Consider the following 57671-nt stretch of genomic DNA (forward strand, 5'->3'; position numbering starts at 1 on the left):
GTAAACAAAGCCGAAACTATCCAAGAAAGAAACAACCCCCTAGCTGCGGCCCACCCAACGTGAAGACTGCCACTGCAAAGCAAATCGCCCGAGCTAGAGAGTTCTTGTAGAATCGTTACCAGCGTTGGGTGGCACCCCGGCACGCCCGAATCAAGAGCGACTGGCGGGCTGATGCGTGTAATTTATTTGGTAGGCGCTTCCGTTTAAAAGTACGCCTGGGTAATTTTCTGGGAAAAAGTTTCGCTGGGGAATCGTCGGCACGAAATGTCAACATTCCCTGGGTGAAAGTGAACGCGTGCGTGTATCATTGGCCTCTGGCCAGTGCGAATCAGGTACTCGCCGGCCGACGAGGTGAGGTATTGTACTGAGTGACTCAGGGAGACGATTTCATCTTGCAGGGACTCATCGAACAGAAGTTCCGAGGTGTATCGTCTGAAGATGGAAGCCGCATCGCACTGGCCAGAGGCACACGGCGATTGGGATGTCGTGTGAAAACCGTAGCGAACGGATGCCAACTTAGTCAGCAAAGTTGGTACTGTTGACAAGCTGAAATGATAAGAACATCCGCAACTGGACTAACGGACCGATGAGCACTTATTCGATTGCGTTGAGACTGCGCCGCGTTACTTGCGAGGATGCCTACATTGCCGTGCCGGTGACAGAAGCAATCCTCCGGCCGAATCCCGACGGCAGCATGGGGATTGACTCGGAAGCACTCATGGCCGAAGCACTGCGCATTGGAGAAGACAGCCGTGTGGAGTGGCAGGTAGAGACCATCAGCACCGAGCCCCATCCCATCCAGCAGGCCGCCCCCGCGGACCGCGATTCGTTTGACGCTCATTATGATGATTAGTGACGAAACACCTCTCACCCATGATGCATCGATGAGCGACGGAACTGCCTCCACTGCTGAGCCTACTGACGCGACACCCAAGCCGACGGCGCAGCCTTGGGTTACTCGGCTGGCAGTTGTCGCGTGCATTGGCATTTTCCTGGGGATTACCGCCCAGAACGATTTTGAATCGTGGGAGTCGCTCGCCAAGTTCGGTTACTTGCCGGCCGATTCGATATGGGATGGTGGCTACTGGGCGTTGGTGACGTCGGCCTTTGTGCATCTTGCGCTGTGGCACGTCGCGTTCAACGTCTATTGGCTCAGGGTACTTGGCAGCCGCCTGGAAGAGAAGATTGGTTCGCTCAAGTTTCTCGCGTTCTTTGTCGTTGCCGCGATGGTCAGTTCCTCGGTTCAGCTGGCCTTTTCGGGTGACACCGGCATCGGGGCGTCTGGCGTTGTCTACGCGATCTTCGGGTTCATGTGGCCGACGCGTTATCGATACCCGCGATTCAACGAAGTTTTGGATGAACGCACCATTCAAATATTTGTCGTCTGGTTGGGCTTCTGCGTTGTGGCGACGCATCTCAAGATTTGGAATGTTGGCAATGCGGCCCATATTTCCGGACTGCTGTTTGGTGGGGCGGTCGCAGGCGCTTTCGTGCTGCCCTACAAGCCACGTCTCATGCTGGCTGGCCTGGTGACGCTGGTCGGCCTCTCGATCGTTCCTCTGTTTTGGTGCCCGTGGAACGTCACGTGGCTGAGCCACCAGGCCTACAGCGCCCATGCGGCCGAACAATACGATGCGGCACTAGAGCGGTACAATCAAATTATTCGCCTCGATCCTGAAAATGCCTGGGCGCACCTCAACCGTAGTTACGTTTACGAGGCGCTAGGCAAATTGGACGAAGCGCAAGCCGATTTAGAACGGGCACGCGAAATCGATCCGTCGATCGAAAAGGCGGAGTAACTCGGTCGAATCACAAGTGATCTCACGGTACCCATGACACAAACCCAGTGGCTGGTTGACTACATCGCGAAGGCGTTTGCCGGTGTGAGCTTAGATGGGGGCATCGATATTCATGCTGCCCAGTCGATGGACGACTACGGCAATCCGGAAGAAGACCAGCTTTCCAAGACGGCCGAACGCATCGATTGGCGACGCGTGAAGATGGCGACACTTCAGCCGCGATTCTGGGGGATCACGTTTCTGGACGCCCAAGGGTTTCGTTTCTATGCCCCGGCCATCATGACCGAATTATTGATTCAGGGAGACGAAACCTACAACTTGTCGGCTTGGTTTCTCTCTGGACTCGCGGTATCGCCGACAGGCGAGATGAAAGAGGTCCCATTCGACGAACTGTTTAATTCGGCTCAGCGAGCGGCTATCATTCGATACTTGAAGCACGTCGTCCATAATGATCCGTCGCTGGGGAAAGAGGCCGCGGAACAGCGACTTCACGAGATTCAGACCCGGACCGGTAAGGGATGATCATGCCGGGTGCCACGCCGAGTCTGCTTGAGCCTGGCACCCTGAAAGTGAAATGACAAATGAGTGAACAGGTCGCGAGGGGCACACTGAAGGCTATCGACATGCGTTGGATCGGTTGCGTAATTCTGTTGGCGATTGCCGGATGCAACGGGCAACCTTTCCTCGGCAAGTCGGCACCGAACAGCTATCGATTTGTGGTTGCCAACGACGAACTTTACGCGGTGCGTCATGGTGGATCGTATGGGACGGAATCAGGCGTGCTAACCACCGCCGACAAGGGGGACACCTGGACCGAGATGGACGCTCCCCATAGGACCATATCGCTAGCCGGGCGTGATAGTCAGCTGGTTGCGTTGACGTCGAAGGCCGAGTTGTTCACGCGCGATGCCAATGGAACGAGTTGGACACGGCTTTGGTCCGATCCGAGTCTGCGCCATACGTACGACCTCAGTTGTGCTCTGAGTGGCGACATCTACCTGGCCACACCTGACGGAATTGTCGAGGTTTCGCGTGATGGATCCACGAGCCGCAAGCACGCTTCGCCCAACGGCGCGATGTGTGTCCGCTCGTTCTTTGCGGACGATCATCACCTTGTTGTTTCCTGCAATCCTTTCCAAGTCGCCGTTTTAGATACCAACACGAAAGAGTTCATCGGCTGGAACGAGGGATTCTTGAAGTTACGTGATGATGGCATGTATGGCCCGGCGAAAGTGAAAATGCATGGCACACGCTTCCTGGCGAGTCGCAGCGATGGAGTCTACGTTGCCGATGGACTGTTGCAACCGTGGCAACTTTTGAACGACGAAATCCGGCACGAAGGTTTGAGCGGGGAGTTTTGCCGCGACCTCGAAACGTTCGACTCCCACGAGAAATGGCTGGTCGCCACGGGCAGTGGCATTCACCTGATGCAGGGCGGAACGAAACAAGAAACGGTCTTCGAAGATGTTGACGACGACCACAACCTGATCCTAGAGGTTACACCGTTCCGATCGCAGTATTTCGTGTCGTTTGCTCGACTCAAGAACGCAATTGGCGTACGATTGGCCGAGGATGCAAGCGAGTGGACGACCTTGCGTCTTAACGCGAAACAATCCGAGACTGAAAGCGAAGCCGCGGATACCAGCCCCTAGGCGAACCAACAATGAACCGCAACTTGCCCAATCGCCCGTTGAACCTGCTGCTCTTTGGGCTGGCCGTACTGCTGATGGGCTGCGGCGTGAAGCCTGCCTCGCCCCCGCCGGCTGCTACAAGCCCTGCCAGTGACGCGACGGTTGCCCAGGTTTGTGCGACCACGGCCGTTATGTTCGACGTGAAACCTGGCCAGGTGAAGCCAGAGACGTCTCTGGCTGACCTCGAGGCGGACCAACTCGATTACGTCGAACTGGTGATGACACTGGAGGAGAAGTTCAATGTCATGATCGACGACGAAGTCATCGAGGACGTGACCGGCACGTCCGACTGGCAGCAGGGTATGAAGAACCTTACCATGGCCAAGCTGGCCAGTGCCATCGAGCAGCAGCAGGCACAGTCTGGCGAAAACGCCAATGCCGAACCATCGAAAAAGTAACATGCAAGTCCCGGCGCAGATCGATGACGCAGATGTTGTTGCGTTTGTGAAGCTTGATCCCACGATTCACCACGACACGGGAGCATGTCGAATGTTCGCCGATGGCGTGCGGCAGACGTACTTTCATGGCTTGGCTATTGCAACCTATGACTTAGATTCCTTCTATCTGTTTTTCTGCGATGCCCAGTGGGAAACGGAAAACGACTTGTTTCACGACTCGGTCGCCGAGGCGATGAAGGACGCGCTGCGTATGTACTGCGTTGCGAAGTCGCATTGGACCTTTCTATTTGAGGACCTGCGTCCCATTGGTAACGCCGCCGCGGAATGATGGATCGGCAGTCTATCGGAAACTGGGGTTAACGTTGCACTTAAGAGCTATCAATTTTCTTCGAAATGGATGACTTTGCGTTCTGGGAAAGATATGCTTCAGGGGTATTGGCCGGCAGTTGTGGAATTGGACAGACCCCATTTTGTAATCAACAGAGGAGCACCTATGAAGTTTTCTCGTTTCGTACGAAGCATTGCGATCGCGTTGATCGCCCTGGCAGGCGGCGTTGCCTCGCTTCAGGCAGCTGACAAACCGAACATCCTGGTGATTTGGGGAGATGACATTGGTATCCCGCAAATCAGTTTGTATTCGCACGGGATGATGGGCTATCAGACGCCCAACATCGACCGCATCGCCAAGGAGGGGTGCTACTTCACCGATGCGTACGGCCAACAAAGCTGCACCGCCGGTCGCGCCAGTTTCATCCTCGGGCAAGAGCCCTTCCGCACCGGCCTGCTGACGATCGGTATGCCAGGAGACCCGCACGGGATCACCGAGTGGATGCCGACTCTGGCCGATGCCCTCAAGACACAAGGGTACGCCACCGGTCAGTTCGGCAAGAATCACCTGGGTGATCGCGACGAGCACCTGCCCACCAACCATGGTTTCGACGAGTTCTTCGGCAACCTGTACCACTTGAATGCGGAAGAAGAACCGGAAGGTTATTTCTATCCCAAAGACCCAGAGTTCAAGAAGAAGTACGGTCCGCGCGGTGTGATCAAATCGAGCGCCGACGGCAAGATCGAAGACACCGGTCCGCTGACCTCCAAGCGTATGGAAACGGTCGACGAAGAATTCCTGGCAGCCGGCAAAGACTTCATCCAGCGGCAGGTGAAAGCCGACAAGCCGTTCTTCATGTGGTTCAACTCGACGCGTATGCACGTCTTCACCCACTTGAAGAAGGAATCGTACGGCAAGACAGGCAAAGGGATTCACGCCGACGGCATGGTCGAACATGACGGCCACGTGGGTCAACTGCTCGATCTGCTGGACGAACTGAAGATTGCCGACAACACGATCGTCGTCTACAGCACCGATAACGGGGCCGAACTGGCCTTGTGGCCTGATGGCGCGATGACGCCGTTTCATGGCGAAAAGGGAACAACCTGGGAAGGTGGCTTCCGCGTGCCAATGATGATCCGTTGGCCGGGCAAAATTAAGGCCGGTACGATTAACAACGAGATCATCTCGAATATCGACTGGTTCCCAACCTTGTGTGCCGCCGCCGGCGTGACCGACATTAAAGAAAAGCTGGCCAAAGGGACCACGCTGAACGACAAAGAGTTCAAGGTCCATCTCGACGGGTACAACTTCCTGCCGAACCTGACCGGTGAAGCGGAGAAAGGACCGCGCGAACAGTTGTTCTACTTCGACCAAGGGGGGAACCTGAACGCGATCCGCTGGCAAGACTGGAAGGTCAGCTTTGCCGTGAGTTCCGAAGGGAACATCGCCACGGCAACTCGCGAAACGCCTGCTTGGGCTGGCATTACCAACCTGCGAATGGATCCTTACGAGCGCGCCGCGCATGATGGTGGTGCCTATTTGACCTGGTATGCCCAGCAGATGTGGATCCTGGTTCCTATCCAGCAGCAGATCAAGAATTTCTTCTCAGACTTCAACGACTACCCTTACCAGACAGGCTCTTCTTTGAACGCCGGCAATATCAACTATGGCTTGCTTCAGCAGCAAGACGCGTTGCAGCGGCTGAAGAATCTGGAAAGCATGCGGACCAGATAAGAAGCCTGCAAGCTTTTGCCTTGGAAGCTGATGAACAACGAAGATCGTGCCTGGTACCTGGGCACGATCTTTTTTTGTGCTGGCAGATCTGCAGACCAAGTAACCCTTGGAACTTCCCAGAAGGGTTGTTAACAATGGGTATGCATCGAGGGCTCGGCGCGATTGATCCTGACGTCAGAGTTCCCTCCTCGCCCCTATCATTCCCTTGGTTATTGCGTGGCAGCGATGGTTTGTGAACACTTGGTAGAACTTGAACGAGCCCTTCTCGCCGCGGAGGTACCCATTACGTATCGTGGGCAAGCGTGGTCGCAGAACTGCCGCGAGTGGGTCTACTTCGATTGCTGGCTCGATCCCACCGCGATTCGTGCTGAGTTTGCCTTGTCCCCATGCGTTGAGGAGCACGCACACTTGGGCACGCACGATGGGAAAGAGGCGGGATTTGTCTGCACGCTATGTCATGATGGTATCATGGGAGTGCACCAAACCGACAAGGCAGGCAGAAGGATCTTTCCCTAGGATGTCCTATCCCAAGCGGTTGTCGCTGAACGAATTCCTTACGTGATGAATCGAAAGGTGTCATGGGATTCAAGCTGCCAGACATTCATGAGATAAGCATTGACGTTGCTGGCCGGCGTTTCGACGGTTCCTGGTACATCATCCTTCACGACATGGTGGTGAACTACAACGGCCATGCGGCCAGCACACCGCAGCGTGCCTCCGATGCCGAGGAGGTCGCTCTGAGTATGCTTCGCGATTTGGTGGCGAAGCACTACATGCCGCTGGAATCGATACCGCCCGACATTCCGCCTGCGATTCGTATTGCCGCGCATCAGTACGTTAACTCGAATGATGATGAATCAGTAACCGCTGATTTCGTGGCCTCCTTTGGCCCGTCGGTCGCCTCGTCCGCCGTGCATCGGCAGCTATCCTGGCTCTGCGTCAACGCCCTTTCGATGATCGTCCCTGCGTGGCAACACATGTGTGACAGCAATGTGGCGGAAGAGACTTTCCATGCCCTTCGCAAGTGGCTGCAAGCCCCGCGGCATGAGGTCGATTGGCAAACCGCGACGTCCCCGGCCGTTGCGCTACGAGATGGCGTGCGGGTCGGCGACTGTGACGCGTGCCGGCTGGAACCGATCGCCGACGCCGTTGCCAGTGCTGCCCGCTATTTACAATCGGCCGATTCGGCCGACGCATCGGCATGCCTGCTCTCGGTCAGCTATGCGTACGATGAAGGGTGCCATACGCGTGACGCGCCAGACCGATTCGAGAAGTGGCTTGTATTTGATGTCCTGCAGACTTCGCTTGAATGCTTGCCTGTTCACGAAGTGATGTAATCATGGAGCGCATCGAGCAACCTAAATCGCTCGGCCAAGGAGGCACACACAATGTCCGATCCGCAAGTGACAAGTGGCTGTTACCAGTTGGAAGTGATGATCGCCGCGCCACCACAGCGAGTTTGGCAGGCGATCGCCGCCGAGTCTTCTGCCTGGTGGCCGATCGATTTCGTCACCTCCGAGCGGACGCAGCGATTTGTGATCGAGCCCACGCTGGGAGGTCGCGTCTTCGAAGATTTCGGCGGGGGCGATGGCCTGGTGTGGTACACGGTCATCGGCGTGGAAGCCGGCCGCGAGTTGATCCTGGCCGGTCATTTGCTGCCGCCCTTCGGTGGACCAGCGACAACGGCCCTGCGAATCACGCTTTCAGCACACCAGCAAGGGACACTGGTGAAGATACGCGATGACCGGTTTGGGGTGCTGGAAGGAGACTCGCCGGTGGAAGGGTGGCGGATTGTCTTCGATGGTGGTTTGCGATGTTATCTGGAAGCGAGCGAAGCTAATCGCTAAAACGCTGCGCATCACAAGTGTGCGACTTTCTTCGTCCCAATAGGACAACATGGGTACTGCGTGAAAAGAGGATGCCCCCTTTTCAGGATTCTCGTTTCTAATTGCTTGCCGACGAAGAAATCAAATTGAGTCTTCGTTCCCTTTTATTCCCCAGCGAACTCGCGCCACCACAAATGGGATCCAGATGACAAGACCGATAATCAGGGTCACCTTTCGGTTCTCGTCTGCAACGGTGCCAACGTCATTACCACTGGAATTGAATGACATGGGCGGAAGCATACGATAATGCAGCAAATTACTAACGGCGGGGGTCGCCAGTTGATCAAGTAAAATAATCGCCGCTGCTACCACCATAAAGGCTATGCCATAGGAAATCATGAACGACCGTGGCGACACGGCAAGAATCAGAATTAAGGCAATGCCACAAGCCGCACACATTACGACAAATCCGGCTTCGGAATCACTCACGACGCATGCCAACGTTATCGCAATGCAGGCGATATACACGCACAATTCCCTGATGGATAGCTGGAAATTATTCATCGGTACCACCTAAGGAAATTCGTTCCACCTGCTCATACCTACCGCTTGTTATGCGAGCCATCGCACCCTGGCGGCTTGTTGGTCAATCCGCAGACGCAGTCGTTCATCCCTTTGCCGTCTAAGATTCGGGGGGCGAACTTTTCGATGCGGGCCGTGCGGGTCTTCGCTTGTTTCGCTTCGGCGAAGTGCATCACGTAAGCACGTTGGCGTCCTGGCGTGAGGGATTCAAATGCTCGTTTAAGTTTCGGGTCTTCCTTGAGCTTGGCGGTTAGCTCCGCTGGGAATTCGTCGGGGCCTTTCTTCGCTTCGATTTGCTGGCCGGAGCGTTCGACCTCGATGGCCTGCTCGATAAGGAATTTCAGTTGAGACTTTAGCCCTGTGACTTGTTTGGCGTCGGTAAAGCGGACGACACGGAAGGTTCGGCTGTTCTCGCCGGGGGCGGTCAGCAGGTTCTCTGGGTCTTTCAGTAAGGGGCCTTTAAAGAAGCTCAGTACGCAGTCCTTTTTGAACGCCGCGATCATCACGACGTTCTTGCCGTCGAGCGTGTAGCAGGGAGCCCGCCACTTCCACTGTTCACTTAGCTTCGTCGAGAGGACGAGCTTACGCAATTGCGACAGGACATCTTGCCACGGGGAATGTTGCTGAATGTAGTCGTCGACGTTGGGGTTCATATGTTTACCTTGGAAATCAATTCTTATCGCTAAGAATGCCACCTACTGGGAACCTACGCTATCACGGTGGTAGTTACCACGCCAGAGACAGGCCATGCCGCCAGTTTGGCAAATCTGGGGAAAAACCAGACAACGAACTCCTTTTTACCTCGATAACGTGAGTGGGCAGAGAAACATCCATCATGCAAAGGATCGAGGCATATGTCAGTCAAGTTGAAGGAGCCACTCATCCAACCGGTGTGGCCTCCGAAGGGATACGCAAAGAAGGTGATGGTCACCGAGTCGGACGACTGGTGGATACTGGCCGCGATGCACGGGTTTAGCGATCCGTGGGACATCATCGTCTTCAACTTTGGGACACGCAATCCGGACGAGGTGAACTGGTGCCTGTATCACGTACTGGGTTGTCGTAAGAAGTCGAAGGATGGCAAGAATTACGACTTCGGCAAGCCTTGCACGGGCACCCAGTACATTTACATTCCACCGGCCGGCTGGACACCACCCACGACCGCCGATGAAGATGCCTGGGAACGCTGCCGGGCGACGATCAATTCCTCGTCGGTAAAGAGCCTGAACCTGTCGCTGTTCGCCTATCGGCTTTCGATCAGTGGCCCCGATTTCAGCAAGATCGGTTACCTGCTTAATACGAAACGAATCACGGCACGCCTCGATCCGACACACCCGCACGCGGCCGAGTATGTTCCCGAAGACGATGAGATTATTCTCAAATCCCTGCCGAGCGATCAACTCGACCGGAGTTTTATCGTTCACGAAGCGGTGCATGCCAGCTTCGACTACCGATACAGCCAAGGCGTTCGCACCTATCAACTGGACGAAGAATGCTTCGCTTACGTCGTGCAGATGCTCTACCTCCAGAAGTTTTACGGCACGAGTTGGCCGGTAGCCTTGAATGGCAACTACGATGCGAAAGACACCTGGATAGCTGCCTGGGACGTAGCCAATGCGGTTCGTGGTCCGGGGAATGTGCCCGTGGCATTGACCGATAATTTGATGAAAGTTTACAAGAAGTCGAAGGCTGGTAAGGGGGTGGCTACGCTTGACCGACCTGGCCATAACGGGATTCGCTAGCGATCGCTGTTCAATTGGCGATGTCTGTTAAACTCTGCACGCCCAAGCAGACTTGGGCGTGGCACCTGGGGGGGATTTTTGTTGTAACCAATCGCACGTTTCGGCATCTGACTGGGGACTCACGTGATGTTAGCCCCCAGAAAGATGCATGAATCAGCAAGACCCCTCGAAGTTCTTCGATCAGGAAAAAGCGGCCGGGTACGACCAGCGGTGGGCCGGCATGGCACCGATCAACGATGCGCAGCACCTGCTATTGAAGGCCGTTCTTTCGCCACTGGGGCCAATCGCGCGCGTGTTATGCGTGGGCGCTGGCACCGGAGCGGAACTGTTAGCACTAGCGGCCGCGTTCCCCGAGTGGACGTTTACGGTGGTCGAACCAGCACCAGGCATGATGGCCGTGTGCCGTCAGCGGGCCGAAGCCGCCGGCATCACGTCGCGCTGCACGTTCCATGAAGGATATCTCGATAGCCTTCAGCCAAGCCAGCCGTTCGACGCCGCGACCAGCATTCTCGTTTCGCACTTCCTGGTCGATCGCGAAAAGCGAAAGCGCTACTTCGCAGAAATCGCCCAGCGGCTTCGTCCCGGCGGGCTGCTGGTCAACGCCGACCTGGCCGCCAACATGCAGAGCCCCGAGTACGAGCGACTCGTACAGCACTGGGTTTCGCTGCATAGCCTGGTGGGCCTCGAAACGAAGACCGATCACCTGGGCCGCGAGGTCGCGCTGCTTTCGAATAAAGAGATGCAACAGCTACTGATCGATAGCGGACTGACCCGCCCTACCCTGTACTTTCAGACGCTGCTGATCCGCACGTGGGTCTCTGAGGTCGCGGCGTAACGAGCACCACAAAGGAATCATCCACAATGAGCGAAGACGTTCAAGAGTTTTGGAACTCGCGTTTTGGACGCGAAGAGTATATCTACGGAACGACGCCGAACACGTTCTTAGCGTCGTCGATCCATCACTTCCCACCGCAGACGAAAGTACTGTGCCTGGCCGAAGGAGAAGGACGCAACGCGCTGCTGCTCTGCCAGCAAGGGTACCAAGTGCACGCGGTCGATCTTTCTACCGAAGGGAAAGCGAAAGCCGAGCGACTGGCGGCGCAGCACCAAGTTTCGCTGACGTACGAAATTAGCGACCTGAACGATTACGACTACGGCGAGAACCGCTGGGATGCGATCGTTTCGATCTTCGCCCACATCGATTCTGCCTCACGGGCGAATATCTATCCGAAAGCGATCGCCTCGCTGAAAGAGGGTGGCATCTTCCTGCTCGAGTCGTACCATCCGCGGCAGCTGGAATATGGAACCGGTGGGCCGAAGGATGTCGATATGCTGGTCACGCTAGAAAATCTGCGTGCGCAGCTTGGCAGCCTGCAGGTGTTGCACGAAGCAGAACTGGAACGGGATGTTACCGAGGGGACCTTTCATACTGGCAGTGCGTTTGTGACGCAGTTGATTGTGCGAAAGGGGGAATAAGGTAACCTGGTATCGTTTGCACGCCCAAGAAGACTTGGGAGTGGCACCCTGTTTGTGGTTGGCTTACTCGGTGAGGTTTGTCGCTCGTAGTCGCAGTGCGTTACTGATGACGCTGACAGAGCTGAAACTCATCGCGGCGGCGGCGAACATGGGGTTCAGTAGGGCGTGCATGCCGAAGATGGGGACCAGGATGCCGGCCGCGATCGGCACGCCCAGGCTGTTGTAGGCCAGTGCGAAGAACAGGTTCTGCTTGATGTTTCGCATGACGCGGCGGCTTAGGCGGAATGCTTTTACGACCCCTTCCAGATCGCCTCCCATCAAGGTGATCGACGCGCTTTCGATGGCGACATCGGTACCGGTTCCCATGGCAATGCCGACATCCGCGGCGGCCAGAGCCGGGGCGTCGTTGATGCCGTCGCCGGCCATCGCGACTCTGGCCCCTTCGTCACGCAGCTTCTGGATGCGGTCGTGCTTGTCTTGCGGCGAGAGATCGGCCTGGTAGTCGTCGATGTTTAGCTTCTTGGCGATCGCCTCGGCTACCTGGGGGTTGTCGCCGGTCATCATGATCACGCGAATGCCCATGTCGTGCAGCGACTGGATCGCCCCGGCGGTGGTCGCTTTCAGGGGATCGCTGACGATCAGCGCCCCAGCATACTTGCCATCGACACCCAGGTAGACCTTCGTTCCTTCGGTGGAGCCAGTCGCTTTAAACTCGATGCCGTGATCTTTCAGCAGCGAGGGCTTGCCGCAGACGATCTTCTTGCCATCGACCACGGCCTGGACGCCCTGTCCGGTGGTGGAATCGAAAGTGGACGTATCGGCCAGCTTCATATCGCGATCTTTGGCCGCGTTGACAATCGAGCGGGCAATGGGGTGCTCACTGTTCTGTTCGACGGCGGCGGCATACTTCAACAATTCTTCTTCGCTGAAACCTTCCGCAGGTTCCAGGGAGGTGAGCTTCGGCTTTCCTTCGGTAAGCGTGCCGGTCTTGTCGACCACGATGGTATCGACCTGCTGTAATGTTTCGAGCCCGGCGGCTTCTTTCACCAGGACACCGGCCTTGGCACCTCGTCCGACGCCGACCATGATCGACATCGGTGTGGCCAGCCCGAGCGCACAGGGGCACGCGACAATCAGTACGGCCACCGCATTCAACAGGGCGTACGCCAGCTTCGGTTCTTCCGGCGACCAGAAAGCCCACACCACGAACGTGACAATCGAGATCGCAACTATCGCAGGCACGAAATAACCAGAGACCGTATCGGCCAGACGCTGAATGGGGGCTCGGCTGCGCTGGGCCTGACCCACCATCTGCACGATCTGCGAGAGAACCGAGTCTTCGCCGACATGGGTGGCCTTGATGCGGAGGGTACCACTTTGGTTGACGGTGCCGCCGATGACGCTGTCCCCTTGGGCCTTTTTGACCGGGTTTGCTTCACCGGTGAGCATTGACTCGTCGACGGTCGAACTACCGGAGATCACCTCGCCATCGACAGGTATCTTATCGCCCGGCACCACTTTCAGTTCTTGTCCCTGCTGCACTTCGCTCAAGGGGACTTCGCGTTCCTGACCATCTTCGATGATACGAGCCGTGGGGGGGGCCAGGTTGATCAGTTCGCGAATCGCACTGCCCGTCTTCTTGCGAGCCCGCAGTTCAATGACCTGCCCCAGCAGGACCAGCGTAACGATCATCGCCGCGGCCTCGAAGTAAACAGGGACTTCACCCCCATGCTGGAAGGCATCGGGTATGAAGCCAGGGAATAGCGTCGCGACGAGGCTATACAGGTACGCCGCCGAGACACCCAGCGAGATCAACGTAAACATGTTCAGGTTCATCGTCATCAGCGACTTCGCACCGCGTACGAAGAATGGCCACCCGCACCACAAGACGACCGGGGTTGCCAGCACCAACTGAATCCACCGCGAAACGTCAGCCGGGATGCCCAGTTCGATTCCCAGCATCGGCAGCATGGCCATCGCAAAGATGGGCACGGTAAGCGCGGCCCCTACCCAGAAGCGAATCGTCATCCAGGTCAGTTCGGGATCGTCTTCTTCTGCGTCGGTCGTGATGGTCTCAGGCTCGAGGTCCATGCCGCACTTGGGACAACTGCCAGGGTGATCTTGCCGCACCTCGGGATGCATCGGGCAAGTATAAATGGTCTTTGTCTGCGGCCCGGTCGGCTGGTTGCGTTCGAGCGCCATGCCACATTTGGGGCAATCGGCGGGGACATCGCTTTCGACGCCATCGCACATCGGACAGATATACTTCGCCGACGACTTCGCGCGCGGCTTCTTGGTAGCCGAATGACCTTCGTGACCGTGGCAGCAGTCATGCCTGGCTGGCGGCTCGCCGAGGGTAACCAACTGCATCGGTGCCGCTTCAGATGAACCGCCGGCCTCAAACTTCTTCAGACAATGCTCGCAGCAAAAGTAGAAGGTTTGCTCATCGCGAGTCGTTTTCCAGGGTGTCGACTCTTGAACTGTCATTCCGCAAATGGGATCGATTGCCATTTTCTTGCCTTTGCCGTTAAGCACTCCCCTGTCGAAGGAGGTCTGCCATTACGCGCATTGAATATCGTTACTGCAAAGAGTGCAAATGGTATTCCTATAAACACTTACTTTCGATGCCGCAGAGTGATTAAGGATTCGTACGGCTGGCAATTCTTCCCAGGAGGAATCGCATGCATAACCTCCATTTGATTTGTCATGGTTCCGATGGCGTCATAAGCTACCATGCACGCGAGCGAGAATTCATTTTCATCAAAAATTTTCTTTGCCTTTTCGATTCCTCCTTTGCTAAACTTCCCAACAGAGGCCCATGGATGGTGTCCTTGAAAGAAGTGGCAGCTATTTTGCGGGACAACATTGGAGGGATTCGTGATTCCACAGGCTGGGCAGTCTCAGACGATGGCTGTCCGGCGGTGACTTCCTTTTCTCATCTAATCGTCACCCGGCTGAAGCTCGGATTCGGCTTGCCATGGGTGGTGTGGAGGAACGTGACCCATGTTGAAGCGATTCGGATTTTTCGAGGAGAGCAGTCGACGCGAAGCTCTACAAGACTTGCGTGAACTGCAAATGATGGGGCCTCTCGATGAAGAGGACCTGGTGGTGCAATATCTTAGCGAAGGCACCCTGCTGTTTGAAGCAAACAGCGACGCGTTCGACCGGTTGAAAGAAGATAGTGTCATGATCGGTTCGCCAGACGTCTACAGCGATGGCGAATGGTGTTGGTCTGGGGATGTCATCTATTACATCCGTCACTATCACATTGCCGTTGAATCCCAGTTCTTTGATTGGATGCAGCGGAACAATTGGAAGTGCCCCAAGATCGTAAGCGCGGAAGCACTGGTTCAGTCGAACTGGCAAACCTGAGTGCTTCCCCTTTCCTAGTGCCTGGGCCGCATTGCCGATTTAGAACAAGGTGTAAACAAACGGTGCCAAACCACTGCCAGCCAGCAGGCCCACCACGCCGATGGCCAGTAGGGTGAGGATCATCGGAATGAGCCACCATTTCTTGTTCTCTTGCAGATAAAGCACAAACTCGCGCACGATACCGGGATCGCCCTGTTCGGCCTGCGAAGCGAACTGATCGTGGTCGTCAGGCTCGTTGGTTTTCGGATCTTGGTTCATGGGAATTTTAGAACTGCTTGAAGTATCGATCGGTGCTGGTCGGTTTGGTCGGCCGCTGGACCCAATACGAGTCGCGGTCGTCCTCTTTCAATTGTAACGGATCGTGCCCCAGAAGACGCATGACGATTCCCACCGGCAAAAAGACGCCGAAATAGGTGACCAACAGCAGCACGTGACTCACCACGAATGCGATTGGAAAGGTAACGACCTGCCACGTGCGAATGATCGGCAACCGCGTCGCCGGCACCAGGTAATAGGCCACGCACACCAAAACGGCCAGCACGGCCACGGCGATCGCCAACAGTGGACTGACACCCCGGCAAGCAGCCGCGACGATCAGCAGCAGCGCCGTCAGCGAAAGGCCAAACCAACGCTGCATCGAGGCCGAGGGCTTCGCTTTGATATCGACCAGTACCATTAGTCCGGCTCCAGGTTGGTAAGGTATGCCTTGCTGTCGACACGGGCCGCATTAGGCTGCTGGTTGTGATAGAAGATCCAGTTGCCCACCACCAGCACGTCCATGTGGGTAGCCAGAAAACAGCGGTACGCATCGGCAGCCGTACCGACGATCGGTTCGCCACGGACGTTGAAGCTGGTATTGATCAGCGCCGGACAGCCTGTCAGCTGATAGAACGCCGTCAGCAACTGATGGAACCGTGGATGCCGCTGCCGGGAAACGGTTTGCACGCGGGCCGAATAGTCGATATGCGTGATGGCCGGCAGATCGCTACGGATCTCGCGAACACGGTCAACCAGTTGCGTGTCGGCACGGTCGTTCTTGTTTTCGTCGTTGGCGCTCGTCCGGCGACTGGGCTGCACGTCGTAAGTGAACAGCATGTAAGGACTGGCCCGTTCGGCTGGCGTCGTGAAGCGATCAGGAAAGACGAAACACTCGGCCGCGTGTTCTTCCATCACGCTGGGGGCGAAAGGTCGAAAGGACTCGCGGAACTTGATCTTCAAGTTCATCGTCGTTTGCATCTCGCGATTGCGAGGGTCTCCCAAAATACTCCGGGAACCGAGCGCACGCGGGCCGAACTCCATGCGGCCCTGTACCCAGCCGATGACGTTGCCGCCGTCGATCAGCTCGGCCACTTTCTGCATCAACTGGTCATCGTCTTCGATCTTGGTCGCCACGGCACCACCGGCGATCAGCCGCTCGACCTCTGCGTCCTGGTCGACGGCCGGGCCGAGTAGCGAGCCTTGCTGTTGATCGCCGACGTATTGGGTCGCATCTTCGCGGGACACTTCCCGCTTGCCACCGAGCAGTTGGTGCCAAATCAACAAGGCCACCCCCAAGGAACCGCCGGCATCCCCTGCGGCGGGCTGAATCCAGATGCGTTTAAAAGGCCCTTCCCGCAGCAGCCGACCATTGGCGACACAGTTAAGCGCTACGCCTCCGGCCATGCATAAGTTCTCTTCGCCGGTCTGCTGATGCACATGCCTGGCCATCCGCAGCACGACTTCTTCGGTTACCTGCTGAACGCTGGCGGCCAGGTCGAGGTCGATCTGGCGAGTCGGCTGCTCGGCCCCGCGCGGCTCGGCTCCAAACAGCCTGGCAAAATGGCGGTTGGTCATTCGCAAGGTATCGAGAAAGCCGAAGTACTTCATGTTCAAGCGGTAGCTGCCGTCTTCCTTTAATTGGATGAGGTGCTCGAGGATGGTGTCGGCGTACTTGGGTGTTCCGTACGGAGCCAAGCCCATCAGCTTGTATTCGCCAGAGTTGACGCGGAAGCCGCAGAAGTAAGTGAATGCGGAATAGAGCAGCCCCAGCGAATGCGGGAACTTAAGCTCGGCGCGAAGGTCGATCTTGCTACCCTGTCCGACGCCCCAACTGGTGGTGGTCCACTCGCCAACGCCGTCGATTGTAAGGATCGCGGCACTTTCAAACGGGCTGGGAAAGAACGCGCTGGCCGCGTGCGACTCGTGGTGTTCGCTGAAGACGATGCGTTTCTTATACACGCCTCCCAACTGACGACGAATCTCGCGTGGCAAGTAAAGCTTGGTGCGCAGCCATACCGGCATGGCACTGGCGAAGCTGGCATACCCGCGCGGGGCGCACGTCAGGTAGGTTTCCAACAGGCGTTCGAACTTGAGCAGTGGCTTTTCGTAGTAGCCGACATAGTCGATATCGCTCAGGCGGATACCGGCATGGTCGAGACAGGCCTGCAAGGCGAGTTCCGGGAAACCTGCATCGTGCTTACGACGGCTGAAGCGTTCCTCGCTGGCTGCCGCGCGGATCTCGCCATCTTTGATCAGTGCAACGGCCGAATCGTGATAGTAGGCCGAAATCCCGAGAATCCAGGTCATGGCACCTCAACTTGTTCTGGCTGCTTGGCTGCGTTTGCGTCACACAAGAGCGGCGTGAGCCCTGCGGCCCACGCTTCGGCCACCAACTGGTGACCATGGGCGGTCAAGTGAATCGCATCACCCAGCACCTCTTCACTGCACGGTACCGCGGCGGCCGTGTCGATCAAGCGTACCTCGTGCTTCTGGGCCCGTTGGCGAATTTCGCTGGTTAGCCATTTACCCAGTTCCGCATTATGGGCAATCTGCTCTGGCGTTTCGCCGAGGTACTTGTCGAGCGAATCACACTCACTGCCGGCGGCCATGACCTGCGTTGAAATCACCGGCGTGGCACCGCTTTCGCGAATGGCCTCGATCATCGCGGTCATCGTTTCGCGGAACCGCTCGGCTGACTCCGGCACGATCTGGGTCGATACGGACGGAGGCGGAGCGAACTGCGGATTAGGGGGCGGAAACAAACGGTAACGAAATACTCCGTACAACGTGCTATGGGCGAGCGTCCGTTCCATCCAGCCGGGAGCTTGCGGAAGAGGTTGGTCCTGCTCTTCCGAGATCAACAGAGGAATATCGTTCCATCCCAGGTAAAGCACCACGATGTCTGGCTTCAGCGGCGCAACTTGTGTTTTGAAACGCCCGAGACACTGCGCCAGTGTAAAGCTGGGGACGCCAGCGTTGATGACTTCGACTGGCTGGTCGCAGCCAGCTTGCTGAAGCTGCTGCGAGAGGATCGCTCCCAACTGCCCGCTGGCGCTATCCTTGCCAGGGACCACGTAGCCGAACACGCTCGATCCCCCCATCACCACAATCCGCTGGGTGCCTGGGGTCTTGGCGACTTTAATCTCAGGGCCGCGAAAGCCGAGCGAGTTGACGTCGATGTCGTAAGTCGAGGACTTCAGCCGCAACCCAGGTCGTAGGGTCTTGCCGGTGACGGGATCGGGGACGAAGAAGACGGCACCGGTGGCGTAACAGTTGGCAGTCCATCCACGCATGCCAACGTATACCCGCAAGGCGATTTCGCCAGCGACGACGCCCAGTAGCGTGCCCAATAGACATGCGATCAGACCGAACCATCTTCGACGGCGTTTACGCTTGTTACTGGGATCGGTCATTTCAACTGCTACTGAAGAGAGGCGAAGCGGAAACCTGCGGAGCTTACTACAAGTAGGTTCGGCTGATGGGGCAAATGCGAATCAGCAAGAGCTACGGTTGACTGACAAAGATAATCTCCGTACTTACCACGCTGCCATCTTCCGTCTGGACGGTCATGTACCACAGTTTGGCGTTTTCAGGCGGCTTAGGTGCAAGAATGATATCTTCTTTCACCGTAGCATCGGCCGATTTCCAGTCGTGCGCGTTGACGGCCTTGTCGTCGGTAGTCCAGTGGATGGCCGCTTTGGCAACCGTAGCCGTGTCGTAGCGCAGCTGGACGTGGTCTCCTTTGACCTGGGGATGGTCGACCATCGGCATTGGCTCGCCGCGTTTGAGCCATTGATCCATGAAGTGCCCGATTTGTGGCGGGTTCCAGCCCGCGGGATGGCTGTGGGGCATCTTCACGGTGATCGAAAGTTGTTTGTGTACTTCGTCAGGCACTGCCTGGTAGCTCTTCATGTAGCTGTCCAGCGGGTACGCGAAGTCGTTCGTTCCGTTAACAAACAGAATCGGCATCGAAACGGTCGGCAGATACTGCTTCGGGTCCCACAGCGTAATCCACCGCTCCTTGTGCTCAGGCGTCATCCGGGCGAAGTTATCCAACCACTTGCTGTTTTCGGTCAGAAATCCGCAGCCGTAAACGGGAACCGCCGCATGAAAACGTGAGTCGACACCCGCCACGATGCACGTCAGGTAACCACCCCAACTGATGCCAGTCACACCGGTTCGATTTTTATCGATCTCTGGAAAGCTACGAATCAAAGAATGCGCGAGGATCGCGTTTGCGACCGCGTGGTATTGCCATTGCTGATGTACTTGATCGCCGATGCGTCCGAACTTGTGCTGGTCTCCCTGCGACGGTCCGCCATCTGGCAGACGCGTTCGGTTCTTTTGATCGTGAGGGTTTTGGCCTTCGATCGGCTTCGAGCCAGCAAGATCCATCGCAATCGCCGCATAGCCGCGACGAGCCCATAGCTCCGCCCACTCGCGAAAAGCGGTCCCCCCACCGCCATGGATACAAACGATCGCTGGCAGATTTCTATCTAAAGATTTGTCTCCCAATACGCTGCCAGGTGTCGCATAATAGGCAAAGACACTGGTTGGGTGTCCCTCGAACTCTTCTCCGGTGAATGTCAGGGACCGCACCGGGGAATCGGCGTCGACCCACTTAAACTCCGGCGGCTGAGAAAGTTTCGCCAGGTCCCACGGCTGCGTCTGGGGAAGATTGGCCGACGGCTGGATAGGGTCTGCCGCGGCAATCGACGCGGACAGCAAGACGAGTGGCAGGAACCAGGGAATCAGACGGCGGTGAGGCAACAGCATGGGACAAGCTCGATGAAGGTGGGAAGCAATTGGGTAGACGAGCATTTTAGCAAGACCATGCCTGCGGAGCGAACGAATCCCCTCTTCAGGCGAATATCGTTAATGTGAATTCTGTTTCCCTTACCCATGCTCATTTAATAGGCATGTCCGGCAGCATCGGCATAATATTCGGGTAGCCCTATTTCGACACAAAACACTACCATAAAACGTTTTACGGATTTCAAACCGCCAATTCCCTGCCCGTTTTGGCACGGCAAGTGCTTTCTTATGACTTGTCCCTTTGGGAGGACTCAGGCAACACTTCGACTCGTCGCGTCACGACGACCTTTCCTCCCCCGGCGGTTTCATCTGGCCCCACTGGATTTCTCATTAGGAGAAGAATGACGTGCAAGGGCAAACACAAACTCAAATAGTATCCGAGCCCAACCTCATCGCGGATTATGATGTGGGCGAGTTCTACGACGAAATGTTCTCTCCTGGCGGTTCCCCACGTACGAACTGCCAGTTGCTTTATCAACACATTCAAGAGCTAACCTCGAACGATCTTCGCAAACGAAAGACGGCGGCCGAGCGGTCGATGATTCGTTTGGGGATTACGTTCAACGTCTACGGCGAAGAGGAAGGGACCGAACGGATCATTCCTTTCGATATCCTTCCCCGCATCATCCAAGGGGAACAGTGGTCGTGGATCTCGAAAGGACTGAAGCAGCGCATTATCGCGCTGAACATGTTCATCGACGACATCTACAACGAGCAGAAGATCCTCAAAGACGGCATCATCCCCGAACACGTGGTTAAGTCGGCCAGTAGTTTCCGGCCGCAGTGCGTGGGCATGAAGCCGCCTAACGGGATTTGGTGCCACATCACCGGTACCGACCTGGTCCGCGACTCGGACGGTGAGTTCTACGTGCTAGAGGACAACCTGCGTTGCCCTTCCGGCGTTTCGTATGTGCTTCAGAACCGTCAGCTGATGAAACAGACCTTCCCCGGCCTGTTCGAGGCCCAATTTGTCCGCCCAGTCGACGATTATTGCAGCCAGTTGTTGGACGCACTCAACTCGCTGGCCCCCGAGCATGTCGAGAAGCCGGTCGTAGCCGTTCTTTCGCCTGGCATTTATAACTCGGCCTACTTTGAACACTCGTTCCTCGCCCAGCAGATGGGGGTCGACCTGGTGGAAGGGCGTGACCTGGTCGTTCGCGATCGCCGCGTTTATGCCCGTACAACCAAAGGCCTAATGGCTGTCGATGTCATCTACCGACGTATCGACGACGACTTCATCGACCCGCACGTCTTCCGCAAGGATTCGATGCTGGGCGTCCCAGGCATCATCGACGCCTACCGCGCCGGAAACGTCGCGTTGGCCAATGCACCTGGTACCGGAATCGCCGACGACAAGGTGATCTACGCCTACGTTCCGGACATGATCAAGTACTACCTGAGTGAAGACGCCATCCTGCCAAACGTACCCACCTACGTTTGCTGGGACGATGCTCAGCGTGATCACGTGATCAAGAACATTGCGGATATGGTCGTGAAGCCGGCCAACGAATCAGGCGGCTACGGCATGCTGATCGGTCCGCGTGCGTCCAAGGAAGAGCACGATAAGTTCGTCGAACTGATCAAGGCCAATCCACGGAATTACATCGCACAGCCGACCCTCGCCTTGTCGCGGGCACCGGTCATCATCGACGACCATTTAGAGGGTAGGCACGTCGATCTGCGACCGTTTATCATCTATGGACGAGACATCTATGTGTTGCCTGGCGGACTGACTCGTGTGGCCCTGCGAAAGGGATCGCTCGTGGTTAACTCGTCCCAGGGGGGCGGAAGTAAAGACACCTGGGTCGTGTAGGGATTGAAAGGTTCTTCATGTTAAGTCGCGTAGCCGACTCCATCTATTGGACCAGCCGTTACATCGAACGCGCTGAGGCGGTTGCCCGTTTCATCGCGGTGAACTTGAACATCAGCATGGACCTGTCCACGGCCGGCAACCAGCAATGGATGCCGCTGGTGACGACCACTGGCGATGATGAGAAGTTCTCGGAGATTTACGGCGAGGCCAGCAAACGAAACGTGATCGAGTTCCTGACTTTCGATCGGAACAACCCGAACTCGATCCTTTCCTGCCTGATCAACGCCCGCGAGAATGCCCGCAGCATCCGCGAACGCATCTCCGCCGAAATGTGGGAGCACATTAACCGCTTCTACTTGATGGTGAAAGATGTCGGGGATGCCGAAGGAATTCTGGACGACCTGCCGGACTTCTACGAAGCGGTTCGTAATTCCGGGCAGCAGTTCGTCGGCGTGACCGATGCCACCATGACCCATGGCGAAGGATGGCATTTCTGTCAGCTCGGCCGCTTCCTGGAGCGGGCCGACAAGATGTCTCGCATCCTGGACGTGAAGTATTACATTTTGCTTCCCAGTCCGCAGCACGTGGGAAGCGCGTTCGACGATTTGCAGTGGGCCGCCTTGCTCCGCTCGGCGAGCGCTTACGAAATGTATCGTCAACGCTTCGGCCGGATCGTGCCGCAGAATGTGGTCGATTTTTTGATGCTCGACAAGGAATTCCCTAGGGCGGTGCTGCACTGCCTGACCCGTGCCAACGAGTCGCTACACGCAATCACCGGAAGCGATATCGAAGGGTTCACGAACCTGCCGGAACAACGTCTGGGACAGCTGCGTGCGGAGTTCGCATTCACTAGTGCCAGCGATATCATCGCCCGGGGGCTGCACGAGTTTATTGACGACTTCCAGAAACGCTTGAACCTGGTCGGCGAGTCCATCGGCACCACATTCTTCAGCCTTCAGGCCGCCGCTTAAGCGGCTTTATGATAAGGGTAGCCCAGAGAAATCTCTCTCTGGGACAACCCGGTAGCAACCCTTATTTATTCGGGCTACGTTCCTGCTGCGGAGTGCTGGCGGGGTCTGGTGGCGAGCCGTTGGCTTTGGCATCTAGTGGCATCACGTCGACGCCGACTTGCATCGTTCGCGTTCCCCCGCCCATGACGACCCCTTGAATGGGCGAAACGTCTTCGAAGTCTCGCCCGTGGGCCAGCGTGATGTGATCGGTACCGACCATGACTTTGTTGGTCGGGTCGAAATCGACCCAGCCAAGTTCCGTTCCACAGAAGACCGAGAACCACGCATGCGAGGCATCGGCACCGACCAGGCGAGGCTTGCCCGGCGGCGGCAGGGTTCGCAGGTATCCACTGACATAGCGAGCCGGCAGCCCGAGCGCCCTGAGGGCACCGATGCCGACGTGGGCGAAGTCCTGGCATACACCGTGACGCTGACGAACTACCTCTTCCAGCGGCGTGAAGATGTTGGTCGCCCCGGAGTCGTACTTGTAATCGGCGTAAATGCGGGTCGTCAGTTCCAAGGCCGCTTCGACGATGGGTCGGTTGCGGGTGAATGCTGCCTTGCCGTATTCACTCAGGATCGGCAGTAAGCGAATGTGCCGCGAGGGAAACAGAAACTGACGAACTTCCAAGGGAAACTCACGACGCTTGCCCAGCTGAGCGAGCTCTTCCCAAGACGGGGAGGTGGTAATCGGCACAGGCGTCTTTACCACGACGCGGCTGGTAGCCGTGATGGTCATTCCGCTGTGCGGCTCGCTCAAGGCGAAGTAATGCACCTGGTTTCCGAAGTAATCAGTCCGCGAAACAACCGACCTCGGCTTGGGTTCGACCGTGAGGGCAAAGTCTTCGACGCTTTGGCGATGCGTGGTCGGGACGCGCAGGTGCAATAAATTATGGGCTACCGAGGCAGGCTCGGAGTAGTGATAGGCCGTCTTATGTTGCACTTGATATCGCACGGTTGGTCAAAGCTTCATCAACTAGGGGCGGATCTCGACCAGATGTGACTGGGGCATCGCGTGAACCAGATACCGCTGCGAAACGACATCCGACAACTTCGGCAGCAGCGATTCGATTTCCTGCAGCAGCATATGCAGTGATTCGCCGGCCGACAAGGCGTCGGGGGCTCGGACACGCGTAACATCGAACATCCGCACTTCGTGCAGCAGCGACATCGCCAGACGCTGCTCGACCGTGTAGCCGGCATGATTAGCAACGTTGGGCAGATCGTTGACGTGCTCTAACAGTTGAGCCAACTGGCGGGCAATCGAACGCGGGTTGGTTTCGTCGGTCACCAGCAGATCGAGCACGGCCCCCAGGTGCATCTCTTCCAAGTAACGCGACCGGTAGGTGATCAAACTGTCGGAGATTTCCAGCAGCGCTTCGAGGATCGCGGCCAGGTCGCCCGAAGGAAGTACCAGGCAGTTTCGCATCAGCCGCGAGCTCTGCGTCGCCCGCTCCATACGCCGGCCCATGTCCAGGAAGTGATAGACCTGCGTTCGTGTGATGCTTTCGGAAATGATACCGGAGAACGCGGCCAGGTCGAGGACCAGGTCGTCCAGCAAAGCCAAGCAGTCGGACAGGTCCCAGTACCCGGTCACAGGGGGCTGGAAGCCTTGGTCGACCCGGTGCAGCACACGCCAGCTATCGGCCGAGACGCGGTCGCGGCTGCGCGAGGTGAGCCGGAAGATCTCGGTCACGATCGAACGCAGGCTCATCGAGTTCTGTTCGTCGAAGATGTTCGCCGCCAGGTTCCGCTCGATCGGCGGCAACTGCTTTCGCATCTCTTCCACGCCGTAGCCTGGCTCGATGATTCCCATCTCGGCCATCGTACGGATCAAGATGACCACCTCAGGCATCTCGCTGATCTGCTCTTCGCTGGTCAATCGCGAGATGGTCGTTCGCAGGATGCGGGCCGTCACGTCGGCGCGTTCCAGGTTGCGTCCCAACCAGAACAGGTTTTCAGCGATGCGGCTGGGGAGTTCGCCGCCGGTACGTTTCAGTTCGACACCATGATCGGGCTGCTTCAGCAAGCTAACACGCGCAATCGGAGTATCGGACAACACCCACGCGTCTTTGCTGCGTTCGCCAACTTGCAGCGAGGCCTCTAGCGGCTGAAGCTCTCCGCTGAGTCGAATCAGCCCGCCAGGCATGGTCTCGAAGTCGTTTTGTCCCAGCACGGCGAAGCTGCGCAGGGCAATGTGGGCGGGAGTGAGTGACTTCTTGGAATAGACCGGGCTGGTCGAGCGGACCACTTGTTCCTGAGCAACGAACAAATCCGGATCGGCCTGGATCATGCGAATCAGCTTTTCCTGATCGCCATCTTTCTGCACACGGAAGATGCCGGACCGGTTTCCACGTTTTCGGTAAGAAGGTTTGATAACCAGTTTGTCGATGTTTTCGATCACGTAAGCCAGCGAATCGGGGTCACCGCATCGCCAGGTAGCAACGCCTGGCAAAATCAGCGGTTCGCCCAGCAGATGCTGACAAAGCTGCGGCATGAAGGTCATGAAGATAGGAGACTCGACGATGCCAGACCCCAACGGGTTGAGCACCACGACATTCTTCATGCGGCAAACTTGCAGCAGTTCTGGGATACCACCGGTCGCGTGGCTGATCTCGAGGGGATCGCACTGATCGCTGTTGGGACGCCGAATAATGACATCCACCGGTAGCAGCCCACCCAAGGTCTTTAGCATGACACGATTGCCACGTACGGCCAGATCGGCCGGTTCGACCAGGGTGTAACCGAGATAACGTGCGAGGTAGGCATCCTCGAAGTAATTCGGGCTTTCGGCCCCGTTGCTGAGAATCACAACTCGCGGATTGGTAACCCGCGAACAGGCACGCAGTACAGCCTCTTTCACTTTCATAAAGTAACCAGCCAGTCGCTGGACGTTCTCTTTGTGAAAGAGACTGGGCGTCATGCGTGACTGGATGATGCGATTTTCGAGGGCGAAGCCGCTGCCGGACGGCGATTCGCTGCGATCCCCTTGGACCCACCAGCTGCCGTCGGGCGAACGAGAAAGGTCCGCGGCGTAAAAGTAGAGGTAATTGTTCCCGGGAGGATTCTGCCCATGGAAGCAGCGATAGTACCCCGGATGCCGGAACAAAACTTCTTCCGGCAGGATTCCGCTACGCAGCAAGTCTTGCGGGCCATATAGGTCCTGCAAGATCAACTGCATCAGCTTGCCGCGCTGCTTGAGCCCTTGCGAGATCTGGTTCCACTCGCTGCTGGGCAATAATACCGGCAGCGGGTCGAGTTCCCAGGGACGTGCCCGGCGGTCTTGGCCAGGGTTGCCGATGCCTGCACCGATATAGGCCATGCCGGTGCGATCGAGCAGTTTTTGCATTTGCTGCCAGCGACGCTGAAATTCGCTGGCCCCAATGTCACGAACCCCCTGAACGAAGCTCTGCCAATGGGGGCGTATCTGCGCACCGTCGTTCAGTTCGTCGTATACGTCGGAAATCGGCTTATACGGGGCGAATAGATCGGCGGACGCATCATTCTGTGCGGGGATTCTGGTCACCGAGACCTCGGGCTGTCCAAAATGAGGTGTTGCGCATTCCCTGCGCGGGGTTTACAGATGCTTGGTTTTACCCCGTCTCAAATCGAGCGTGAAGGGGAATTCACTTGAGTCCTCATCTGGCGGTAGCTCAACATAACCGGGCGTATGCCCCATTTTCTCGAATCGCCCCCCACGACGGGACTCTGCCTCGAAGGCATTTACAGGGAAAGATTCTGGATTATTCCCCCCTGGATGCCCTACGTGATAGCGACAACCTCCCAAACTTCTCTGGAACCACGAGTCGTACAGGTCGATTGTCAGGGGCTCGTCTACCGGAATGGTGGGGTGCAAGCAGCTAGGTGGCTGCCAGGCTCGATACCGCACACCGGCGACGTATTCCTGCTCGGTTCCGGTCGGATGGAGCGGAACCTTGCGTCCGTTGCACATCACGAAATGCCGGCCCGGGATCGCTCCGCGAACTTTGACCTGCATGCGTTCCAGCGAGGAGTCGACGTAACGGGCCGTAAAGCCCTGCCCCGATTCTTCGCCGAGCACGTACCAAGGTTCGATCGCTTTGCGGATTTCAACTTGGACGCCACGATGCGAAAACTCGCCAATCTTGGGGAACTTGAACTCGAAGTGCGGCAGGAACCAATACGATTCCAACTGGAATCCGGCGTCCTTCGTCTCTTCAATGACGTCCTCGAAGTCCTGATAATTGAAATGCGGCAGCATGAAACGATCGTGCAGGCTCGTATCCCAATCGACCAGGGGAACTCGGTAAGGATGTTCGGCAAAACGAGCCATCAATGCCCGCAGCAGAAGTTGCTGCGTGAGGCTCATCCGAGCGTGCGGAGGCATCTCGAAAGCACGGAACTCGAGCAAGCCGCGCCGCCCTGAACTGTTGTCAGGCGAAAACAGCTTGTCGATACAGAATTCGGCCCGATGCGTGTTGCCGGTGATATCGACCAGCAGGTTGCGGAAGACCCGGTCGACCAACCAGGGGGAGAACTGCCCCTTATCGGGGATTTGCTCGAACGCAATCTTCAGTTCATAGATGGCATCTCGGCGTCCTTCGTCGACACGTGGTGCCTGACTGGTAGGGCCGATAAAGTTGCCACTGAACAGGTAGGAAAGCGATGGATGATTGTGCCAGTACCCGATCAGGCTTCGCAAAATATCGGGTCGCTGCAAAAACGGACTTTGCGTGGGAGTCGGACCACCCAGCACCACGTGGTTACCACCACCGGTACCGGTATGGGTGCCGTCTTTGTTGAACTTTTCAGTCCCCAGGCGAGTATGGTGGGCGTCTTCGTAGACCCCGGTTGTGATGTCGACTAGTTCCTGCCAATTGTTGGCCGGGTGGACGTTCACTTCGATCACACCAGGGTCTGGCGTCACGCTCAAGTGATTGACACGATCGTCGTGGGGTGGCAAGTACCCTTCGATGATCACTGGCGAATTGAATTCAGCGGCCACCGTTTCCACGGCGGTCAGCAGTTCCAGGTAGCCTTCGATACGATCGACCGGCGGCATGAAGATATGCAGGCACCCGTTTCGAGGTTCCACACACACTGCCGTGCGGACCATCTGATTCATCGGATTCGGACCGCCGTTATCCCCCCAATCGCCAGGGCCAAAGAAGCCGTCCGACTCCAGGCTCTGGCCGCTCATCCCCTGGGGACGCGACGCGTTGCGGTAGGTATCGCCGCCGACAGTTTTCATCGACCACGGCTTGCCGGAGTCCCCTCCGACCATCGCGGGAGTACGGCGGGCCATGAATTCGGCATACGATGGAAGGGGCGTTGTTTCCGCCATGGGATCTAACGGGAAGAGAGCGGCCGCTTGCCCTTCCGTTTCGTAAACAAGCGACTTCAACGGCAGACGCAGCCCCATGGCCGAGTCGCCGGGAATGAGGAACAGTTCGTCGCTACGCACGACCCACTCGCCACTTTCCCAAGTTGGCTGGGCAGTCCACCACAAGTAGCGAATCGGCAGAACGACACCCACCGGCGATGTAATGCCTTGCTCGAAGACCTTGGCAATTCGCGCACGTTCTTCCTCGTCTTCCAGCTTCGAATCGTGGATGTCGACATTCACCGGCAGACGACGTTCCATCCAGGTGTAATAGAAAGCGTCTTCGTAGCCATAGCTGGCGTGGTTCGGTTCGACACCTAGCTGCTCGGCCAGGCGACGGGTGAACTGCATGGCCAGATCCGCATCGTGACCATAGTTCATGCCATCTTCGGCCAACAGCGACGGATCTCTCCAGATCGGTTCGCCGTCGTGCCGCCAGTAGCAGCGAAATGCCCAACGAGGTAACGATTCGCCGGGATACCACTTGCCTTGGCCGTAGTGCAGGAAGCCCCCTTCGCCGAATCGTTTGAACAGCTTTCGCATCAGCTTGTCGGCCAGGCCTCGTTTGGTGGGCCCCACGGCAGCCGTGTTCCACTCGTCCCCTTCCATGTCGTCGATGGAAACGAACGTCGGCTCGCCCCCCATGGTCATCGTGATGCCGACTCGCTCGAGGTGCTTGTCGACTTCATGACCAAGGGCTTGAATCTCGTCCCATTCTTCGTCGGTGTATGGTTTGGTCACACGCGGATCTTCGTGGAAACGCGTGATCTTCATTTCGAACTCGAATTCGACTTCCGCCTGCTCGTGAGTTCCCGAGACAGGTGCCGCGGTCATTGGCGACGGCGTGCAGGCCAGTGGAATGTGACCTTCGCCAGCGAACAGCCCCGAGGTTGGGTCGAGCCCTACCCAGCCGGCACCCGGCAGGAAGACTTCGGTCCACGCATGCAAATCGGTGAAGTCCTTTTCCGGACCGGAGGGGCCATCGAGCGATTTGATGTCAGGCGTCAACTGGCAGATGTAACCGGAAGCGAAGCGAGCGGCGAGTCCGAAATGACGCAGCATCTGCACCATCAGCCAGGCCGAGTCGCGGCACGATCCGAGACGACGCTCTAGCGTTTCTTCCGGCGACTGAACGCCGTGCTCCATACGCACGGTGTAGGCGATGTCGTTTTGCAGACGCTGGTTGATATCCACCAGAAAGTCGACGATACGCCGCGGAGTGACATCGACTCCCTTCAGGTACTCGGTCAACAGCGGGCCGTGGGGTTCCTGTTCGAGGAACGGGGCCAGGTCGGTCTTGAGGGGCTCTTTGTAGATGATCGGGAAATCTTCAGCGTCCGGCTCCAGGAAGAAGTCAAACGGGTTGATCACCGTCATCTCGGCAATCAGGTCGACGTCGACGTGGAAATGGTCGACCGGTTCGGGGAAGACGACGCGGGCGGCAAAGTTTCCGTGAGGGTCCTGCTGCCAGTTCAGGAAGTGGGGTTTGGGACTGATTCGTAGGGAGTAGCTGTGAATGGGCGTGCGGCAGTGCGGAGCCGGACGCAAACGAATGGTTTGAGCACCCACGCCGATCTTGCGATCGTACTTGTATTTGGTCGAGTGGTGCAGCGCCGTGAGAATCGCCATAGAAGCCTCAAAGATAGTCGAATCGCGGGAGAGAAATGCCAAACCGCTACGGACCAACATCCGGTCCGCACAGGGTTATTTTGGGAACAACGCACGAAAATCAGCCACCGGCGTTTTAATCGGCACGATCCATTCCTGAGGAACGCAAATGACGCGCCAATTACCGATCATTGCTAGAAACCTACCACTTAGTAAAGGTTTCGCCCGAAGGTGCTAAAAATTTGTGCACATGGGGCCTAATTCTGAGCCAAACGCCAAGCTGTTAGGTATCAGATTCGCTCGAGCCACAAGAGGCCATACGGCGGCAGCGTGAGGTCTTCGTGGGTCGCGATTTCCTGCTCGCTGATCAGATCCTGGAAGAACCGTCCGAGCCCCCCCGTGCGGACGTTATTGGCGGGGACTCGCTGTTCCTCTTCCGTAAAGTTAGCCAGAATGAGGGTTCGGCTCCCCTCGAAGTGCCTTACAAAGCCAAGAACGTGGGGGTTATCGACTGGAATCAACTCCATTTGCTGCCCGGCCAGCGATGGGAGGTTCTTTCTGAGCGAGATTAACTTCTGGATCGAGCGGAAGATTTTCCCTCGAATCGTCCCATTTTGGTCATCCACTTCCTGTTTGAAGTTTTGGAGATATTCCCACTTCATCTTGGGGCGGTGGATCCAGCGGGTATCGCCTGCCTTGGCGGGGTCCTTCACGAAATCATAATCATTGAGCATCCCCCACTCCTCACCCAGGTACAAAAGAGGGATCCCTCCGATGCTGAGGGTGATGCCATACAGCAGACACATGCGCCGGACCGACATTTCGATCAACTTCGGATCATGGAACTCGATCGCTTGCTCCAGGCCGGCAAGGGACGCCAACGTTCCCGAAATCCGCATGTCACCAGTAGTTGGGTTGTGCTGGAACGGCACCCCGCGGGCAAATGAACCGGGGAACTGCCCTGTGTAAAAGTTGTTCAAGAATTGTCGATGGTCGTAGCCATTGATTCCCAGTTGAGCCGCGTCTTCGTCGTCGAAAGTCCAGCCAATATCGTCATGGCAGCGCAGGTAGTTGACCCACGAAGTGCCGTGCGGCAATCGATGACGATGACTGAGCGACTTCTTCAACAGACGCGTGCTGCGGGTAGCCAACGATTCCCACAACAAGGCCATCAGGGTCGGGTTGTAGGAAATCTGACACTCGTCCGCCCCGATATACTTCACCACTTCGTCCGGATGCACGATCGCTTCCGACTTGAAGACCAACCCAGGCGCGGCGATCCCGGCCAGACAGTTGAAGGCCTGGATCAAGAGGTGAGCTTCCGGGCGGTTTTCGCAGTTAGTGCCCATCTGCTTCCAAATGAACGCCACGGCATCGAGCCGCAAGATGTCGACACCTGTGTTGGCGATGAAGAGCATCTCTTCAAGCATCGCTCGAAAGACGGCTGGGTTACCGTAATTCAGATCCCATTGGAAGCTGTTGAAGGTCGTCCAAACCCACTTCTGCATCCCGTCGTGCCAGGTGAAGTTCCCGCGACGCACCGTCGGGAAGATCTCGCGCAAGGTGCGTTCGTACTGGTCGGGAACAGTACGATCGGGAAAGCAGTAATAGTACTGCTGATATTCGATGTCGCCGGCCTGGGCATGCTGGGCCCAGTAGTGATCGTCTGACGTGTGATTGAAAACAAAGTCCAGGCACAAGCAGACGCCGGCTGCGCGGAATTCGTCAGCCAGTTGCCGCAGATCGTCGATCGTCCCAAGTCGGGGATCGACGCTACGGTAGTTGCTGATCGCGTACCCGCCGTCGTTATCGCCCGGACGCACTGCGAACAGCGGCATCAAGTGAACGTAGGTCAGGCCGAGATCTTTGAAGTACGGGATGCACTCGCGCAGCTTGTTGAGATTCTCGGAAAAGAGATCGACGTACAGCGCCCCGCCCACCATATGTTCCGACTGAAACCAGGTCGGATCGTTCGAGCGGTGGTCGTCCTGCTCGCGAAGTTCGGGGCTACGCTGCTTCCACCCGCGTGCCGCGGTGAACATGATTTCTTCCAGATGATAGAAGAAATCGTATCGGGTGTGATACAGCGTGAAGAGCAGGCGAAACAAACGTGGCCATTGGGCGACGAGGCGCTGTGTGAAATCACGCGCTAGTCCGCTGGCGACATCGTCCTCGGACCAGAATGCTTCCAACCGCGGCAGAAGTCGCTTGAGCGAGATCTCTGCTTCGGTTTGCAACTGGTCGGGTTGTCCATTCCTACTCGTTCCGATCATTGGGTATCGTGATGTTATCTAAGAACTGATAGTAATTGATACCCTCCAGGATACCTCGCGCATGATGCCCTTCCGCGAAATAGATCCGCGGCCAATCCCGTAGCTTCTCGAGTTCGGGGCTATAATTCCCTACAACCACTCCAAGTGTGCGCCCCTTGAGCATCCCTTCGTCGTTGCCGCTGTCGCCGGCAACCAGCACTTTTTCCGGGGAAAAACCCCATTTGTAGAGCACGTGCCGCACTGCGACACCAGGCCCCCCACGATTGGGCAAGATGTCGAGGTACATATTTCGCGAGAACACCACGCGTGCGCGAATGCCTGCTTCTCGCAACATTCGCTTGATGGTGGGAATACTTGGCGCGACGCTCGTATCGACGTCGAAGCTGATTTTGAATTCAGACTGCTGACAATCTTTCTGCACGAAGACGCCATCTACCCCTTCAAAGAGCGTGCGAATTTCGTCAGGCGTCCAGTGCAATCCGATTTGCTTGCGCCACGTCCGGTCGCTGGTAAGACTCTCGCCGTAGTACAACTCCGTTCCGACGCCGGCACAAATCAGGTCAGGACGGGGCAGATTCATCTCTTCGATCAACTCCATCGCGCTGTCGAGACGACGCCCTGTCGAGATACCGAAGCCAACATAGTCGTGCTCGCGCACCGTATCGAGCAGTTCTCGCAGCGACTCGTCGTCACCGGTCAGGGTGTTATCTAAATCAGTGATGATGAGCCGGTCGAAGTTCGGCATCCGCCGCACTTTGGTATTGTGCGCCAGGACAGGCTTCGCCGAGTGGTCAAGAATATCGTTGATGTCGCGCCAATATCGCTTGGCATGATTGGCCCACGAGTAATGCTTCGTGGCACCGGCAAGCCCCTTCTCGGCCCATTCATCCCACTGCTCAGGCTCTGTCAGCATTCGCAGCAGCGCCTTCTCGATTGCTTCGCCGTCGAGTGGATCAACCAACAAACCGTTATGGCAGTTCGCCACAATATCTCTCGGGCCGCCATCGTTGGTTGCGACAATCGGCAAGCTGGCCGCGGCCGCTTCGAGAAGTGTTAGCCCGAAGGGCTCGGTCAGCGCGGGATTGACGAAGACACCACGTCGCTGGGCTCCCCAGCGATAGATATCTGGGACATCGCTGGGCGTATGCATCTTGGGATACGAAACGTGGCCGTACAGGTCGTAGTCGTCGATCTTGCCGAGAATATGTTCGACAATCCGCCGCTGAGCGGGTGCCAGGTCTTTCAGGTTCTCGCGCGTTCCCATGATCAGTACGAGATTGGAAAGCTCCTGCAAACGCTCGCTTTCGCCGTAAACACGAACCAGCATTTCCAGGTTCTTGCGTTCGTCAGGACGCGCCATCGCAATCAGTGGCGGCTTAGTCGGCTCTCGCAAAAAACGTTCGATCTGCGGGCCTATGGCGTAATCGTCATCCATGGATGACGGTGGCGAGAAGGACTGCAGATTCACGCCCGGGGGAATGACCTCCATGCGATCCGGCACGTAGTTCTCGTACTTTTCGTACTGCAGCTCGACTTCCTGATTGGTACTGGCCACCACCATCGAGGCGGTTTCTAAAGCGACCTCTTCCGCTTCGATGCGCTGTGCCAACTTGTAGCGGCGTTCGAGGTCTTCGTACGACTTTCCTTTGGCAATCAAACGTTCCTGCTTGACGCGGCCGAGCGAGTGCCCGGTGAACACGAACGGAATGTGCAGCAGCCGGGCAAGTTGTGCCCCGGCCAACCCCGCATCGGCATAGTGGCCGTGAATGAGATCGGGCAGGCCTGCGCGGCGAAAGTGAGCGAGCGTTTGATCGACGAAGAATTCGATATACGGCCAGAGCGATTCTTTGCGGATGTATCGCTTCGGCCCGAAGGGTATCCTCACGATCTTCGCGTTCTCGCAAATTGGTTCTTCGACTTGGGCGTAATCATCAGAAACGCGGTCGTCGATTATCTGCCGCGTAAGAAGTTCAACTTCGGTGACACCGGGCTGCTTGGCCAGTTCCGCGGCCAATTCCAGGACATACTTAACTTGCCCGCCCGTATCCGCATCACGACCGAGTTCGGCATCATGAGCGCGGATTAAGCCATGTAAGCTTATCAGAGCGATCTTCATGGAGAATCATCTTTGGAGGTTGTTGGTAGTGGGAAAGTTTGTGTCGGTTACGCTCCTTCGTTGAAGACGTTTTCATAGAACGACTTGTCTCGGCAAGTTGCTCCATGGTTCTCGCATACTTTCCCTGCGAATCGAGACGCCGCTTCGCCAACCTGTCGCAGTGGGCGGCCCGATATCAGTCCGGCGAGCAGGACTGACGCGAATCCATCCCCTGCGCCGACCGTATCGACCAGGGGCTGGGGTTTGGTGACTGCAACTTCAATGCCATCGCCATCACTTGTGGCAAGAAAGGCCCCCTTCGAGCCGGATGTGATACAGAAATTGGCAACTTCATGCGCCGTACGGAATTTATCAACCGCTTTTCGAACGTCGTCACGCGTATCGCATGGTATCTGTGTGAGTCGATGGAGTTCGTCGTGGTTCAATTTCAGCCAATCGGCTCCATCCACCAACTGACTGACCCACGACTCGTCAAACCAAGGGGGCCGTACATTCAAGTCGACGAAACGCGGCAATTTGCTTTCTTGAATGATCTGACGAATGGTCGCCGCGGTTCGCTCGCTGCGATACGCGAGACTGCCGTAATAGAGATAGGAGTAGTTGCAATAGTCTTCGATGGCTGGGGGTTCGATGTAGTCCCACGCCCGATCTTTCAAAATATCGAAGACAGGTTCACTTCCTTTTAATTTCACTTCCACCGCACCGGTTGCCTTGCCGGCGACGGTTTGGATTTGCTCGGCCGACATGCCCCAGTCGTGCATGGCACTAAGGACTTGCTCTCCGGCTTCATCGTCGCCAATGGCCGATACCATGCAAGGCTGGAAGCCCATGCCATGGACATTCCAGGCAACGTTAAAAGGAGCGCCGCCGAGTACCTGGCGGCCATCTGGAAAGTGATCGAAAAGCACTTCCCCCAGAATCAACGGCGAGCGACTTGCTGTCGAATCAGACACGAATTCATATCGATCGGTTAGACGGATCATTTAGTAATTGAGTAACATTGTTTTAGCATTTTCCCGTCACAAACTCAAATCGCACGAAGGTCCATCACGTGAGCAAGGTTCTGGCTACCGACTTAGACGGCACGCTCATTCCCTTGAAAGACAACACAAAAAACAAGCAGGATCTAATCCAGCTTGAACGAGCAATCAAAGAAAACAACGTCACGCTGACCTTCGTCACCGGTAGACACTTAGAGTCGGTTCAGGATGCGATTGAACGCTACGCGTTACCTGGTCCTGACTGGGTGATCTGCGATGTGGGGACTTCCATCTACCAGCGCATGGAAGATGGTTCGTTTGAAATCGCACAGCCCTATGCCAACCATTTACAGGGCATCGTGGGTGAACTGACGACGTCAAGGTTGCGCGAGGAGTTTGCTTCCCTTGACATGCTGCGACTTCAGGAAGAAGAGAAGCAGGGACCGTTCAAGCTCAGCTTCTACTGCGATGCCAAACAACTGCGTGCCGTGCACGACCAGGTGCTGCATCAGCTGACGCATCGCGCCCTGCCTTATAGCTTGATCAGTAGTGTCGATCCCTTTAACGGTGATGGGCTGATCGATCTTTTGCCGACCGATGTCTCGAAAGCATACGCTTTGCAGTGGTGGACCGAGCATGCCGGCCTGGATAACAGGGAACTCGTCTTCTCCGGCGACTCGGGCAACGACCTGGCCGCGATGACCGCTGGTTACCGGACGATTGTGGTTGGTAATGCTTCCCCTGAATTGATGGAAACGGTTCATCAGCATTACGAAAGCCGCCTGCAAGTCGATCGGGTCTACCTGGCCGAGAAATCCGCCACGAGCGGTGTACTGGCAGGCTGCCGGCATTTTGGACTTATCTAATCGTCGATTGCCGATCGACGGGGACACGGCACGCTAGCATGGCCATCAATTGGCGTTGCGTTGCCAGCATTGGGCATCTATAAGTTGCGGCGCGTAAGTCGTTTCCTGATTTCCCCCAATGACTCCCCCGGTGAACTCGCTTTCCCAGCAGCGTCGAACTGCGCATGGCCATCTTTGGATGGTTCTAGGGATGCTGTGCCTGGGGATCTTCTCGACGGGCTGCAAAGCCATCGTCGCGACCAACAATCGCAATTGGGCACCCGATCAAGCCAAGCTTCCGATCAGCGAAGTCAACGGTGACCACATCAAGATTCATAACGTGCGCAACTGCCGTTACGCCACGTCAGACAACTACGTCGTGCAGTACTACGACAAAGATATTCGCCTGAGCGATATTCAAACGGTCGACTTCGTGGTCGTTCCGTTCAAAGACACACCGAGCGTGGCCCACACGATGCTCAGTTTCGGCCTGGCCGACGGGCAATACCTGGTTTCCTCGGTCGAAATCCGCAAAGAAGCGAACGAAGAATACTCGGCCTGGAAGGGCTTTTTCAACCAATACGAGCTGATGTACGTCATCGGCGATGAACGAGACGTGATCAATCTCAGTTCAAACTACTACAACAGCGACGTCTATCTCTACCGAACAGTGGCCAAGCCAGAGCAGGCCCAGGAACTCTTTCTCGACGTAGTGAAACGGGCCAACAAACTTGCGGCCGATCCCGAGTTCTACAACACCATCACCAACAACTGCACGACCAACATCGTCTCGCATGTCAACAAGATCGCACCCAAGAGTGTTCCGTACGACATGCGAATTCTTCTGCCAGGCTACAGCGACGAATACGCCTACTCGCTGGGACTGCTGGACACGAGCGTTCCGTTTGAACAGCTACGCAGCGAGTCGAAGATCAACCAGCTGGCCCATCGCTATCGAGACGACGAGAACTTCTCGCAGTACATCCGCCGATAGGGGCATCTGCTAGCAACGATTCTTTCGTTTTTCCTGTGGTTTTCGGCAGGAATTCATAATTCTTGATTAATCGACATTGCTCTATCCGAAATTCGAATATAGATACACCCTACTCTGCCACGAAAACGCCCTTAGACGATGGACCGTTAAGGAGGCCAATATGAGTGGTGTTACTTTTTCGGTAGCTGCCTTGTGGATGATTCTGGGGGCTTCGCCCTCAACGCCAGTGGTCCAGGATCAGGTCGACCTGATCGAAGTGAACCACTATTACGATTCCCAAGGCCGTTTGATCTTCGACCAGGTCATCTTCTATGAATGGTCGCAAAGCGATGCCCGGTTCCATGTCACCGCATGGCGTCTGCTGAAGAGCTCTTGGCAAGTTCCCCGCAAGCGATGGAGCGATGGGGCCTATACCACCACTTGGCGCGACGGTGACGTCATGCGCAGCGTGGTTGGTAAGAACATGCGCGAGACTTGGACGCAGCACGATCCGGAACTTGTCGAGCGGGATTACCTGCCTCGCGAGTATCGTCGCGGCTTGACCCCGAAGATCGAAACGGTAGCGAATACCGAGAACTAGCCACACGACAATTCGATTGGAAAGTCGAACACGATAACCACGTTCTCCTGTGCCCCCGACAGGAAACGACTGGGAGTCTCCCGGACTTTCCGCACACACTCGGTGAGAGACCTTAGCGAAGTAATCTCAAGGTCTTCACGCACACTCTCTAGAATCGCGATCGTCTTTGCCGCATGGATTTCCACGCCATGGCGAGAGCCTTGCCGAGCTTTCACGCCGCAGGCCGCCAGGTGAATGAGCCCCCTGAGCAAGTCGGCCTGCTCCCCTGCTCTGCCGTAGGCGATCCACGCCGATTCCCACGCCTCGTGGGCTTCCCAGTAAAAACCATGATTAAATAAATCGACCCCGTACCGAATCGATTGCTGGGGCGTACTTCCCTCAAAAGGGGCTTCAGGCCGAGGAAACAGGCCTGGAACGTACGCGCAGTTCGGCAGCGGCAAGGATGGTTCGTAGCGTGCAGTTTCGGCTGCCATGGTTGCGTCTTTCTCTTTTGACCATTGTAATGACGCTCAGTGCGACGTTTTGCGAACCCGCTCAGAGGAATCTATCATGTCCGCTCGGAAAATTGTCCTTACCGGCGTTACCAAGGGGCTCGGTCGCGCGATGGTCGATGGGTTTATCGCCGCGGGACATCAGGTCGCCGGATGCGGGCGATCGGCCGACAAGATCGAACAGCTAAGCGAACAGTACGGCGAACCTCATCGCTTTGACGTGGTCGATGTCACCAACTGGCACGACGTGAAGCACTGGGCCAAGTCGGTCAACGAGCACTTCGGGGTGCCCGATTTGTTGATCAATAATGCGGCCATTATCAACGAAGGCAATCCGCTGTGGCGAGTCCCGGTGGACGAGTTTTCGCAAATGATCGACATCAACATCCAAGGGGTCTTCCATGTCATCAAGGCATTCGTCCCTGCAATGATCGAGCGTGGCACCGGGGTCATCATCAACTTCAGCTCCGGTTGGGGGCGTTCGACTTCGCCGGAAGTCGGCCCTTACTGCGCGACCAAATACGCGATCGAAGGATTGACCAAGTCGCTGGCTCAAGAGTTGCCCGAGGGCATGGCCGCGATTCCCTTGGGCCCCGGCATGATCCATACCGAGATGCTGGAAAAGTGTTTTGCCGAGGGGGCCTCGAGCGCCGTGAAACCACACGACTGGGCATCGTATGCGGTGCCGTTCATTCTTTCGTTAGGGGCGGAAGAGAACGGCCAGTCGATTAGCATTGTAAAGTAGCACTAGCCATGCCCAGTGGAATCGATCATCCGGCTGCCTGGCCGGTCGAGCAGCTATTAAAGCGCTGCGAAATCAAGCGGCTACGTCGCGGCGGCCCTGGGGGACAGCATCGCAACAAAGTCGAAACGGCGGTAATCGTTCACGATACGGTCTCAGGCCAGTCAGGCGAAGGAAACGAACGACGGAGCCAGGAAGCGAACCGCCAGGTTGCCATCTTTCGCCTGCGGATCAATCTGGCCGTTAACGTGATCGAAGAAATCGATCTGTCCACAACGCCCAGCGAACTTTGGCAATCGCGGGTGCGTAGTGGAAAAGTCTCGGTCAATCCGGCTCACGACGACTTCCCAGCGATGCTGGCAGAGGCCATAACTGTGCTATGTGCCGAAGGTTGGGACGCTTCGGCGGCCGCGACGCGTCTGGGCTGCTCGACGAGTCAATTGGTCAAATTCCTGAAAGACGAGTCCGCAGCGTTCACCCTGCTGAATCGTCATCGAGACGAACTCGGCCTCAAACGGCTTAAATAGCCCATAGACTTTCTCTTGACAGGTTTGTGCGATCGGCAAACCATGAACAGTCTGAGAAGTTCAAGATTTGGAGAATCATTCGATGGCCTGCCTGACCCGACGGATCGTGATTTGCGGAACCCTTCTGCTGACCGCTATCCTCACGCAGAATAGCTTCGCGCAACAAGTGACCGCCATCGCCGGCGAGCCGTGGGGGGTTGGCCGCGTCGTGGTTACTTTTCCGCGGGCCGACATGGGTGATCCGGTCGATAGCGAAGCGTTCTCGATCTCTGACCCAGAAGGACGTATCTTCTATCCCGTCTTCAAGCCCCGGCGGTTTCTACCTTTGCTGCAGTCGCTGTTGGGTGCCGACACCATCACACCACCGCAGGAGCTAGAGGTCCTCTTCCTCTTCCGCGGCAATACCCCGTTGGAACTTACCGTTAAAACCCCTACGCCGCAGAAGTTACAGGTGGTTCCTCGGCAGCGCCGCGATGGCCCCCTGAATAACCTGACCAATCAGTGGTGGAGAACGTACAACGAAGTCGCTCGCCAGCGAACCGATTCCAGCGATCATCCCCCGGTACTTGAAACCTACCTATCGATGATGCTGTCGGACCGATTAGGACTCGCCCCGCCACCGCTGAGCGAACGATCACTGCAAGATCGATCGGCCCTCGAACCCAGCCAATCGCTGAGTCTATTGATGGGGACCGAGAAAGTTCACGATGCCATGCTCAAAGCGATCATGAACAACGAACTGACTCCACAAGGCCAATTGGGACCGGTTGTGCCCCCGATTCAATGGGCCCCGCTGGCCGTACCGCAGCCCAGCGCGGATGTCGAGATCGAGCCGATGGCAAGTTACGTTCCCGAGGAATGCTTCTACGTTCGCTTCGGTTCGCTCACCAATTACCTATGGCTGAACAAGCTGTTGGAACGCAACGGCGGCGACCTGTCGCGCATGATTTCCAACCGCCGGGTTGCGTTTCACCTGAATGAGGTGGTCCAGCGGCAGTTAGCTCTTAAGCAGTCGGAACTCGCGGAGATCTTTGGGGACAAGGTGGTCCAGGATGTGGCCCTGATTGGACGCGATACTTACACACGCGAAGGTGCCGCGCTGGGGATGTTATTTCACGCCAGGCAAAGTCCCCTGCTGGTAAACGACATCAATAAGAATCGCCAGGATGCACTTAAGAAATACAAGCGAGAAGGGGCGAAGCTGGAAACGGTAACAATCGCCGGGCAAGAGGTATCGTTTCTTTCGACCCCGGACAACACTCTTCGATCGTTCTACGTAGCTCGCGGTGATTTCCACCTGGTAACCACATCCCAAGCGATTATCGAACGATTTCTATCGCTGGAAACCAATCCCACCAGCCTGGCGAACTCGCGTGAGTTTCAATACGCGCGCGGTTTGATGCCGGTGAGTCGAGACGATACCGTTTTCGTTTACCTTTCCTCGCAGTTCTTCCGCGGCTTGTACTCGCCTCAGTACCGCGTTGAGATACGTCGTCGCTTGCAGAGCGTGATCGAAATGGAACTGCAGCAGATGGCGACCGCGGCGGCAACGCACGAAGGATTTGAAGACACTTCGGTCGAAGGGTTGATCGCCGCTGGGTTTCTGCCGCCCCACTTCGGCAAGCGTGCTGATGGAAGCCACACGATTATTTCCAACGACACCTTGGGAGATTCCATTCGCGGCGGACGTGGGCACTTCGTGCCGATTCCTGACATGGAAATCGTCGGCATGACCCAGCAAGAGACGGCCGACTTTAATCGGCTGCGTCAATTCCATATGACTCAGTGGCGACAAATGAACCCGATCGTCGTGGGGATCAACCGATTCAAACTTAACGACGAAGGACTGGAACGCATTGCGATTGACGCACGAGTTACACCGTTTCAGCGTTCGAACTACAGCCAGTTTCTCTCGTTCCTCGGCCCACCGCTGCCAACCCACATCGCGACTACGCCACAAGACGTGGTCGCTTTTCAAGCGGTGCTGGATGGACGTTTTAGCGGCGGTACTACCCACTATGCCGTGGCGGTTCAAGACTTGCCGTTCCCGCTCGAGCAGTTTACCAACAAAGGGTTCTTTAATACCCTGCGGATGATTCAGGCCACACCCGGTTATCTAACGGCATTTCCCAAACCAGGACTCCTCGATCAGATCCCCTTCATTGGCGCATCCATTACCCCTGATATCAACGGTTATTCTCAACTGCCGTTCGGGCTTTTGCGACGCGAGTACAACGGGTTCTCAACCCTTTCGTTTCATCCTGAAATTCTGGCCGATGTCACACCGAACCTGGCGATCGTCGAAGACTCGCACCCGGCACAGGTCCGCATTCACGTCGGCGATATTTCCAACGCGCAGATTACCCCCTTGGCCAATGGGTTGGCACAGTCGGTCGCCAAGCGGGGAAGTTTGGCCAATGCGGCGTTCTTCCAGGAAGTTTCCAATCAGTTGGGCATCCCCGAAAGCCAGGCCAAGGCGTTCGCCGATCAGCTTTTGAATCTTGAGTTCATCGATCCACTAGGAGGCGAATATGTTTATCAGGCAGACGATAACGGCAACGGACGCTGGGTATCAACAGCCTGGAGCGAAGACGGCAAAGACTTCCAGGCCAACGTGATGGATTGGTTCCGTGGGCTCGAGGCCCGTCTGAACGTCGACGAAAGCCTGATTGAGCTGCACGCTCAGTTCGACATGCAAAACGAAAAGCCGCAGCAAGGGCTCAAACTACCAGGCTTCAATCTCTTCGACCTGGGAGGAGCGTTTGGCGGCTCGAAGAAAAAGGAAAGCGAAGAGAAGCCGAAGACGCCGCCTCCGATCACTCCGAAGGCGGAAGAACTTCCCGAACCAATCCCACCGCCGGCCCCGTTACCGGAGCCGGCCCCAAGTGGGAAACAATTCTGAGCCTGGTTAGCTTTCCGATTCAGGCTCTAGCTCGTTGATATGATTCCACATGATCTGCAACTCCACTCGGAATCCGCCTGAGAGGATGGGGAACCGGCACCATGTTTTCGGATCGAGGTTCTCGTCATCGAGATGGAAACCAGGGGCGTAACGTTCCCGCTTCCATTGGTTGCGGCTCCATAACTGGAAGAATCGCTGGATAAAGCCTCCTAGTTCTCGCAGCGTGTAAGCGGGATAACGCTGTTTCAACTGCGTGAAGACCTCAATCGCTGTCTGCTTGTCGCGAATGGCTAGACGTTCGATCGTATCGAGCACCGTATAGGGCATCAGGTCTTGTTCGTCGGTTTGTTTCTGCTCGGCCGGTCGCAGTTCCGCGGTTGGCTGTTGCCGGTTGATCAATTCCAAAGCCGGCAGACATCCCACGCCGGCAGGCCCTTCTCCTTCCATCCAAACCAGCCACTCCCGCAGGAACGCTTTGTCGATCCCCGAGATCGGACAAAGGCCCCCGCTCGTATCGCCGTCCATGGTGGCATAGCCGACGGCGGCCTCAGAGCGGTTGCTTGTCGACAGTAGCAGGGCATTTTTCAGATTCGCTACCAGCCAGATACTCGGGGAACGTGTGCGGGCCTGAATATTCTGTAGCGCGATATCATCCTGTTCCCAGTTCAGTGGCCGACCAATCACTTCGGCACCGAGTTCCATGTACCTCTGCACCAGGTCATCGACGTCGATTCGATGGAAATTGGCACCGACCGTTTCCGCGACTTCCTTAGCGGCATTAAACGTCACCTCGCCGCTGTTACGCGTTGCTTGATAGACGCACGTGAGAAGTATTTCATTCACCTCGCTGGCGTTCAGCAAACCTTCCAGTCCATCGATATACGATAGTTTTTTGACAAACCGCTCGACCCCCAAGTCCTTCAACGCAAATTGAACCATGTAGGCACAAAGCGTCGTTACAGCAGCCGAGTCGGCTCCGCCGGATAGAGAAACGACAAATCCTTGTGAACGGCTCTTGCGGAGGTAGTCGAACAGGCCGAGGGTTACGGCCCTGGTGAATTCTTCTTCCTTCAAGTAGTCGGAGCTCTCCCAGGCATCGAGCGACAATTGCCGGACTTCCGGCTCGCAGTGAGGCAACGCAAAGTCGGCTTCGACCACCTGATCGCGTGCCGCGTCGAAGTTCAGGACGAACGCATCGCTCTTGGCGCGATTCATCCGGTTCACATCGACATCGACAACCGCAGTTGTCACGACCGAGTCTTGAAAGCTGAAACGTGGTGCTTCGGCGAGCAGACGTCCACAGGAAGCTACCATTGCACCGCCATCGTAGATCGCTCGTCCAGATTCGTTCCCGAGTAGGTTCGCATAGACGTAGGCCGCGTGAAACGCACGCGATCCTTCCAGCACGAAGCGTCGCCGCACCTCTTGTTTCTCGAATGCGAAATGGCTGGCACTGGGATTCAAGATCAGGTCGACCCCCAATTCGGCCAAGCGACCGCCTGGACGACTGGCGACCCAGGCATCTTCGCAGATTTCCAGGCCCATCATCACGCCCTCGAAATTGAAGACAAGATCCCCCAACGGAATCTTGAGGTCCCCTTCTTCGTAGAACGAACGCTTTCCCGTCGGCCACGGCTTGAACCAGCGAGGTTCGTAGTGAATGCCATCTCCCGCAAGATTCTTCTTGGGTACCATTCCCAGCAGATGCCCGTTGGCGGCAATTGCGGCGACATTAAAGACCAGCCCGCGGTACGATATCGGTAGCCCGAAACAGGCCACCAGTCCCTCGGTAGCTGGCACCAGCTCTTGCAGCTTTTCCCAAGCCATCCGCCGCATTCCCGCTGAAAGGAACGCGTCTTCGCAGCCGTAACCGGTAATACAGAGTTCCGGCAGGCAGACCACCGAGGCCCCTTCAGATCGGGCCTTATCCAGGGCCTGAAGGATGTTCCTGGTGTTCCCCTCCCAATCCAAGGGGGTTTGATTGAGAACTGCGGCCGCGACTTTGATGTTGAGCACGATGATGGTCCCCCGGTGTTTGGTCTTACCTCCATCAAACTACCCGATGCAATGCATTGGGTCTATCGGTCACCACAGAGACACCAACACAACGGAAAAGGATCGCCTCTATCAGCCATAGCCGATCTCATCCAGGTCTTCTTCGGTCATGCCAAAGTGATGCCCCAGTTCGTGCAGAATGGTAATCCGAATCTGCTCGCGAAGCCCCTCGGTGGTGATCTTTCCGTTGAGATACCGAGTTTGCGACAAGATCCCTTCCCGAAAGATCTGGATCGCATCGGAAGGAACCGGTGGCCCCTCGATCGATCGATTGGTTAACGGAATCCCCGTGTACAATCCGCAAAGCTGTCGCCGGCTGTGCAGGCCCAGCTTTCGCACCAGATCATCGGACGGATAGTCCTCGACAATCATAGGAACCTTGTCCAGAAGAGTCGTAATCGCCTGGGACAAGTTCGCAAGAACGGCCTCTAGATTGAGATCGAAATAATCCCGAGATTGTGCGTCCATGGGTCTGCCTATCGTGGGTGTGCCGATGCCTCAATTATCGGTTGGGGGCCTGGTATTTCTACCCCGCTAAAAAGTTCTGCCAAACTTTGCCCCTAAGTCGTGTAAGATTCGCCTAAGAAGCACGAAGGGAGTAATGGCAAATCGCTTGCAAACGGCTTACTCACGGAGACAATAAGGGCATGATTCAACGCTTTTCAATTGCCAAACTGTTTTTGCTGATCACCCTGGCGGCTGTGGCATCCTTAACGGTACGCCAGGCATTTATGGGTGCCGATTGGGCCAAGGCTGTCTCCCTTGTGGTCTTCGCGGCCATACTATGGATCGTAATCCACATGGTCATTGGTCTGTTTGGTTATGCCTTCATGCAGATTGCTCAAGCTTTAATGCCTGAGAAAGCGCAATCCCCCTTTGCGACGGATGTGCCGGCTCCACAAATTATTCCCCCCAAGAATATCGAAAGTGAATAGTCGAGCTCTGCCAACTAACGCTTGGGAAACCCCACCCTATGCCTGTTCACTCTTCGACCGCATGTTTCTTCCGTCGGATCTTCTTGGCGGCAATGCTACTTCTTGCCTGTTGCGGTCCACTGCGTTCGGTTTACGCAGAAAACGGAGGACTGTTTCAGTTACCGATCGCGCCGGACAAACCGGTCAGCGGACTTTATCTGGAACTGGATACGCGATGGATCGACGGAAGCGGGTACCGGCCTGTCCGTGTCACGATTGCGACAGCCAATGGGCTGCCTGCCCCGGCCGATAGACGCTTGGAAGTAACCCTGCAGCCGCAGTATTACAACTTTAACAACCGCAATCCGTTTCCTGCGGTTACCAGAGAGGTGCAGCTTTCACAGGGTAAAACGGCTGAAACGCATACGCTACTCGTACCGCAGCAGTTCCTGTGGAATTCGATAGAGATAACCACGCGTGAAGATGGCCGGCGGCTGAAAGAACTTTCGAGTGAATCGATGTCCGTCGTTACCACGTTTGTTAACGGATACTATACAGAAGCCTATCCCGCGACCATTGTCTTCCACCGCAATGCCCCAGAGCGTGACAAACGAGCAGGCTGGATTCTCGACCAGGCCAATCGCCGTGATGCCGGCGAAGAAGTCGACGAAATTCCCGACTTTCGGATTTTCTTCAATGAGCAGACACTACCAACCAATCAGCAGCTCCGGTCTCAGTTGTCGGACTCTCCTTACCAGGCCGTTTCAGCCCTGACGTTTCTGACGCGGACCGACTTGCTACCTCTCTCTGAAATCCCGGCCTCCTGGCAGGCGCTCACTTCCGCCGATCTGATTGTGCTGGAAAAAGAAGACCTGGAGACCGTATCTCGTAATTTTCCAGAGCGATTCGACGTGCTTCGCCAATGGCTGCTGGCCGGTGGCAACCTGCTGGTGTGGAACGCCGGAAGGAACGGCCCCGATGCAATTGACCAGCTTCTTCGCTCCAGTTCCGATGAGACTTCGCCCGCCTGGAAGCAGGTTTCCTCCGACGCAGTAGACACGCGCGATCTGGGCATCCTCGAGAAGTTACGTGGCCAAACCAATCGATTCGTGGTAGCGAACGGCGGCAGCTATGTCCCGCTGGCCGTCCGACAAGGCAAGCTGGTCGAGACCGACGATCGAGTCAATGGCAAAGCCACCAGCGCCGGCACGCCCTTGAAAATGGCTTCGCGCAATGAAGGATTCGGCAAGATCGTGCTTGTTGAGAAAAGCCCTTTTCCAGGCACAGTCGGTTCCTGGGAACGCATCTTTGCCACTTTTCACGGAGATCGACTGGCATGGTTTCAGCGGCACGGTATGTCGCGTCTCCGCGAGAACCTCGGCTTCTGGGAGTTTCTCATCCCTGGGGTGGGCGTCGCTCCGGTAACCACGTTCGAACTCTTGATTACGCTGTTCGTGATCTTGATCGGCCCGGTCAACTATTTTGTCTTGCGTTCGATAGGACGTCTCAACTTTTTGATCGTGACCGTCCCCCTGGGAGCATTGATGGTCACAGCCGTACTGATGACCTACGCGATGCTTTCCGATGGGCTGAGCACCAAGTCGCGTATCCGCACGGTTACCTTGCTGGATCAAGAAACCGGCCGCGGAGCTAGCTGGAGTCGCCAGGCCTACTATGCCGGGCTGGCCAGTTCATCAGGGCTCAACTACCCCGTAGATGCTGCGGTCTATGAGTACGAACAGTATCCCCTAACCGAGCACACAGGTCAGAAACGCATGACGTGGAGTGATGATCAAGTGCTGCAAGGTGGTTACTTTCGCTCGCGAGTGACGCAGCAGTTCCTGGCAATCCGTCCTTTTCAGACGCCACATCGCCTGGCCGTTTCGACACAAGATGGCAAGCTATCGGTCAAGAATGAACTAGGGACGAAGGTTTCTCACTTGATCCTCCTCGACGAGCAGGGAGTGCAACAATTTGCAAAGGACATCCCAGCCGAAGCGGAGAAGCCGTTACTCATGGCGACTTCGGACGACCTCAGCGAATTCCGTCGACTGATCAATCAATGCACCCTGAGCCTCCCTGAAGGATTCGAGCGTCGCGCCTACGCCAGAAATTCTTCATACCGGGCCAACTATTACGTTCAGTCGTCGAACATGCCGGAAATCTACCAAATGGACCCCTCCTTCAACCAGGCCCTCATCGAACGGGAAATCCAAAACCAGATGGCCCATACGTTCCATGCGATGGGCCCCCGAAGTTATATCGCGATCGTCGAGCACTTCCCCGAATCACCACTTGGGATGAATATTCGGGCAGGTGAAAAGAGCATCGAACTTGTGATCGGAAGTTGGTAAATGATCGCGACACGTAAGCCCGTGATTGAACTTCGCCGTCTGCATCGTTTCTTTGGACGCACCAAAGCGGTTAACGACGTTTCGTTTGAAGTTTATCCCGGACAGGTATTCGGCTACATCGGCCCCAATGGTGCCGGCAAAACAACCAGCATGCGAATTCTCGCCACGCTTGATTTACCAACCGCCGGCGATGCCTTAATCGATGGCTATTCCGTCATCAACGATCCAGACCGAGTACGCCGCAGACTCGGTTTTATGCCAGACGCTTTCGGCGTTTATGCCAACGTGAACTGCCGGGAGTATCTCGACTTCTTCGCTCGCTCGTACGGTTTACGTGGCCGGGAACGCCGACTGGCAATGGATAGGACGATGGAGTTCACTGGCCTTGATGTTCTGGCCGAAAAGCCGATCAGTGGACTATCGAAGGGGATGAAGCAGCGTTTGTGCCTGGGACGTTCGATGATCCATGACCCCGCGGTGATGATCTTAGACGAACCAGCGGCAGGGCTGGACCCACGGGCGCGAATTGAACTACGGGAAATGATTGCCCGACTTGCGAAGGACGACAAGACAATACTCGTCAGTTCGCACATCCTGACCGAGTTGGCGGAAATGTGCGACGTTGTTGGGATCATCGAGCAGGGTCAACTCCTGGCAACCGGGAGCGTTGCTGACATCCAGCGGGGCCAGCTCACGCATAGTCGCGTTCGCGTACGCGTGCTCGAGAATACGGAAGGGCTCGCCAACTGGTTGAGTGAGAAGGATGGCTACAGCGAAATTGTCACCGATGGGGAACTGCTCCATTTCTCGCATGTTGGAGAACGAGCCGAGGAGGCCATCTTGCTCAAGGAGATGATTGAAAGCGGATTTCGTATCGCGGAATTTGGGGCACGCCATTCGACACTCGAAGATGTCTTCCTCAATGTGACGAAAGGACGCGTTCAATGAGCACCGCAGATCTTTTCCCAGAGTCAACGGCGTCACCAGAGCCAGCGAAATCCTCGTTTTGGCAAACCATTGACGAGAAACTGGAGGCGATCGGGGAGTATCTCAACCCGATTTTGGTGAAGGAAACACGCCAGGCGCTCAAGAGTCGGCAATTTGCCGTGACCTTCGCATTGGTGCTGCTTACCAGTTGGATTTGGTCGCTGCTGGCGATTTACTTTCGCTACCCTGGGATCCTCTATTCGCCCGATGGCCCCTTTCTGATGGTTGGCTATCTCGACATCCTACTCTTTCCGCTCGTGGTGATCATTCCCTTTTCGGCGTTTCGTTCGCTTGCCTCGGAACGGGAAGACGGAACCTTCGAACTGCTTTCCATTTCCACGCTCAGCCCGCGTCAGATCATTGTCGGCAAGCTCGTCAGTTCGATTGTGCAGATGCTGGTGTACCTCTCCGCATTAGCCCCCTGCCTGGCGTTTACCTATCTACTGCGCGGAATTGATATCGTCACGATCGTCTACGTGCTGCTTTGTGCCTTTCTTGCGTCCGTACTCTTATCGGGCGTCGGTCTAGTTCTCGCCTGCGTTACCCGCCAGCGACATTGGCAATCGGCCCTCTCGGTGATTGTGATCTTGCTGTTTATTTTCCTGTTTGTAATTGGACTGATCATTGGGTATGCCAGCGTCTACGAGGATGCGAGCTGGCGCGAATACGACAACCCCGATTTCTGGGCCACGACCGTTGCATTTTTCTCGGTCTATGCAAGTTACCTCTATCTTATTATCGAGGTTGCTTCGGCTCAGATCACCTTTGAAAGTGAGAACCGTTCGGCCGGCATTCGCCGTGGAATTCTCCTGCAGCATTTTCTCGTGATCGGATGGTTCGGCTACCTGGCGATCCGATTTCCCAGAAACGAAGAAATTCTCATGATCTTGATCACGATCTTGTGCTTGCACTGGTTCATCATGGGATCGTTTATCAACGGAGAATCCCCTGCGTTATCACCGCGCGTCAAGCGAACGATCCCCACTCTTCTGGCCGACCGCATCTGGAGAAATTGGCTGTTGCCTGGTCCTGATCGCGGTTACTTTTTCGTCGTTACATCGCTCGTCAGTGCCCTATTCATCGTGGCCGGCTTGGCATGGGGCAATACGCTAAATTCGCTCTCGCCATCCGACGCTCAGCATGCGGTGATGTTTTCCATTGGGCTAATTGGCTACACCATTTGCTACTTGAGCATGGGCAGGCTGATCATTCGTCTACTGAACATGATTTTCCGGGCCGATGTTTTTGTCTCAGTCATTCTGCATTTGATTCTCTTGATGGGGGGAGTCATGTTGCCACTGGTCTTTCAGGTGCTTACCAATCGCACGATGGATCGCAATTTCCATCACTGGACAAACCCCTTCTGGTTCTTCTTCGAAGGCATCGACGACCGCACATTCATGACCATGATGTTGCCTAGCATCTTTGTCGTATTCTTGGCCATTCTGAGTACGTTCCTCTTCCTCCTAAACCTATTCTTTGGTTCGCGAAACTTTTTACCCGATCGAGAAGTCGACCCACGTTTTCAGCCTGAGCTTCTTCCACCCACGGTAGACATCCCCAGCGACCCATTGGCGTAGTTCAGGTTATGACGATTATAAGGGCTTAAAGTGGCGGGCTCGTGCATTTGCTTTCGCGACACGGCAAGGCACTTCTTCACTGCGACCTATTCTTGCGAGGAGATTATTCGACTTAGAATGCAAGAAGCCTGACCATGAATTCCCTAGCTCGCTATCACCTGGCCGCTATCGCCGTGGGTGCCCTGCTCCTGGGCAGCTGTGGCTGTGGTTTTTCCCCTGTTGCTCCCTCAATGGAGTCGCCCAGCCAGGCATCGATGACCGTTCCCGATGCCCCTTCTGCGGTTAGCAAGGCACCGTCCAACACGTCAGCTACAGTTGCTACGAGTGAAACGACAGCGGTTAATCAGCACGAGTCGAAGCAGACATACCGAAACCCCTTCCGGCCACCATCGATCACGACACGCACGCTGCTTCCACAACAGGCCGAGTCCGGTGAAATCCGCTTGCTGGGAATCGCCAAGAGAGATTCACAGCACATTGCCTTACTGGAAACATCAGGCGACTTGCATAAGGCTGTCGTGGGAGACTTCATCAATGATTGGGAAGTCCTCAGCGTGAATGAATCTGAGACGACCCTGCGCCGCGGGCTCGAGCAGATGTCACTTAGAATCCGCTAACGAACCATCGGGAAACGCCGAATCACGTGCGACTCTCTAAGGATTGGCTCGGTATTGGCTGGCGTCTGAATCGGTTCTCCTTCGATCCATTGCGGTGCTGTCTCGTGTGCCGGCATTCCTCCCTCGGCCGACATACCACGTCGCGGATCAGGCCCGAAGGAGGTCGGACGTTTGCCTGGCGGTGGAGGGCTCATCTTAGGCCATGGGAACTGCGAGGCCTGTGGGATCGCGTCGAGCTTCGTGAAGCTTTCCTCGTAAGCATCCGTATGCCGGCAATTCAGTCCGGTCGTTGGGCAAGGGAGAATCTCGGTTCGCAAGAACACCACCAATTCACTTTCGCGAACCTGAGTCTGACGGTAACGAAATAACTTGCCGACGTACTTGATATCTTTCAAATACGGAATGCCGTTGTCGTTGCTGATGTCGACTCGCTGTCGTAAACCACCAATCACCAGAACCTGCCCGTCGGCTACACGTACGGTGGTACTGGTCTCTCGCTTATCGATGATTGGCTGAGGATTGGGGCCGTCGCTATACCCAGTCAGACGACTGAAGGAAGGCACAACATCCATCTCGATCGTACCATCGGCGGCAATTCGTGGCGTGACGGTAAGCATCACCCCAGCTTCCCGAAAGGCGGTTGTTCCGATGTTCCCGCCGGCCGACGTCTGGGTGAGTTGTTGATAAGGAATCTCGGTCACGATTTGAATCATGGCCTTCTCACGATTGACAACGACCACGTTCGGATCGGCCAGCAATCGCGAGTCGTCCATTTGCCGGACTGCGTCGATAACAGCTTTTAGATCAAAGCTGCTACTGAGTGTTTGAAACGTCATGACGCCGGTTGGATCGCCGGCAGCAACCGGGATGGCGATGGCCGATTCCAGTCCGAAAACATTCTGTGGAATGCCGTTCGCATCGGGACGCCCCTTAAATACCGATGTCCAATCGACCCCCAGGCTTTCCATATCGTCTAGGTCGATATCGTAGATCAACGCCGTGATTCTTACCTGGGGCTTCGGCACGTCCAGCCGATGCAGCATGCCTTCGATCATCCGAAGGTTTTCTGGTCGATCGATCACGACGACCTGGTTTTCCGATTCCACGATCGCCGCGCGCCCGTCCGAACTGATAAGCGACTGGATCGCCTCAAGCAAGCTTTTGGCGTTGACGTACTCAGGGCGGTAATTCAGTACATCAGTGATGATGCGTGTGCCAGGTGCAGCCCCTGATCCTGCGGCAACTTGATCGATATTCTTGACAGCGTTTTTGATCATCTCCAGGTGGTCGGGATAATCCACGACGGTCAAGCTGTTGGCCGACGCAATCGCCTGGATCGAGCCCCCACGCGACTTCAATGATTCAACTGCCGGGATGATCTCGACTGCACTGGCATGCTCCAGCGGGATCGTCTCGGACCGGAACATGGGATTCGAGGTGCCAAGTTCCGCCAAGGGAACAATCACCAGGCTATCACCCACAGGGCGGTAACCGTATCCATTGAGAAGCAGCAGGGAATCGAGAATGTCGTAAAGCGGTGCATCTCGAAAGGTACCGTTGATGGTTCCTTCCACCTTGCTGCCGAGAACGACGTTGATGTTCCAGATTTCGCTGATCGTTTGCAGCGCGTGCGACAAGCTCGTTTCACGAAGCGTGAGGTCCCCACGCTGTTTTAAAGCCGACTCAATTCGAGGAGAAATTCCTTCCGCTTGGGCCAGCGTAGGAGCCATGACGAAAAGCAGGCCAAGCACCAGCGACAACACCCCCACACGCAGCGCAGTGCTAGGACTGCCGCAGTGGGTTGTCTTCGAGTTATGCGTTTTGGCGTGTCTTATGCCGTCCTGGCTTCTTGACATTCCGTTGCTCTCACCAAACCTTGCTGATGTCATCCCCAGGGGAGCTAGGCTCTACCTTAGGACTTCATCGATTCTTCCTTGGTCGCCCGTCGAATACCAAACAACTGCAAAGCGAGTTCAAGTTGGATCTGGTCCCCTTCGGCATCTAATGACTTCAGTTTCATATCCTGAAGATTAAGATGCGCGTCGAGTGCCTCGAACTTCTCCAGAAAACTTTCAATCTCATCAATCTTGCCTGTTAACGTCAGTCGTAGTTCCCGAACTTCCAAACGGAAGTTGGTCTTCTTGCCCCGTTGAGCGGCAGTAACTGTTTCAACAGGATGATCATTCTCGTGCCACTGACGAACCCGCACGGGCCCCAAGTCGACGCGTCGCAAATGGCAGTTCGATCCACGAGCGAATTGAACGAGGGAAGCGCGAACACGGTGTGCCGCATCTTCGTCAATCATCCGCTCTTGATGAGTTTTGAGCGACTCCTGAATTTCTGCGTGCTTGGTTTTGACCAGGGATAGCTCATTGCGATCGTTGGTTGCTGACTCCAATCGGCGCACGGCTTCCCCGGATCGTTCTTGTAATACCGAATATTCATCGGCGGCCGGAATAAGCGTCACAAGTGCTACCACAAAAGTTACGATTATGCCGACCATCAACGCTGATGGATGCCTCAGAAGTCGGGTCAACGCTTCCCTAAACGCTATCATCGCTGTCCTCCTTCAAGTTTTCCCAGGCGTCAATGTCACAGTGAATCGTAAACTTTACGGCCGGTCCAGACTTGGTTGCGCTAGGAATTGCCCCATCCACGGTAGCTCGATTGACAAAGGGCAACTGCCCGATTTCTTCGGCGTACGAGTAAATACTCGCCTCGGCGGTGGCGTTTCCTTCGATACTCAGGTCCCCTTCCTGATCCAATGCGATACTCGTAAGCCACGTATTTTGAGGAACCTTACTACCCAGTGCATGCACCCACTTGGCAATCTCAGGCTGTCGCAACTGATGACCGATCTGCTGATGCACGTTAAGCGTTTCACGACCTTGCTTCATCGCGCTGTGCAGCAATAGTGACTCACGGTGAATGGGTTCGAGTTCTGCGGCCTGCACCTCCAACTGCTGCAAATGCCACCGCTGCTGAAACAGATATCCCCACACTACTGCCGCAAAAAGGATCACTGCCGCGATTGGTCCCAGGACCTTCATGGTCCGCTTCAGCAGATGTTCTTCGTGATCTGACTTCAGTCGGTCCATCAGATTCGGGCCTGGCGTGGCGTATTCACGAATAGCCAATAGCCCTATTCCGGCGGCCGGATAATGCGAAATGGGCACACCTTTGAGCAGCGGTGTTAGCTCGCTATCCGTATCAACCGTTTCCAGGATCTGCACTGGCATCTTCAAGCGATCGCCGAGTTGTTGGCGAATAGCCTCGGCTCGATATTGTTCGCCGGTCAAATAGACCGAAGCAATCGCATTCTGCAGGACACGAGCATGGCGTCGGCAATAGCGTTGTAGTCTTTCCAGGTGTTGAACAAGAATTTCCGCGATCTCTTCTTGCTGGGTAATTCCCGCTGGACGGTAATCGAGGTATAGCTGCCCCTGGAACGTAACGGCGATTTCCACGCCAGACTGACCAGGACATACCAATAGCGATGGAGCTTCGCGGTCCAGTCTCAAGGCCCCCATGAGTCGACAGAGGGAAATAACCGTTGGCTCGACCGCAATCACCGCAAGACCGACCGATTTCGCCACGTCAAGGATTGCCTCGATAGTTTGTCGGTGAACGACGGAAACGGTTGCATGCTGATGACGTGGATCTTGCTGCACGATACTACCGGCAACCACCTTTGGACCATGTCCCAACGACAGGTATAGTCGGCTGCGAGATTCGATTTCACGAACTTCGTGCATCACGTTGTCGTTTGTGTCGCTCACCACGCGTGTAACGCAGAACTCGCCTGACAAGGCGACATAGGCCTCGTCCACGCCACGCGGCACGTTGGAAAGAAGTGTGCGCAACGCCTTCTTCAGACCTTGCATGCCTTCTTCAGAAGCGATCTTCAAACCACCATCTTGCCACCTCTCTTCCAGAGATTCGCAAGCAACGGGCCTTCCTTCTCGTAACTGATACAGAACGGCACGAACCTTGGTATGACCGATCTGCAGGGCCAGCACAGGTCGATTGTCGACTTTTTTCTGATTGCGTTTTGCTGCCATAGCCTTCTTAGCCGCTAGTACTAACGACACACTCCAAACGTCGAGTTATCTCACCTGCTTCTCCCGTAGCCGTTACGATGATTTCTCCCGGATCACCGTTGGCTGCGGTCACGCTGTAACGATTGCCGCTTCCCGGCGGTAGCTCCACGTTGCTGATGGTGCCTCGCCAAGAGTTGTCTTCTTCGATCATCGCGATGGCATGGTGGACTCCCGCCCCAGCTAGGTACTGGGCCTGGTCGTAGTCCGCCGTGTTTCGATATGCCGAGAACTGCGTCGTTAATCCATTGCCAATTCCCACCAAAATCAGGGAAGTAAGCACCATGACGATCAACACCAACAACAATGCGAACCCGCGTCGCGGAGAACGATTGACGAAGTTCGAGTTGAAGCGATGAAAGATCATGTTGTAAGTACAGTTCCTTAAAATGCTCGCAACCAGGCATTCGTCGTAAGGGTTCGACTGGCCGTTGCCCGATCAGGCAAGGAGTAACTCACAGTAACTCGTACGCAGTGCACATCTTGGGCAACCGTTGTCGCGGTCGTGCCATCAACCTGATAGCCAACGAATCGCAGTCCAGTGATATTGTTGCCCAGTAACTGATTTGCTGTTGTCGTGCCGTAGTACACATTAGTGCCTGCATGATCCCACACGACCGTTGAGCCATCAGGCATCAACAGCGACAGCGATCCGGAATTGTCGCCGGAAGAACTGATCGCCGTGACTTCTTCGCACTGGCGAACTTGCCGTACAATGTGCCGCAACACACCAACGGCCGCTTCATTCCGCAAATTATCAGACTGATAGTCAAGCCACGTATCGTAGTTCACGCGCAACAACACCGAGACGGCGGTCACCGCGGACACCAATAGCGTCACCGCGACCAGCAGTTCCAGTAGGCTAAAGCCATGTCGATTTGTGCGTGTGTTATGTGCCATCTTGATAAAGGGCCATGCTGGCAAGCTTCGTCGCATATGAGACTTGAGCTTCGCCGCTATCTATTGCCGAGTTACCGTTTTCGTCGTCCCACACGGTTACAGTCAGCACCATCAACTGATCGGTGATGCCTCCGCTGGCCGTGGAAGTCGATCGCGTCGCCGTGTAACGAATCCCTTCCAATCCGGGATCGCTAAACGTACCGTTTTCCGATCCTTCCAGAAAATCCGCCGCAGCAATGGAAAGTTGCTGTTCCAACTTGCTCACCGCCAGCAGATTCATCTGGTTCCACGTCTCCAACTCCTGGCCAGTATGAATCGCCGAAGTCATGAAGTTCATTGCCGGAATGATCGCCAATCCCATCAGGAACGTGGCGATAACCACCTCCAGCAGACTGTACGCATTGTTCGACTTCTTCATGACCTTTTCGTCCAATTTCGGTGCACCAGGTGCGCATGGGGACGTGTAAGAATAGGTCACCCCGAATGGACGTCAAAAGAAATGCCCCTGGCAACAAGGAGCCGCTGACTTACAATTCTTCGAGCAATCCCCAGCCGGTTGCGGCGACCACAGTAATGCGATCGGTTCGATCCGGGCCTGCAAATGTCAGCACTGGTGCGACGGTTGCTTCCCCCTGGAAATTAAAGGTCGCGTGGCTACCGGATTGCAGAATGGTGGCTTCGTCTGAGAAGTTATGCGGGCCTTCGACAATCGTTGTCGATCCTCCCAGGCGTTCGATCTGAAAGCCTGTAATCGTCCCGCTGGATGAAATCATGCGTAGGCGATGATCGTCGCCGGTAGCAATGGCCGCTGCCCGAGCCTGTCGCAAAGCCATCAACGTACGAAAGGAATCAGTTCCCCTGGCGACGTTACCTTGAATGCCAGGAGCTAACCTGGTAGCGCCGATGGCCGCCAACAATCCGAGGATTGTCACGACGGCCAATAGTTCTAACAGGCTGTAACCTTGATGCCGGTTTACCGTTGACCGTGCCTGCTTGCAGGTACGATCGTTTTGAAATGCATCAAGATAGGCCATCGTTCTTACATTGCGCTAACACGATGGGTCGTACCGTCAATCGTATAGCTCAGCGAGCTATCGGTCGGAACGGCCGGAACGCCATCTGGCAGGTAATCGGTTCCCAAGTCGGTCAACGCGCTTGGCCAGCTTCCTTCATTGACGAAGTAGCGTTCGACTGCCGCATTGAGCGTAGCAATGTTGTGCTCGTTGACGCGTTGCTTCGCCAGTGCGCTCGAGGTGCTCACGCGGGGAACAACAATCGCTGCGATGATTCCCAGGATGACTACGACTGCCAACAGTTCTAGCAAGGAGAACCCACGACGCTTTCGATTCAACTTGGATTGGTACATCTTTTTTTACTATCTAACGGGTTGAAATTTATCTGTTCCAGCTGCCTACCCATTTGACAAGAGCGACATGATTGTTTGGCCTGTCACTGCTGCCAGATAACTGTAGGTTGCGAGAACGCACTTATTTTTCTACAAGGTCTAACATTCCGAACATTGGCATATAAATCGCTAGTAGAATCCCTCCTACCAGCAATGCCATCAGAATCGTTGTGATCGGTTCGACAACGCGAACGAAGTTGTCGGTCTTGCGTTCGACGTCCTTCTTCAAGTGGTCGCGAATTTGCCGGCTTGCCGGCCCCAGGTTGCCGGTTTGTTCGCCAACGATCACCAATTGGCTGACCACCGGCGGAAACAAGTGCTGATGCCGATCCATTTCACGGCTGAGTCGCTCCCCGCGCCGAACAGCTTTTCCCAGCGATCCGATGGCCTGATTAACGGCCCGATTAACGACCGTTCCCTGACATTGCGCCAAGGCATCGGCCAGGTGAAAGCCACTTTCCAACATCGTTCCCAAGGCATCCATAAACTGAAGCA

52 protein-coding genes (1 of these 52 running past the window's edge) are annotated in these 57671 nt (G+C 56.0%); 26 read left to right on the forward strand and 26 right to left on the reverse strand.

All coding sequences use genetic code 11. From position 1 onward, the window contains the following. The first annotated feature begins 586 nt into the window (after window positions 1–586). The 9 genes from C5Y96_RS23750 to C5Y96_RS23795 all read left to right on the forward strand — a co-directional run bounded on the left by C5Y96_RS23750 (window position 587) and on the right by C5Y96_RS23795 (window position 7800). Entirely contained in the window at window positions 587–853 is a 267-nt protein-coding gene (locus tag C5Y96_RS23750) for a hypothetical protein (protein ID WP_105358649.1), read from the forward strand. A gap of 31 nt (window positions 854–884) precedes the next feature. After that, window positions 885–1799 carry a rhomboid family protein gene (locus C5Y96_RS23755; protein ID WP_158261394.1) on the forward strand — a complete coding sequence of 305 codons (915 nt, stop codon included), beginning with the start codon at window positions 885–887 and terminating at the stop codon, window positions 1797–1799. A gap of 33 nt (window positions 1800–1832) precedes the next feature. Continuing rightward, window positions 1833–2321, forward strand: a complete 489-nt coding sequence (locus C5Y96_RS23760; RefSeq protein WP_105358654.1) for a DUF6714 family protein — start codon at window positions 1833–1835, stop codon at window positions 2319–2321. A 101-nt stretch (window positions 2322–2422) separates the two neighbouring features. Further along, the gene (locus C5Y96_RS23765) at window positions 2423–3451 is read left to right on the forward strand and encodes a hypothetical protein (RefSeq protein WP_146115788.1); all 1029 of its coding nucleotides are present in this window, start codon (window positions 2423–2425) and stop codon (window positions 3449–3451) included. A gap of 11 nt (window positions 3452–3462) precedes the next feature. After that, window positions 3463–3888: an acyl carrier protein gene (locus tag C5Y96_RS23770; RefSeq protein ID WP_199188785.1), complete on the forward strand. Its 426-nt coding sequence runs from the start codon at window positions 3463–3465 to the stop codon at window positions 3886–3888. Between the two features lies 1 nt (window position 3889). Further along, entirely contained in the window at window positions 3890–4216 is a 327-nt protein-coding gene (locus tag C5Y96_RS23775; RefSeq protein WP_105358658.1) for a hypothetical protein, read from the forward strand. A gap of 165 nt (window positions 4217–4381) precedes the next feature. Continuing rightward, window positions 4382–5953: an arylsulfatase gene (locus C5Y96_RS23780; protein WP_199188786.1), complete on the forward strand. Its 1572-nt coding sequence runs from the start codon at window positions 4382–4384 to the stop codon at window positions 5951–5953. Window positions 5954–6531: 578 nt separating this feature from the next. Continuing rightward, window positions 6532–7290 carry a hypothetical protein gene (locus tag C5Y96_RS23790; protein WP_105358665.1) on the forward strand — a complete coding sequence of 253 codons (759 nt, stop codon included), beginning with the start codon at window positions 6532–6534 and terminating at the stop codon, window positions 7288–7290. A 51-nt stretch (window positions 7291–7341) separates the two neighbouring features. Then, window positions 7342–7800, forward strand: a complete 459-nt coding sequence (locus C5Y96_RS23795; protein ID WP_105358668.1) for an SRPBCC domain-containing protein — start codon at window positions 7342–7344, stop codon at window positions 7798–7800. Window positions 7801–7920: 120 nt separating this feature from the next. On the opposite strand, the gene C5Y96_RS23800 is transcribed toward C5Y96_RS23795, so the two are convergent. Together C5Y96_RS23800 and C5Y96_RS23805 are read right to left on the reverse strand one after the other, a co-directional pair. Then, complete coding sequence (locus C5Y96_RS23800) at window positions 7921–8343, reverse strand: hypothetical protein (protein ID WP_105358670.1); 423 nt, start codon at window positions 8341–8343, stop codon at window positions 7921–7923. Window positions 8344–8381: 38 nt separating this feature from the next. Further along, entirely contained in the window at window positions 8382–9014 is a 633-nt protein-coding gene (locus C5Y96_RS23805) for a YdeI/OmpD-associated family protein (RefSeq protein ID WP_105358673.1), read from the reverse strand. Between the two features lie 201 nt (window positions 9015–9215). Between C5Y96_RS23805 and C5Y96_RS23810 the strand changes: the two genes are divergently transcribed. The 3 genes from C5Y96_RS23810 (at window position 9216) to C5Y96_RS23820 (ending at window position 11579) form a co-directional block, all read left to right on the forward strand. Beyond that, the gene (locus C5Y96_RS23810; RefSeq protein ID WP_105358675.1) at window positions 9216–10103 is read left to right on the forward strand and encodes a hypothetical protein; all 888 of its coding nucleotides are present in this window, start codon (window positions 9216–9218) and stop codon (window positions 10101–10103) included. 148 nt (window positions 10104–10251) lie between these two features. Next, window positions 10252–10938 (forward strand): class I SAM-dependent methyltransferase, encoded by a 687-nt coding sequence (locus C5Y96_RS23815; RefSeq protein ID WP_105358677.1) that lies wholly within the window; start codon window positions 10252–10254, stop codon window positions 10936–10938. A 26-nt stretch (window positions 10939–10964) separates the two neighbouring features. Beyond that, a complete protein-coding gene (locus tag C5Y96_RS23820) occupies window positions 10965–11579 on the forward strand; it encodes an SAM-dependent methyltransferase (protein ID WP_105358678.1) in 615 nt (204 codons plus the stop codon). Between the two features lie 63 nt (window positions 11580–11642). Here the strand turns inward: C5Y96_RS23820 and C5Y96_RS23825 are convergent, their stop codons facing one another. Beyond that, on the reverse strand, window positions 11643–14090 hold the full coding sequence (locus C5Y96_RS23825) for a heavy metal translocating P-type ATPase (protein ID WP_105358679.1): 2448 nt from the start codon (window positions 14088–14090) through the stop codon (window positions 11643–11645). 492 nt (window positions 14091–14582) lie between these two features. Here C5Y96_RS23825 and C5Y96_RS23830 point away from each other — a divergent pair, with 492 nt between their 5' ends. Then, a complete protein-coding gene (locus C5Y96_RS23830; RefSeq protein WP_105358680.1) occupies window positions 14583–14951 on the forward strand; it encodes a hypothetical protein in 369 nt (122 codons plus the stop codon). Window positions 14952–14990: 39 nt separating this feature from the next. Here C5Y96_RS23830 and C5Y96_RS23835 read toward each other — a convergent pair whose 3' ends face one another. The 5 genes from C5Y96_RS23835 to C5Y96_RS23855 all read right to left on the reverse strand — a co-directional run bounded on the left by C5Y96_RS23835 (window position 14991) and on the right by C5Y96_RS23855 (window position 19985). Further along, window positions 14991–15209, reverse strand: coding sequence for a DUF5989 family protein (locus C5Y96_RS23835; protein WP_105358682.1), 219 nt, complete (start codon window positions 15207–15209; stop codon window positions 14991–14993). A gap of 7 nt (window positions 15210–15216) precedes the next feature. After that, the gene (locus C5Y96_RS23840; protein ID WP_105358684.1) at window positions 15217–15627 is read right to left on the reverse strand and encodes a hypothetical protein; all 411 of its coding nucleotides are present in this window, start codon (window positions 15625–15627) and stop codon (window positions 15217–15219) included. Further along, window positions 15627–17516, reverse strand: coding sequence for a carbamoyltransferase (locus C5Y96_RS23845; RefSeq protein WP_105358686.1), 1890 nt, complete (start codon window positions 17514–17516; stop codon window positions 15627–15629). Before C5Y96_RS23845 ends, C5Y96_RS23840 begins: the two co-directional genes overlap by 1 nt. After that, on the reverse strand, window positions 17513–18622 hold the full coding sequence (locus C5Y96_RS23850; RefSeq protein WP_105358689.1) for an SGNH/GDSL hydrolase family protein: 1110 nt from the start codon (window positions 18620–18622) through the stop codon (window positions 17513–17515). Before C5Y96_RS23850 ends, C5Y96_RS23845 begins: the two co-directional genes overlap by 4 nt. 91 nt (window positions 18623–18713) lie before the next feature. Then, window positions 18714–19985: an alpha/beta hydrolase family protein gene (locus C5Y96_RS23855; RefSeq protein ID WP_105358691.1), complete on the reverse strand. Its 1272-nt coding sequence runs from the start codon at window positions 19983–19985 to the stop codon at window positions 18714–18716. A 466-nt stretch (window positions 19986–20451) separates the two neighbouring features. Here C5Y96_RS23855 and C5Y96_RS23860 point away from each other — a divergent pair, with 466 nt between their 5' ends. Together C5Y96_RS23860 and C5Y96_RS23865 are read left to right on the forward strand one after the other, a co-directional pair. Continuing rightward, window positions 20452–21837 carry a circularly permuted type 2 ATP-grasp protein gene (locus C5Y96_RS23860; protein WP_105359092.1) on the forward strand — a complete coding sequence of 462 codons (1386 nt, stop codon included), beginning with the start codon at window positions 20452–20454 and terminating at the stop codon, window positions 21835–21837. Window positions 21838–21854: 17 nt separating this feature from the next. Next, the gene (locus C5Y96_RS23865; protein ID WP_105358693.1) at window positions 21855–22808 is read left to right on the forward strand and encodes an alpha-E domain-containing protein; all 954 of its coding nucleotides are present in this window, start codon (window positions 21855–21857) and stop codon (window positions 22806–22808) included. Between the two features lie 61 nt (window positions 22809–22869). Here C5Y96_RS23865 and C5Y96_RS23870 read toward each other — a convergent pair whose 3' ends face one another. The 6 genes from C5Y96_RS23870 to C5Y96_RS23895 form a co-directional block, all read right to left on the reverse strand. After that, window positions 22870–23790: a transglutaminase family protein gene (locus tag C5Y96_RS23870; RefSeq protein WP_233199092.1), complete on the reverse strand. Its 921-nt coding sequence runs from the start codon at window positions 23788–23790 to the stop codon at window positions 22870–22872. A gap of 33 nt (window positions 23791–23823) precedes the next feature. After that, a complete protein-coding gene (locus C5Y96_RS23875; protein WP_105358697.1) occupies window positions 23824–26373 on the reverse strand; it encodes a circularly permuted type 2 ATP-grasp protein in 2550 nt (849 codons plus the stop codon). Between the two features lie 51 nt (window positions 26374–26424). Beyond that, complete coding sequence (locus tag C5Y96_RS23880) at window positions 26425–29838, reverse strand: DUF2126 domain-containing protein (protein WP_105358699.1); 3414 nt, start codon at window positions 29836–29838, stop codon at window positions 26425–26427. 269 nt (window positions 29839–30107) lie between these two features. Further along, window positions 30108–32090: an alpha-amylase family glycosyl hydrolase gene (locus C5Y96_RS23885; protein WP_105358701.1), complete on the reverse strand. Its 1983-nt coding sequence runs from the start codon at window positions 32088–32090 to the stop codon at window positions 30108–30110. Beyond that, on the reverse strand, window positions 32074–34206 hold the full coding sequence (locus C5Y96_RS23890; RefSeq protein ID WP_105358703.1) for an HAD-IIB family hydrolase: 2133 nt from the start codon (window positions 34204–34206) through the stop codon (window positions 32074–32076). Before C5Y96_RS23890 ends, C5Y96_RS23885 begins: the two co-directional genes overlap by 17 nt. 47 nt (window positions 34207–34253) lie before the next feature. Beyond that, window positions 34254–35159, reverse strand: a complete 906-nt coding sequence (locus C5Y96_RS23895; protein ID WP_158261395.1) for a PfkB family carbohydrate kinase — start codon at window positions 35157–35159, stop codon at window positions 34254–34256. A 98-nt stretch (window positions 35160–35257) separates the two neighbouring features. Between C5Y96_RS23895 and C5Y96_RS23900 the strand changes: the two genes are divergently transcribed. The 3 genes from C5Y96_RS23900 (at window position 35258) to C5Y96_RS23910 (ending at window position 37605) form a co-directional block, all read left to right on the forward strand. Then, entirely contained in the window at window positions 35258–36052 is a 795-nt protein-coding gene (locus C5Y96_RS23900; protein ID WP_105358707.1) for an HAD-IIB family hydrolase, read from the forward strand. Between the two features lie 130 nt (window positions 36053–36182). Further along, window positions 36183–37025 (forward strand): DUF4105 domain-containing protein, encoded by an 843-nt coding sequence (locus C5Y96_RS23905; RefSeq protein ID WP_233199094.1) that lies wholly within the window; start codon window positions 36183–36185, stop codon window positions 37023–37025. Between the two features lie 160 nt (window positions 37026–37185). Beyond that, entirely contained in the window at window positions 37186–37605 is a 420-nt protein-coding gene (locus C5Y96_RS23910) for a hypothetical protein (RefSeq protein ID WP_105358713.1), read from the forward strand. On the opposite strand, the gene C5Y96_RS23915 is transcribed toward C5Y96_RS23910, so the two are convergent. Further along, the gene (locus C5Y96_RS23915) at window positions 37602–38078 is read right to left on the reverse strand and encodes a DUF309 domain-containing protein (RefSeq protein WP_105358716.1); all 477 of its coding nucleotides are present in this window, start codon (window positions 38076–38078) and stop codon (window positions 37602–37604) included. The genes C5Y96_RS23910 and C5Y96_RS23915 overlap by 4 nt on opposite strands. A gap of 76 nt (window positions 38079–38154) precedes the next feature. On the opposite strand from C5Y96_RS23915, the gene C5Y96_RS23920 reads away from it, so the two are divergent. The 3 genes from C5Y96_RS23920 (at window position 38155) to C5Y96_RS23930 (ending at window position 42267) form a co-directional block, all read left to right on the forward strand. Continuing rightward, entirely contained in the window at window positions 38155–38841 is a 687-nt protein-coding gene (locus tag C5Y96_RS23920) for an SDR family oxidoreductase (RefSeq protein WP_105358718.1), read from the forward strand. A gap of 8 nt (window positions 38842–38849) precedes the next feature. Further along, window positions 38850–39365 carry a peptide chain release factor family protein gene (locus tag C5Y96_RS23925; RefSeq protein ID WP_105358721.1) on the forward strand — a complete coding sequence of 172 codons (516 nt, stop codon included), beginning with the start codon at window positions 38850–38852 and terminating at the stop codon, window positions 39363–39365. Between the two features lie 82 nt (window positions 39366–39447). Further along, complete coding sequence (locus C5Y96_RS23930) at window positions 39448–42267, forward strand: hypothetical protein (RefSeq protein WP_105358723.1); 2820 nt, start codon at window positions 39448–39450, stop codon at window positions 42265–42267. Window positions 42268–42273: 6 nt separating this feature from the next. Here the strand turns inward: C5Y96_RS23930 and nadE are convergent, their stop codons facing one another. Further along, on the reverse strand, window positions 42274–44283 hold the full coding sequence (gene nadE / locus C5Y96_RS23935) for an NAD(+) synthase (protein WP_105358726.1): 2010 nt from the start codon (window positions 44281–44283) through the stop codon (window positions 42274–42276). A 111-nt stretch (window positions 44284–44394) separates the two neighbouring features. Further along, a complete protein-coding gene (locus C5Y96_RS23940; RefSeq protein ID WP_105358728.1) occupies window positions 44395–44790 on the reverse strand; it encodes a metallopeptidase family protein in 396 nt (131 codons plus the stop codon). Between the two features lie 179 nt (window positions 44791–44969). Here C5Y96_RS23940 and C5Y96_RS23945 point away from each other — a divergent pair, with 179 nt between their 5' ends. From C5Y96_RS23945 to C5Y96_RS23965, 5 genes are all read left to right on the forward strand, one after another. After that, entirely contained in the window at window positions 44970–45257 is a 288-nt protein-coding gene (locus C5Y96_RS23945; protein WP_105358731.1) for a hypothetical protein, read from the forward strand. Between the two features lie 38 nt (window positions 45258–45295). Beyond that, a complete protein-coding gene (locus C5Y96_RS23950; RefSeq protein ID WP_105358733.1) occupies window positions 45296–47590 on the forward strand; it encodes a hypothetical protein in 2295 nt (764 codons plus the stop codon). Further along, the gene (locus C5Y96_RS23955) at window positions 47591–48538 is read left to right on the forward strand and encodes an ABC transporter ATP-binding protein (RefSeq protein ID WP_105358735.1); all 948 of its coding nucleotides are present in this window, start codon (window positions 47591–47593) and stop codon (window positions 48536–48538) included. Continuing rightward, window positions 48535–50157 (forward strand): ABC transporter permease, encoded by a 1623-nt coding sequence (locus C5Y96_RS23960; RefSeq protein ID WP_105358737.1) that lies wholly within the window; start codon window positions 48535–48537, stop codon window positions 50155–50157. The genes C5Y96_RS23955 and C5Y96_RS23960 overlap by 4 nt, the downstream gene beginning before the upstream one ends. A gap of 134 nt (window positions 50158–50291) precedes the next feature. Then, entirely contained in the window at window positions 50292–50774 is a 483-nt protein-coding gene (locus tag C5Y96_RS23965; RefSeq protein ID WP_105358738.1) for a hypothetical protein, read from the forward strand. Here C5Y96_RS23965 and C5Y96_RS23970 read toward each other — a convergent pair. From C5Y96_RS23970 to C5Y96_RS24010, 9 genes are all read right to left on the reverse strand, one after another. Next, the gene (locus C5Y96_RS23970) at window positions 50771–52630 is read right to left on the reverse strand and encodes a secretin N-terminal domain-containing protein (RefSeq protein ID WP_158261396.1); all 1860 of its coding nucleotides are present in this window, start codon (window positions 52628–52630) and stop codon (window positions 50771–50773) included. The genes C5Y96_RS23965 and C5Y96_RS23970 overlap by 4 nt on opposite strands. Window positions 52631–52686: 56 nt before the next feature. Further along, the gene (locus tag C5Y96_RS23975; protein WP_146115789.1) at window positions 52687–53241 is read right to left on the reverse strand and encodes a hypothetical protein; all 555 of its coding nucleotides are present in this window, start codon (window positions 53239–53241) and stop codon (window positions 52687–52689) included. Window positions 53242–53317: 76 nt separating this feature from the next. Continuing rightward, window positions 53318–54835, reverse strand: coding sequence for a PilN domain-containing protein (locus C5Y96_RS23980; RefSeq protein WP_105358745.1), 1518 nt, complete (start codon window positions 54833–54835; stop codon window positions 53318–53320). Window positions 54836–54842: 7 nt separating this feature from the next. After that, window positions 54843–55238 carry a hypothetical protein gene (locus C5Y96_RS23985; RefSeq protein WP_105358747.1) on the reverse strand — a complete coding sequence of 132 codons (396 nt, stop codon included), beginning with the start codon at window positions 55236–55238 and terminating at the stop codon, window positions 54843–54845. Between the two features lie 17 nt (window positions 55239–55255). After that, on the reverse strand, window positions 55256–55771 hold the full coding sequence (locus C5Y96_RS23990; protein ID WP_158261397.1) for a prepilin-type N-terminal cleavage/methylation domain-containing protein: 516 nt from the start codon (window positions 55769–55771) through the stop codon (window positions 55256–55258). After that, window positions 55761–56189, reverse strand: a complete 429-nt coding sequence (locus tag C5Y96_RS23995; protein WP_105358753.1) for a hypothetical protein — start codon at window positions 56187–56189, stop codon at window positions 55761–55763. The genes C5Y96_RS23990 and C5Y96_RS23995 overlap by 11 nt, the downstream gene beginning before the upstream one ends. Before the next feature lie 109 nt (window positions 56190–56298). Beyond that, complete coding sequence (locus C5Y96_RS24000; protein ID WP_105358755.1) at window positions 56299–56805, reverse strand: Tfp pilus assembly protein FimT/FimU; 507 nt, start codon at window positions 56803–56805, stop codon at window positions 56299–56301. A gap of 5 nt (window positions 56806–56810) precedes the next feature. Then, window positions 56811–57137, reverse strand: coding sequence for a competence type IV pilus major pilin ComGC (locus C5Y96_RS24005; RefSeq protein ID WP_105358757.1), 327 nt, complete (start codon window positions 57135–57137; stop codon window positions 56811–56813). Window positions 57138–57258: 121 nt separating this feature from the next. Next, window positions 57259–57671 carry the 3' portion of a type II secretion system F family protein gene (locus C5Y96_RS24010; RefSeq protein ID WP_105358759.1) on the reverse strand. Its footprint extends 730 nt past the window's final position, so only the last 413 of its 1143 coding nucleotides appear in the window; its start codon lies off the right edge, out of view — the gene reads right to left on this strand; its stop codon occupies window positions 57259–57261.

The organism is Blastopirellula marina (assembly GCF_002967715.1).
Taxonomy (GTDB): Bacteria; Planctomycetota; Planctomycetia; order Pirellulales; family Pirellulaceae; genus Bremerella; species Bremerella marina_B.

Coding starts and splice junctions, on each gene's coding strand:
- C5Y96_RS23790 (WP_105358665.1), top strand. CDS start 6,532: ATGGGATTCAAGCTGCCAGACATTCATGAGATAAGCATTGACGTTGCT.
- C5Y96_RS23770 (WP_199188785.1), top strand. CDS start 3,463: ATGAACCGCAACTTGCCCAATCGCCCGTTGAACCTGCTGCTCTTTGGG.
- C5Y96_RS23835 (WP_105358682.1), bottom strand. CDS start 15,209: ATGAACCAAGATCCGAAAACCAACGAGCCTGACGACCACGATCAGTTC.
- C5Y96_RS23755 (WP_158261394.1), top strand. CDS start 885: ATGAGCGACGGAACTGCCTCCACTGCTGAGCCTACTGACGCGACACCC.
- C5Y96_RS23830 (WP_105358680.1), top strand. CDS start 14,583: ATGTTGAAGCGATTCGGATTTTTCGAGGAGAGCAGTCGACGCGAAGCT.
- C5Y96_RS23970 (WP_158261396.1), bottom strand. CDS start 52,630: ATGTCAAGAAGCCAGGACGGCATAAGACACGCCAAAACGCATAACTCG.
- C5Y96_RS23765 (WP_146115788.1), top strand. CDS start 2,423: ATGCGTTGGATCGGTTGCGTAATTCTGTTGGCGATTGCCGGATGCAAC.
- C5Y96_RS23795 (WP_105358668.1), top strand. CDS start 7,342: ATGTCCGATCCGCAAGTGACAAGTGGCTGTTACCAGTTGGAAGTGATG.
- C5Y96_RS23845 (WP_105358686.1), bottom strand. CDS start 17,516: ATGACCTGGATTCTCGGGATTTCGGCCTACTATCACGATTCGGCCGTT.
- C5Y96_RS23950 (WP_105358733.1), top strand. CDS start 45,296: ATGCCTGTTCACTCTTCGACCGCATGTTTCTTCCGTCGGATCTTCTTG.
- C5Y96_RS23750 (WP_105358649.1), top strand. CDS start 587: ATGAGCACTTATTCGATTGCGTTGAGACTGCGCCGCGTTACTTGCGAG.
- C5Y96_RS23805 (WP_105358673.1), bottom strand. CDS start 9,014: ATGAACCCCAACGTCGACGACTACATTCAGCAACATTCCCCGTGGCAA.
- C5Y96_RS23890 (WP_105358703.1), bottom strand. CDS start 34,206: ATGAAGATCGCTCTGATAAGCTTACATGGCTTAATCCGCGCTCATGAT.
- C5Y96_RS23825 (WP_105358679.1), bottom strand. CDS start 14,090: ATGGCAATCGATCCCATTTGCGGAATGACAGTTCAAGAGTCGACACCC.
- C5Y96_RS23810 (WP_105358675.1), top strand. CDS start 9,216: ATGTCAGTCAAGTTGAAGGAGCCACTCATCCAACCGGTGTGGCCTCCG.
- C5Y96_RS23840 (WP_105358684.1), bottom strand. CDS start 15,627: ATGGTACTGGTCGATATCAAAGCGAAGCCCTCGGCCTCGATGCAGCGT.
- C5Y96_RS23930 (WP_105358723.1), top strand. CDS start 39,448: ATGGCCTGCCTGACCCGACGGATCGTGATTTGCGGAACCCTTCTGCTG.
- C5Y96_RS23855 (WP_105358691.1), bottom strand. CDS start 19,985: ATGCTGTTGCCTCACCGCCGTCTGATTCCCTGGTTCCTGCCACTCGTC.
- C5Y96_RS23885 (WP_105358701.1), bottom strand. CDS start 32,090: ATGATCGGAACGAGTAGGAATGGACAACCCGACCAGTTGCAAACCGAA.
- C5Y96_RS23860 (WP_105359092.1), top strand. CDS start 20,452: ATGTTCTCTCCTGGCGGTTCCCCACGTACGAACTGCCAGTTGCTTTAT.
- C5Y96_RS23920 (WP_105358718.1), top strand. CDS start 38,155: ATGTCCGCTCGGAAAATTGTCCTTACCGGCGTTACCAAGGGGCTCGGT.
- C5Y96_RS23910 (WP_105358713.1), top strand. CDS start 37,186: ATGAGTGGTGTTACTTTTTCGGTAGCTGCCTTGTGGATGATTCTGGGG.
- C5Y96_RS23850 (WP_105358689.1), bottom strand. CDS start 18,622: ATGACCGATCCCAGTAACAAGCGTAAACGCCGTCGAAGATGGTTCGGT.
- C5Y96_RS24000 (WP_105358755.1), bottom strand. CDS start 56,805: ATGGCCTATCTTGATGCATTTCAAAACGATCGTACCTGCAAGCAGGCA.
- C5Y96_RS23865 (WP_105358693.1), top strand. CDS start 21,855: ATGTTAAGTCGCGTAGCCGACTCCATCTATTGGACCAGCCGTTACATC.
- C5Y96_RS23915 (WP_105358716.1), bottom strand. CDS start 38,078: ATGGCAGCCGAAACTGCACGCTACGAACCATCCTTGCCGCTGCCGAAC.
- C5Y96_RS23985 (WP_105358747.1), bottom strand. CDS start 55,238: ATGATCTTTCATCGCTTCAACTCGAACTTCGTCAATCGTTCTCCGCGA.
- C5Y96_RS23760 (WP_105358654.1), top strand. CDS start 1,833: ATGACACAAACCCAGTGGCTGGTTGACTACATCGCGAAGGCGTTTGCC.
- C5Y96_RS23925 (WP_105358721.1), top strand. CDS start 38,850: ATGCCCAGTGGAATCGATCATCCGGCTGCCTGGCCGGTCGAGCAGCTA.
- C5Y96_RS23965 (WP_105358738.1), top strand. CDS start 50,292: ATGAATTCCCTAGCTCGCTATCACCTGGCCGCTATCGCCGTGGGTGCC.
- C5Y96_RS23960 (WP_105358737.1), top strand. CDS start 48,535: ATGAGCACCGCAGATCTTTTCCCAGAGTCAACGGCGTCACCAGAGCCA.
- C5Y96_RS23775 (WP_105358658.1), top strand. CDS start 3,890: ATGCAAGTCCCGGCGCAGATCGATGACGCAGATGTTGTTGCGTTTGTG.
- C5Y96_RS23820 (WP_105358678.1), top strand. CDS start 10,965: ATGAGCGAAGACGTTCAAGAGTTTTGGAACTCGCGTTTTGGACGCGAA.
- C5Y96_RS23780 (WP_199188786.1), top strand. CDS start 4,382: ATGAAGTTTTCTCGTTTCGTACGAAGCATTGCGATCGCGTTGATCGCC.
- C5Y96_RS23995 (WP_105358753.1), bottom strand. CDS start 56,189: ATGAAGAAGTCGAACAATGCGTACAGTCTGCTGGAGGTGGTTATCGCC.
- C5Y96_RS24005 (WP_105358757.1), bottom strand. CDS start 57,137: ATGTACCAATCCAAGTTGAATCGAAAGCGTCGTGGGTTCTCCTTGCTA.
- C5Y96_RS23940 (WP_105358728.1), bottom strand. CDS start 44,790: ATGGACGCACAATCTCGGGATTATTTCGATCTCAATCTAGAGGCCGTT.
- C5Y96_RS23880 (WP_105358699.1), bottom strand. CDS start 29,838: ATGGCGATTCTCACGGCGCTGCACCACTCGACCAAATACAAGTACGAT.
- C5Y96_RS23980 (WP_105358745.1), bottom strand. CDS start 54,835: ATGGCAGCAAAACGCAATCAGAAAAAAGTCGACAATCGACCTGTGCTG.
- C5Y96_RS23800 (WP_105358670.1), bottom strand. CDS start 8,343: ATGAATAATTTCCAGCTATCCATCAGGGAATTGTGCGTGTATATCGCC.
- C5Y96_RS23945 (WP_105358731.1), top strand. CDS start 44,970: ATGATTCAACGCTTTTCAATTGCCAAACTGTTTTTGCTGATCACCCTG.
- C5Y96_RS23815 (WP_105358677.1), top strand. CDS start 10,252: ATGAATCAGCAAGACCCCTCGAAGTTCTTCGATCAGGAAAAAGCGGCC.
- C5Y96_RS23990 (WP_158261397.1), bottom strand. CDS start 55,771: ATGGCACATAACACACGCACAAATCGACATGGCTTTAGCCTACTGGAA.
- C5Y96_RS23955 (WP_105358735.1), top strand. CDS start 47,591: ATGATCGCGACACGTAAGCCCGTGATTGAACTTCGCCGTCTGCATCGT.